This window comes from Providencia sp. PROV119 (assembly GCF_028482435.1).
In the GTDB taxonomy this organism is placed as follows: Bacteria; Pseudomonadota; Gammaproteobacteria; order Enterobacterales; family Enterobacteriaceae; genus Providencia; species Providencia stuartii.
Genome location: NZ_JAMPQL010000004.1, coordinates 288,358 through 335,964 on the forward strand (window position 1 = coordinate 288,358; position 47,607 = coordinate 335,964).

Here is a 47,607-nt window from a genome sequence, read left to right on the forward strand (position 1 = left end):
CATAAGGTCATCAATAAGGCAACAAAGGCGGCGGTACCCATTCCTGAGAAAAGGTTCTCAAGGAAAATAATTGTTCCCATAGTCATGATGTTAGGTGGCGTGACTGCAAGGAACCAATAGCCGATATTAGATACGCCTTGTAATATTCCGAAAATAAAGAGCGCGTTAAATAAGCTCATTTTTTTCATCAAATAACCGCCAAATAACGCCCCAATAATGGTCGCCAGCATACCTACTGTTTTATTGACAGTGCCGACTTCACTTAAGCTAAACCCTAGCCCATGCAGTAGAAAATTGGTGTTAAGTGCCATAACAAAAGCATCACCCATTTTATAAAACACCAGTAACAGCAGGATCAACCAAGCATTGTTACGGCTGAAAAATTCAGCTAATGGTTCATAGATAGCTTTTTTTAGTGAAGTTGGTGGTGCGCCATTATCTTCAGGCTCTTTGGCAAGCAGCGTCGCTACAACACCGATTAGCATTAACCCCGCCATGAGTAGATAGAGCTGTTTCCATGTGAGAAACGTATCTGCCATCCATAATGCTAATCCACCTGAAACTAACATACTGATGCGATACCCCATCACCGACACGGCGGCACCAAAACCTCTTTCCTCTGCACTGAGCAAATCGGTTTTATAAGCATCGAAGACAATATCTTGTGAGGCGGAGCAAAAGGCAACCATGACGGCAAGTGCTGCTAACCACCATAGGTGTTCGGATGGATTCATAAAACCCATCGCCCCTATGCTAATAATAAGTAGGATCTGTGTGGTGAGTAACCAACCTCGACGCCGACCAAAAAAAGGAGGCGTATATCTGTCCATCATGGGAGACCACAGAAACTTTAAAACATAAGCTTGACCAACAAGCGAAAAGAAACCGATTGTTTTGATATCGATGTTTTCAACTGTTAACCAAGCTTGTAATGTACCTGCGGTAAGGGCTAACGGAAGGCCGGAAACAAAACCTAATAGGATTAAAATGACTGAGTTAGGTAAAAAGGCACGGGACATAATCTTCCTATGATTGGTTATTTGTAAAATAGAGGACTTCCGTTATTGGTTGCTTATTGTAGTAATAGCACCACACTTTTAAGAGCCTATAGAAATAGGCTCTTACCGTATAATAATGAAGGGCGATTACCGAGCGTTTTGTCTAATAAACTGCGTCAATTCTTGGTCATTTGCCATATCATTAATTAAATCTGTTAACGCGATATTGATCGCTTTTTCTATTTTATCGTTACTTGCACCAAGTAATTCTTGGTTGTTGTAATTACGCGTAAAAGTACGTGATTTCGTCGAGCCGTTAGGCGCTGTCGCATTAACGGTCACACTGGTGTTTACCGTGATATTGTGACGTAGACTGCCTTCAGTGACTTGGGCGTTTAATTGATTTAATTGTACGACTAAGTTAACACTCGCGGGTGACGACACCATAAAACCACGTGCTGCCATTTGTTTCTCAACCGCTTCTTGCATTAAATAGCGAGGATCACGCGAAGGTGACAAGACCACTAAACTCCCATTACGGTTGAGTTCCGTAAGTGATTTTGATGGTCGGTTATCAACGCTACTCACACTAATTGCGGTTGCATTGAGTGTCGGGTTGCGCGCAGGTAGCGTGATTTTGGGTTCGAGCGATAAAGTGTTATTGCTTGTTGCACAACCTGCTAGAAGAAATAGTGCAAAAAGTGGAAAACAAAGTTTTCTTAACATAATTTTTTCCAGTTAATCTTTCCTAATTGAGTCTGTTCCGTTATGGTGCAATCTAACGAACCCTGTTATGTTTTATAGGGTATAGTGCCATTGTGACGGATTTTCTAAAGGGTTAGACAACCATTTTAGAAAAAATTCGCCAAAGCGGGTATTTATCATATCATTGTAGAGTGATTGTCCTCTACCGTGACAAAAAAAGATAACAAAAAAAACGTAAATGTTGGTTGAAGAAAGGAGTTATTTTTATGGGGATAAATGCACCGCAGAATATGCAGTCACGTATTCAGCAAAAGTTGCATACAGCCTTTGAACCTGCTCATCTTGAAGTGATCAATGAAAGCTATCAACATAATGTGCCTGCTGGTTCAGAAAGCCACTTTAAGGTGGTTTTAGTCAGTGAAAAATTTGAAAATAAACGTATGGTTGGCCGTCATCGCGAAATTTATGCTATTTTGGCGGACGAATTAGCAGGAAGTATCCACGCATTAGCGCTCCATACGTATACCCCGACAGAATGGGGGGAATTGGCGGATACGGCATTAAATTCACCTGCATGTCGTGGTGGTGGTAAAACAAACGGCTGATTGACTCATTCTCTGTTTTACTGTCATTGTGATGAAATGATTCACATCATTTTACGATGTTGACATTAATTTCGATGAGCATTTTTTCTCCAATTTGCGTGGAGAAGACATTTTTTAGTCGGAAAAGTCACAAATAAAGCGGATTGATCGCTTCTTTTATCAGCTTTTCTCGACTCGGAGCATCTGCATCGGTATAATGTCGCGTCTAATTTTCAGTAAGGTTTCGGGACGCTTCTGATATCAGGGATGACCGTTGTGTAAGCAACGCCCCCGGTTCTGGAAGGGAGAAGGTCGTTATGATTTAATGACCAAACTCTGGAGTAGACCGATCACTAAGATTTTTTTTGAGGTAAGAAGATGCAAGTTTCTGTTGAAACGACTCAAGGCCTTGGGCGTCGTGTAACAATCACCGTTCCTGCTGCCGATATTGAAAAAGCAGTAAACAGCGAGCTGGTTAATGTCGCGAAGAAAGTACGTGTTGATGGTTTCCGTAAAGGGAAAGTACCAATGAACATCGTTAAACAGCGTTACGGCGCGTCTGTTATGCAAGACGTTCTGGGCGATGTGATGCAACGTAACTTCATCAACGCGATCATCGAACAAAAAATCAATCCAGCAGGTGCGCCTAGCTACAAACCTGAAATGCTGGAAGATGGTAAAGATTTTGTTTACTCAGTTGAATTCGAAGTTTATCCAGAAATCGAGCTGAAAGGTCTGGAAACTATCGAAGTTGAAAAACCAGTTGTTTCTGTAAAAGATGAAGATCTGGAAAACATGCTGGAAACGCTGCGTAAGCAACAAGCTCAGTGGAAAGAAGTTTCTGAAGCGGCAACTGCGGATTCACGTATCACTATTAACTTCACTGGCTCAATCGATGGTGAAGAGTTCGAAGGCGGCAAAGCAGAAGATTTCGCACTGGTTATGGGCGAAGGTCGTATGATCCCTGGCTTTGAAGATGGCATCGTTGGTCACAAAGCAGGCGAAGAGTTTGATATCGAAGTTAACTTCCCAGAAGATTACCACGCTGAAAACCTGAAAGGTAAAGCAGCGAAGTTTGCTATCGTTCTGAAGAAAGTTGAGCAACGTGAACTGCCAGAATTCACTGAAGAGTTCATCAAGCGTTTCGGTATCGTTGATGGTACTTTAGAAGGTCTGCGTGCTGAAGTTCGTAAAAATATGGAACGTGAACTGAAAAATGCAGTTCGTAACCGTATTAAAGCGCAAGTTTTAGATGGTCTAGTTAACGCAAACGAAATCGAAGTTCCTGCTGCTGTGGTTGATGGCGAAATTGACGTTCTGCGTCGTCAAGCTGCTCAACGCTTTGGTGGTAACGAGAAGCAAGCGATGGAACTGCCACGTGAACTGTTCGAAGAACAAGCAAAACGTCGCGTTGTTATCGGTCTGCTGTTAGGTGAAGTGATCAGCGCTAATGAGCTGAAAGCTGATGAAGATCGTGTTAAAGCATTGATCGAAGAAATGGCGTCAGCTTATGAAGATCCAGCAGAAGTTATCGAATACTACAGCAAAAATAATGAGCTGATGAATAGTGTTCGTAACTTAGCATTAGAAGAACAAGCGGTTGAGAAAGTTCTTGAAGTTGCGAAAGTGACTGAAAAAGAAACTAACTTCACAGAACTGATGAACCAAGTTCAAGCGGGTTAATTTCGCTTTTTAAGTTGTGCAAATAATAAACCCGTGGCATTGCGCTGCGGGTTTTTTGCCAATTAGAGTTATCACATTTCAAGTTAGGGTGAGGGTGCCTAGATAGAGGCTGAGCTTGGGGTTTATTAGCCATTTGTGCTGCCTAAGATGGCTTACTTGTCGCTTTATTACCACTCGAATTATTTAAGGTAGGCGCACCAATCGTCTTGAAAATCACATTTTCGCCCTAATTTTATTATAAGCGCTGCGGTATATTCACATAAGATAGGCTGTTTGGTTCTCGGTTATCTGAAAGAACAAATCCGTGAATCCTTACAGACTTGTGTTAAACTATTTTATAGTGGGTCTTGTTTTCTACGGCGTCATTCGCTGTGTTCATGCTCATCTCTATTAACAGCTTTTTAGTTAACTTAAAAGAAATAACGAGATGAGATAATAGTGGAAATAGGCAAGATAGAGAATTTTTAAAGACAAACTGTTTGTTTGCTGCTTAGAATGCTTAAAAGTCGAACAAACAGCAAATTTAGGCGCAAGCACCAGATAGTTTTTAATAGGAGATTTCGATGTCATATTTTGGCGGTCAGGAAAATCTAGCATCCCAAATGGCTCTAGTGCCAATGGTCATTGAGCAGACCTCTCGGGGTGAACGTTCATACGATATTTATTCACGTCTGTTAAAAGAACGTATTATCTTCCTGACAGGTCAGGTGGAAGATCATATGGCGAACTTAATTGTCGCACAGATGCTATTTCTGGAAGCGGAAAACCCAGAAAAAGATATCCAACTTTACATCAACTCCCCTGGTGGTGTGATCACCGCAGGTATGTCTATCTATGACACAATGCAATTTATTAAGCCGGATGTCAGCACAATCTGTATGGGGCAAGCTTGCTCTATGGGCTCTTTCTTGCTGGCTGCGGGGACTAAAGGCAAACGCTTCTGCTTGCCGAACTCTCGTGTGATGATCCACCAACCATTGGGCGGTTATCAAGGGCAAGCGACAGACATTCAAATTCACGCTCAGGAAATTCTGAAAGTGAAAACTCGAATGAATGAATTAATGGCATTGCACACAGGTAAATCAGTTGAAGAGATTAATCGTGATACTGAACGCGATCGTTTCTTGTCTGCAGATGAAGCCAAAGAGTATGGTTTGGTCGACCATATTTATACTAGCCGTTAATTAGCTAGGATTTATCCATACTTAATTAATATTAAAGAAATTTATTATCCTGTTTTAGGTTGTTTATCCAGCAAATAAACAGGGTAGTTTGACGATAAGTGAGGTCAACTGATGACAGAAAAACGCAAAGAGGGGTCAGGTAAGCTGTTGTACTGCTCTTTCTGCGGAAAAAGTCAGCATGAAGTCCGCAAGCTGATTGCCGGTCCGTCAGTCTATATTTGTGATGAATGTGTCGATTTATGCCTCGATATCATCCGTGAAGAGATCAAAGAGTTAGCTCCTCATCGTGAGCGTAGTGCACTGCCTACTCCCCATGAAATTAGAGAGCATCTTGATGATTACGTCATAGGTCAAGAACAAGCGAAGAAAGTACTTTCTGTTGCTGTTTATAACCATTACAAGCGTTTACGTAATGGAGATACCACTGCTGAAGGGGTAGAGCTTGGTAAAAGTAATATTTTGCTGATCGGCCCAACAGGTAGCGGTAAAACACTGTTGGCTGAGACGTTGGCTCGTTACTTGGATGTGCCATTTACGATGGCTGATGCAACCACATTAACCGAAGCGGGTTACGTGGGGGAAGATGTCGAAAATATCATCCAAAAATTACTGCAAAAATGCGACTACGATGTAGAAAAAGCTCAACGCGGTATTGTTTACATTGATGAAATTGACAAAATTTCGCGTAAATCAGATAACCCATCCATTACCCGTGATGTTTCAGGGGAAGGGGTACAGCAAGCGCTACTGAAACTCATTGAAGGAACAGTGGCGGCGGTTCCTCCACAAGGTGGTCGCAAGCATCCTCAACAAGAGTTTTTACAGGTTGATACCTCTAAAATCTTATTTATCTGTGGTGGTGCGTTTGCAGGGCTTGATAAAGTCATCGGTCAGCGTTTAAACACACGTTCAGGTATTGGTTTCGCTGCGGAAGTCAAAGGCGAATCTGACAAAATCAGTGAAGGTGAGTTGTTAACGCAAACAGAACCAGAAGATTTAATCAAATTTGGTCTGATCCCTGAGTTTATTGGTCGTTTGCCTGTTGTTGCGACATTAACTGAATTGAGTGAAGAAGCATTGATTCAGATTTTGCAGGAACCGAAGAACGCATTAACCAAGCAATATCAAGCGCTATTTAGCCTTGAAGGGACAGAGTTAGAGTTCCGTGAAGAAGCCTTAAAAGCGATTGCTAAAAAGGCAATGGCTCGTAAAACCGGGGCTCGTGGCTTACGCTCAATTGTTGAAGCCGCATTACTAAATACAATGTACGATCTGCCTTCTATGGAAGGTGTTGAAAAAGTCGTTGTTGATGAGAATGTGATTAATGAACAATCAGAGCCATTACTGATCTACAGCAAGCCTGATGCCCAAGCCTCTGGTGATAATTAGCGCCTAGGATTTAGCACCAAAAAGTTATCAGTGAAATGAGGGATCCTCCCCTCATTTCACTTTTTATCTTCAAGTACCCATTGAATGCTAAAATCTTATCCCCATATAGTTTATATTCTGAGTGTGGTTTCTTTGTTTTTAAAATAATTACTTTCTAAACAATAGTTGGAAACCCTTAAACTAGCGTAAGCTAAACGAAGAGAGAGCTTTATGAATCCTGAGCGTTCCGAACGCATAGAAATACCAGTATTGCCTCTGCGTGATGTAGTGGTGTACCCACATATGGTGATCCCACTGTTTGTTGGACGTGAAAAATCCATTCACAGTCTGGAAGCAGCGATGGATCATGACAAGCAAGTAATGCTGGTAGCCCAAAAAGAGGCCTCAACTGATGAGCCTGGGGTTAACGATTTATTTTCTGTTGGCACCGTTGCTTCAGTTATTCAAATGCTGAAATTGCCCGATGGCACAGTTAAAGTATTAGTTGAAGGTTTAAGAAGAGCACGCATAAGCAGTTTAACTGACAATGGTGAATATTTCTTAGCACAAGCTGAACTGTTACAGCCTGAATCAGTGAAACACGTTGCGGGAACTGATAACTTTTACAATGAAGCGGGTGCTAAAACGCAAGTTGCAGAGCTTCTTGATGAAAAAGAACAAGAGGTTCTTTATCGCACGATAGTCAGTCAGTTCGAAAGCTACATCAAACTGAACAAAAAAATTCCGCCTGAGGTGCTGACCTCGCTACACTCGATTGAACAAGATCAACTCGATAAACTAGCGGACACAATAGCCTCTCATATGCCATTGAAATTGGCAGATAAACAGCGCGTATTGGAGATGGCGAATGTCGCCGAGCGTGTTGAGTTCCTGATGGCCATGATGGAGTCAGAAACTGAGCTGCTGCAAGTTGAAAAACGCATCCGTAATCGTGTTAAAAAACAGATGGAAAAAAGCCAACGCGAATACTATTTGAATGAGCAAATGAAAGCGATTCAAAAAGAGCTTGGTGAAATGGATGACGCGCCAGATGAATACGAAGCGCTGAAACGTAAAATTGAAGAAGCGAAGATGCCAAAAGAGGCTCATGAAAAAGCGGAAGCTGAGTTGCAGAAGCTAAAAATGATGTCTCCGATGTCGGCTGAAGCCACCGTCGTACGTAGCTATATTGACTGGATGGTGCAGGTGCCATGGCATGCGCGCAGCAAAGTGAAAAAAGATCTTGTTAAGGCGCAAGAAGTCCTTGATAAAGACCATTATGGCTTAGAGCGCGTTAAAGAGCGTATTTTAGAGTATCTGGCAGTACAAAGCCGTGTTAGCAAAATTAAAGGGCCTATTTTATGTCTGGTAGGGCCTCCGGGGGTTGGTAAAACTTCTCTTGGGCAATCTATTGCGAAAGCGACAGGGCGCCAGTATACCCGTATGGCGTTAGGTGGTGTGCGTGACGAAGCGGAGATCCGTGGTCACCGTCGTACCTATATCGGTTCTATGCCGGGTAAATTGATCCAGAAAATGGCAAAAGTTGGGGTAAAAAACCCACTATTCCTGTTAGATGAGATCGATAAAATGTCTTCTGATATGCGTGGCGATCCAGCATCCGCATTGTTAGAGGTATTAGATCCTGAGCAAAACGTCGCCTTTAACGATCACTATTTGGAAGTGGATTACGATCTGTCAGATGTGATGTTTGTTGCTACGTCGAACTCAATGAACATCCCAGCGCCGTTACTTGACCGTATGGAAGTGATCCGTCTTTCCGGTTATACGGAAGATGAAAAGCTGAATATTGCTAAGCAACACTTATTGCCAAAACAAGTTCAGCGTAATGCCTTGAAAAAAGGTGAGCTAACCATCGATGACAGTGCATTAATCGGTATTATTCGTTATTACACGCGTGAAGCTGGTGTGCGTGGCCTCGAACGTGAAATTTCGAAATTGTGCCGTAAAGCGGTGAAAGCCTTATTGATGGATAAAAAGCTTAAACATATCGAAATTAACGCTGACAACCTAAAAGACTTTTTAGGTGTGCGCAAATTCGATTACGGGCAAGCAGATACTGAAAACCGAGTTGGTCAAGTGACAGGTCTTGCATGGACAGAAGTAGGTGGTGATTTATTAACCATCGAGACAGCTTGTGTTCCGGGCAAAGGTAAACTCACGTATACCGGTTCACTCGGTGAAGTTATGCAGGAATCCATCCAAGCGGCATTAACCGTAGTACGTGCTCGAGCAGAAAAACTGGGTATCAATAGCGATTTCTATGAAAAACGCGATATCCATGTACACGTTCCGGAAGGTGCGACGCCAAAAGATGGCCCAAGTGCGGGGATTGCAATGTCAACCGCGTTGGTGTCTTGTTTAACGGGGAATCCTGTTAAAGCTGATGTAGCAATGACGGGTGAAATTACTTTAAGAGGTCTTGTTTTACCGATTGGTGGTCTGAAAGAGAAATTACTTGCGGCACACCGCGGTGGCATCAAGACAGTATTAATTCCATTTGAGAATAAACGTGACTTGGAAGAAATTCCAGAAAACGTTATTGCAGATTTGGAAATTCATCCGGTTAAAACAATTGAAGAGGTACTCTCTTTAGCACTAGCGAACCCACCATTTGGTGCGGAAATCGTAAAAAATAAGTCAAAAAGAGTGAGCTGAATCAAGAAGTTTACATAAAAATGAGACTGACAGCTAATTTAGGGGTTGTCAGTCTTTTTTTTCGTCGCTAATTTAACGATGATTCTGATAATTATTTGGATGTAATCTGTTCTCTTGCCATTGGCATTCAGGATTGATATAACGGCTGCATCATTAATTAGCTTAATAGCCTAATTAAGATCATAGTCAAAACTAATATGGGGATGATAAGAGTGAATAAGTCTCAACTGATTGATCAAATCGCTTCTGAAGCGAACATTTCTAAAGCTGCAGCTGGTCGCGTTGTTGATGCGTTTGTTGCATCTGTAACGACTTCACTAAGCAAAGGTGACGATGTTGCTTTAGTTGGCTTTGGTACATTCACTGTTCGTGAGCGTGCCGCTCGTACAGGACGTAACCCACAAACAGGTAAAGAGATTAAGATCGCTGCGGCGAAAGTACCTGCTTTCCGTCCGGGCAAAGGTTTAAAAGACGCGGTTAATAGCTAATTCAGTTTTCTTTTGGTTTTGTTTTATTTTTTCTAAAACACACACTGACTGAATAATATTAATCAGCTAATATAGAGGCGCATCATGGAAATGGTGCGCTTTTTTTTCAATCTGGGTTAAGATTAGCGTATTATTAGGAAATTGAATTTAACAAGCGGAGTTAAGCCTTTTTATGATGGACAATCTACGCACGAAAGCGAACAGTCCTTTTATCAAAGTGCTACTGGCTATTATTATCCTGTCATTCGTGCTGACAGGGGTTGCTGGTTACATGATTGGCGGTTCAAGTAATGATGCTGCTAAAGTTAATGGACAGTCAATTAGCAGGGAGCAATTCCAAACGGCTTTCTCGCAAGAGCGTCAGTCTTTACAAGATTCCTTGGGTGATAAGTTCTCTGAAATTGCTGGCAATGAAGAGAGCATGAAATTTTTGCGTAATCAGGTTTTAAATAACTTGATTAACAGTACGTTAATGGCTGAGTATGCTAATGAATTAAACTTATCTGCCAGTGATCAGCAGGTAAAGGATGCAATTTTTGAAATGCCAGTATTCCAAACTAATGGAAAATTTGATGGCGATAAGTATCGTCAGATATTGGCAGCAAATAACTACAGTGCTGATAACTTAGCGGAACAAGTCCGTGCTAATTTAATTCTCTCTCAGCTTTCTGATTCATTTATTAAAACCGATTTTGCGCTACCTTCAGAAGTGAAAACATATGCAGAGCTCGTTTTACAAGAGCGCGAAATTCGTGTAGCGACCCTTTCGTTAGCCGATGAACAAGCAAAGCAGACGGCGACTGAAGATGAAATTAAAGCTTACTATAATGCGAATCAGGATAGCTTTATTGCTCCTGAGAAAGTGCAAGTTAGCTATGTAGAAATAGACGCGGCAGCTTTACCTCCACAATCAGTCACTGATGAAGAGGTAAAAACGTATTATGAGCAAAACCTAAAAAACTACACTCAAGCTGAGCAAAAGCACTACAGTATGATCCAAGTGGCGTCAGAGAAAGAAGCTAACGCTATCATTGATGAGCTAAAAGCCGGTGCTGATTTTGTGGCGTTAGCGACTGAGAAATCAACCGATAAGCTTAGTGCGGGTAATAAAGGTATCATTGGTTGGATGGAAGAAGCCTCGACGCCCTCTGAAATCGTTAACGCTAACTTAACGGAAAAAGGGCAAATCTCTACACCTATTAAGTCAGATTCAAATTTTGTGATTTTCCGTTTGGATGATATCAAACCTGAAAGTATTAAGCCTCTCGACTCGGTGAAGGATGAGATTAAAAATAAACTGATTCAGGACAAAAATAGTAAGCAGTTTTATGACTTACAGCAGAAAGTCAGTGAAGCGGCCACAAATGATAATGAGTCACTTGCTTCAGTTGAAGAAGTATCAGGTTTAAAAGTGGTGGCAACGGATTGGTTTGATAAAAATAATCCGCCAGCAGCGCTTAATTACCCTAAAGTGATCAACGAAATATTCAGTGAACGTTTAGTGGATCAAAATGGTTCTACGGGGATTAACTCAGATGTTATCGACGTTCAAGGTGACCGTGCATTTGTTGTCCGTGTATCACAATATGCACCGGAGCAAACTCAACCATTAGAAGCTGTTAAATCTCAAGTTGAAACACTCGTTAAACGCCAGAAAGCGAATGCAGCATTAAAAGCTGAAGGCGAGAAATTAGTCGCAGCCTTGAAAGAAGGTAAAGGTGATACTGCAAATATTCAGTTTTCTGCACCTGAAAAGGTTTCACGCTTGATGCCTCAAACGCCAGTTATTGGCGCGGCAATGGCAATGGCGAAACCTGCTGACGGCAAAGCAACTTATACAACAGTGCGTGATGAAAAAGATAATTTAGTCATTATTCAACTTGATAAAGTGATCCCAGGCAAAGCTTCAGATAAAGAGCTTGCGCAGTTAACCGCAAACTACCGTGGTATGATGGGAATGGCGGTAAATGAAGCTTTGATTCAGAACTTACGTAATAACGCCAAAATTGAAGTGATTAATTTAGACTAAATTGCGAAGCCGCTCGTAATTCTAAGTGCAACAAAAATAAGTTGAGGCCACCTTTGGGTGGCCTTTCTCATTTCTATCATCACAAAAAAGCTTTTGCATAATAAATTTGGCATTGTGGCATCTCAATTTAAACAGGAGAACATCAATGACATGGATGAAATTTATAAAGCAATCATTAGGCAGCGCTGCCGTTATTCTGACGATATTAATGTGCTCACAATCGGCGCTAGCAAAAAAAGCAGAAGCTGATAAGCCAGTGGCGGCGGTGGTTAGTAAAAAACCTAAGGAGGAAAAACCATCGGAGAATTTGAAAGAGACAAATCAAGTGAACATCAACCAAGCGAGTGCCGAAGAGTTAGCGAAAAAGCTTCATGGAATTGGCATACAAAAAGCGAAAGCTATCGTTGAGTATAGGGAGAAGTATGGCGCATTTAATACTCTTGAAAATATTTTGGAAGTACGTGGAATAGGGCCTGCATTTTTAGAGAAAAACAGAGGCAAGCTAGCGCTATAGTGAGCTGTGTGCCCACCTTGTTGTGGGCACTTAATCTTATTTGTGATGAATGCCAATATTATAGTGTGATCTAAGACGATCCTATTATTGTAATACTTACCTTGGTACATAAAAAACGCGATCAGCATCGAAGAAAATAGAACATTTCAGCAAATAGCATGATTGTTTGTTATATTTTTGTAACGAATAGCAACTGGTCGGAGTAGTTATGGCAACGCAAATTAAAGTACGTGGTTATCATATTGATGTTTTCCAACATGTGAACAACGCACGTTATCTGGAGTTTTATGAATCAGATAGATGGGCTTGTATGGATGAGCACAATTTTCTGGGCTGGGCGCTAAAAAGCCAGCTTGCCATGGTGGCGGTTAATATCAATGTGAACTATTTTCATGGTGCCATACTTGGCGATGAGCTAACAGTGACAACGCGTATTGAAAAAATTGGTACTAAAAGTGCGTTGTGCTATCAGCAAATAACACGCGAAAGGCAAGGTAAGAGAGAAGTGGTGTCAGATGCAAAGGTGACTTTTGTCTTTATTGATTTAGCGCTGAATAAATCCATTAAGATTGAAGGGGAACTGCGCGAAAAACTTGAGTTATTATCCAAAAGCAGTACTGAAGATTTTATTACCGCTTAATCATTAACACCGGAAAGTTGCTAACTCTCCGGTGTGGTTAGCAAGCAAAGTACTAAGCGAGATTAGCGAGTTTTTTTAGAGAAGCTAACACCGACTCTTTATGGCTTAAATAATAGTTCAAGCCTTTACTGCGAAGGTGGCATGCAGCACACTCCCCACAACCGTCACCTTGTATACCATTATAACAAGTCAACGTTTGCTCACGTATGGTTTCTAAATACCCATAATAGTCTGCAAGTGCCCATGTTTGTGCTTTATCGAGCCACATTAAAGGCGTTTCAAAGCGGATATCTTTTGCTAGCCCAAGGTTTACGGCATGGTTAAGTGCTTTAACAAATTCGTCTCGGCAATCAGGGTAGCCTGAAAAATCGGTTTCACATACGCCTGTGATAACCGCCTCTGCTTGGACTTGGTAAGCGTAGATGGCTGCAAGCGTTAAAAAGAGAATGTTTCTACCCGGAACAAAAGTGCTAGGTAGCCCATTAGCTGCACTTTCGTTATAGTCGGGTACAGGGATATTGTCGCGGGTCAAACTGCTTACGGCTAACTCATTGAGTAGGTTTACATCAAGGATTTTATGCGCGGCTGCACCCAGTGAATGGCTTAGCTTTTGAGCCACTTCAATTTCAAGCCGATGACGTTGTCCATAATCAAAGGTGACACAATGGACTTCATCATACATTTTTAAAGCTTGAATGAGACAAGTCGTCGAGTCTTGACCACCACTGAAGACAACAACAGCACGTTTCATAAATACTTCTCCTACTCAAAAATATAAATACTTAACTGATGGGTCATGGTAATGATGCTAGCGTGTGATGAACAGGGAAATTTTTGTCTTTTTGTGGTTATTGATGAATTATTTATGCTGTCGTAAATCTATTTAGGTAAAATCATTCTATTATATAAAGTCGACAGTGATATTTTTTTATAAATAAAAAGAGAATACCTATGTTAGATAAGATAGATAAAAAGTTGCTTCGCTTGTTGCAAAATGACAGTAGTCTATCTTTAAATGCACTTGCAGAGGCCGTTAACTTGACGTCGACTCCTTGTTGGAAAAGGTTGAAACGCTTGGAGGATGAAGGGTACATTCGCCACCGAGTGACCTTGCTTGATGGGGAAAAATTAGGTCTCGGTCTAACGGTTATTGTTATGATCAAAACGCAACACCATAACAGCGAGTGGTATGAACAATTTGTCTCTTTTGTTAGCCAACTCCCTGAAGTCCTTATGTTTTACCGTATGGCAGGAGAGTATGATTATCTGATGCAAGTCGAAGTCAAAGATATGAAATCCTACGATCTATTTTATAAGAAACTGGTTAATGGCGTTCATGGCCTGATTGATGTAACCTCTAGTTTTGCAATGGAAAAAATCAAGTATACGACAGCGCTACCTATTCCTGATTAGTGTTGTTAGTTCTGCTTTTCTCAATTGTTTTGCATCGTTAGGATGCCACATAATGGCAAATATTAAATCTTATTCAAGGCAGTAACTCAGTGCGATTATTTTCACAATTAAGCTGGTATTTTCTTAGTGAATGGCGGCGCTATGTTGGCGCGGTTTGCTTTCTCATTATTATTGCTATTTTACAGCTTGTTCCTCCACGGCTTGTGGGCGTTGTTGTTGATGGTATTAGCAACCAGACGATGGCTACGAGCCAGCTAGTATCTTATGTCGCCTTGATGTTATTTATCGCTGTCGTTGTGTATGGGCTGCGCTATGTGTGGCGGATTTGGTTATTCGGAGCATCCTATAAGTTAGCCGTACAATTGCGACAAAAATTCTACCGCCAATTAAGCCTACAAAATCAGTCTTTCTATCTACGCTATCGAACGGGGGATTTAATAGCGCGTACAACCAATGATGTTGACCGCGTTGTTTTTGCAGCGGGGGAAGGGGTACTGACGTTTGTTGATTCCTTAGTCATGGGATGTGCGGTATTGATCATGATGAGCGTGGAGATCAGTTGGCAGTTAACGTTATTAGCATTAATTCCTATGCCAATTATGGCACTAGTTATTAAACGCTATGGCGACCAATTACATCATCGTTTCAAACATGCCCAAGGCGCATTTTCATCCCTAAATAATCATGCTCAAGAGAGTTTAACCAGTATTCGCATGATTAAAGCTTTTGGTCTTGAAGATCACCAATCAAACCAATTTGAGCAGGTTGCGACAGAAGCAGGGCGGCGTAATATGCATGTTGCCAGAGTTGATGCACGCTTTGACCCAACCATTTTTATCGCTATCGGTATGGCTAACTTGCTTGCTATTGGCGGTGGCAGTTGGATGGTATTACAAGGAACATTGACGCTCGGTGAACTGACTAGCTTTGTGATGTACTTGGGGCTAATGATTTGGCCTATGCTGGCATTGGCATGGATGTTTAATATCGTAGAGCGTGGTAGTGCTGCTTATAGTCGTATCCGAAGTTTACTTGATGAGCCGCTCGATATTGAAGATGGGCATCAATCACTGGGTGCTGAAAAAGGGGCATTGAGCGCGAGAATTAAAACGTTTAGCTACCCTGAAACAGATAGAGTCGCACTCCACGACATTCAATTTGACCTCAAACCGGGGCAATTTTTAGGACTATGTGGCCCGACAGGTTCAGGGAAATCAACACTTATTACGCTGATCCAACGCCAATTCGATGTTACTGAAGGCGCGATTTCTTATCAGGGGAAACCGTTACCTGAGATTCGGTTAGATGAGTGGCGAGGTCGTTTAGCCGTTGTTAACCAATCACCTTTTTTATTCTCTGATACGATTGCAGGGAATATCGCATTAGGCAACCCACAAGCCACAGTAGAGCAGATTGAGGAAGCTGCGCGTATTGCTTGCGTACATGATGATATTTTGAGGTTACCTGAAGGCTACCAAACCCAAGTGGGTGAGCGTGGCGTAATGTTGTCTGGTGGGCAAAAACAGCGAATTTCTATTGCGCGCGCTATTTTGCAAAATGCCGAAATTTTAATTTTAGATGATGCGTTATCGGCGGTGGATGGGCAGACTGAATTTACTATTTTACAAAATTTAAGTCGCTGGCGAGAGGGTAAAACATTAATCATTAGTGCACACCGCCTATCTGCGTTAGTCGACGCTGATAATATTCTCGTGTTATCCCAAGGAAGCATTGCGGCGGAAGGTATTCACTCAACGTTATCAGTCCAACCTGGATGGTATAAAGATATGTACCATTATCAACAAATCGAAGCCACTTTGGATGGTGATTTATGAGTCAGAAAAAACCATTGTGGCCAGCGTTAAAACGCTTACTTAGCTATGGCAAAGTTCACCGCGGTACAATGTCGGTTGCCATTGTTATGCTATGGGTCGCTGCTGCGGCTGAAGTCAGTGGGCCTTTGCTGATTAGTTATTTTATTGACAACATGGTGGCTAAGAAACAGATCATCATGCCGTTAACCTTATATTTAGCGGTTGGTTTTGTGTTATTACAGATTGCTGCTGCACTCTTACATTATTATCAAACGATCTTATTTAACAAAGCGGCTGTTGGCGTGGTTCAGGCTTTACGTACCGACGTAATGAACTCAGCATTAAGACAACCATTAAGTGCGTTTGATAAACAACCTGTAGGTCAAATCATTTCCCGTGTTACTAATGATACCGAAGTTATTAAAGACCTATTTGTGATGGTTGTGCCGACAGTCTTCCGTAGTTTAGCGCTAATTTGTGCGATGCTTATCGCGATGTTTACCCTTGAATGGCGCATGGCTTTAGTGGCAGTCATGATTTTTCCAGCCGTGATGGTGGTGATGCTCGTGTATCAACGGCTAAGTACTCCGATTGTGCGCCGCGTTCGTTCTTATCTTGCTGAAATAAATAATGGCTTTAATGAAGTAATCAATGGCATGACAGTGATCCAGCAATTTCGCCAACAAGCTCGGTTTGGCGAGAAAATGTTAGAAGCTAGCCAAGATCACTACTTTGCACGCATGAAGGCATTAAAACTGGATGGGTTATTACTTCGACCTCTGCTTAGCTTGATCTCGGCATCGGTGCTTTGTGGGTTACTGTTATTGTTTGGATTTGATGGTACGAGCACAATTGGTGTTGGGGTTTTATATGCTTTTATCAACTATCTTGGACGTTTAAATGAGCCTCTCATCGAATTGACCTCTCAACAATCTATGTTGCAACAAGCGGTCGTTTCAGGTGAGCGAGTGTTTGAATTAATGGATAGTCCGAAACAAGCTTATGGCAATAATATACAGCCATTACAAAGTGGTGCTATTGATATTCAGGGGTTATCTTTTGCGTATCGTGATGACAAAAAAGTGTTAACGGATATCAATCTTCATATTCCTGAAAATAGCTTTGTTGCTTTAGTTGGTCACACGGGAAGTGGGAAAAGTACCATCGCAAACCTGATTATGGGCTATTACCCTTGGCAGCAAGGGGAGATCCTACTTGATGGACGTTCCTTACACACACTTTCACATCAAGTTTTACGTAATGGGATCGCGATGGTGCAACAGGATCCTGTCGTTCTAGCGGCATCTTTCTTTGATAATGTCGCGTTAGGGCGTGAGATAACCCAAGAAAAAGTTTGGCAGGTTCTCGATGTTGTACAGTTAGCTGAGCATGTCCGATCACTGCCAGAAGGATTAGATTCGCTACTAGGAGAACAGGGGAATACGCTTTCTGTCGGGCAAAGGCAACTACTCGCGATGGCTCGGGTCTTAGTTGCAACACCCAAAATATTAATTCTGGATGAGGCGACAGCCAATATCGATTCAGGTACAGAACAGGCTATTCAAAAAGCACTGCGTATAATCCGCCAAACGACTACACTTGTGGTTATTGCACACCGATTATCCACAATTGTCGATGCCGATCAGGTTGTTGTGCTTCATCGTGGTGCAATTGTTGAAAAAGGTAGTCATACACAGCTACTGCAACAAAAAGGGCGTTATTATCAAATGTATCAGCTTCAACAGGTCGGTGAATCGTTGAATTTGCATGATGATATAGAGCCTGAAGCGTTATTGAATTAGCCTGTTTGCACATTTTTAACGCATCGTCAAAAGGCCACTCGGATGAGTGGCCTTTTCTTTTGCGATGACTATTTGAATTATAAGCATAATTAATTTTGGCATGCTATTTGCTGTTAGTGTAGTTGCAGCCAATGATGATGTTGTCGTACGTCTTTAGCTGGATAGGTAGGGGATCATATTATCCGGAGGGAAAATGAAATATATCATCGCAATTATTAAGCCTTTTAAGTTAGACGAGGTCAGAGAGGCTCTTTCAGATATAGGGATACAAGGCCTTACGATGACTGAAGTGCGTGGTTTTGGGCGGCAAAAAGGACATTCTGAATTATATCGTGGTGCAGAATATACCGTCGACTTCTTACCAAAAGTGCGTCTAGAAATTGCTGTTTCCGATGAATTTGCTGATCTCGTTATTGAGTCAATAGAAAAAGCAGCAAATACAGGGCAAGTAGGTGATGGGAAAATATTTGTATTAGAGCTTGAGCAAGCCATACGTATCCGTACTGGCGAGAAACAAGATGAAGCACTATAGGAGAGTAGCGATGAGTAAACTGTTTCAACGTTTGTGTTGGCTATTTATAGCAAGTTTTCCTGCAAGAGTGTTTGCATCTGATGACGGTGTCGATAAAGCGGATAACGCATTTATGATGGTTTGCACTGCATTAGTCCTATTCATGATCGTTCCGGGTATTGCTTTATTTTATGGCGGGTTACTGAGAAGCAAAAATGTCCTCGCACTGATGGCGCAAACTATGGTTATTTTTGCACTTGTTTCAGTGATTTGGGTCATCTATGGTTACAGTATTTCATTTAGTGAGGGTAATAGCTTTTTTGGGGGATTAAGCCAATTTATGCTCAAGGGTATCAATATTGACAGCTTATCTGCCACCATCCCTCAATTTATTCATGTCGCATTCCAAGGTGCTTTCGCTTGTTTGACGGTTGCGCTGGTGGTTGGTGCATTAGGCGAACGAGTTAAATTTTCTGCAATACTGATATTTACTGTCATTTGGACAACCTTTGCTTATTTGCCTATTGCTCATATGGTGTGGGGAGGAGGACTCCTTGCCCAAGATGGTGCTTTGGACTTTGCTGGAGGCACTGTCGTTCATATTAATGCCGCTGTTGCTGGGCTTGTTGGTGCTTACTTACTTGGAAAGCGCACAGGGTTGGGTAAAGAAGTCATAAAGCCTCACAACTTGCCGATGGTGTTTATGGGTACCGCAATCTTATTTATCGGTTGGTTTGGTTTTAATGCGGGGTCAGCGGGAAGTGCGAATTCCGTCGCGGCCTTGGCATTTATTAATACGGTGGTAGCGGCATCCGGAGCAATACTTTCATGGGTACTTGCTGAATGGATATTTAGGGATAAGCCCTCATTGTTAGGTGCCTGCTCAGGGTGCTTAGCGGGGTTGGTTGGTGTTACACCCGCAGCAGGAACGGTTGGAGTTGCAGGAGCATTAATTATCGGCCTACTTTCAGGTATTGCTGGGTTATGGGGGGTTGTGGTTTTAAAACGTTGGTTAAAAGTTGATGATGTTTGTGATGTCTTTGGTGTTCATGGTGTTTGCGGGGTGGTTGGGTGCTTACTCACGGGGGTGTTTACTTCGGCGGCTCTCGGGGGGATGGGGTATGCAGAAGGTATAACAATGATAAAACAAGTTGGCATTCAGGCATTTAGCATACTTATTTGTGTTGTTTGGACCTCAATTGTTGCCTACCTTGCATTTTTAATCGCAGATAAGACAACAGGCTTACGTGTTGATGTTGAACAGGAGCGAGAAGGGCTTGATATCACTTATCATGGAGAGAGTGCCTATAATTGATCGAAGCCAAAAAGTGAGTTGGTACTAACATACAAGGAAGTTTATCAAACTAAAGCTGTTCAACACCTGCATCTCAATATCTTGATAAACATAATGATAGATGAGTGCGGTCACGATATCCCAAACTAAAGCGAAAATAGCGAATGACCCCCAATAGTTGGATAACCCATTACTGGGGGCGTTTTTTAACTCACAAAATAGTTAGTGAGTACTCGCACTAATTAGCTATAGTTGACTTAGTGAGGCCTTCTTTTACGGATCACCCCTTCTTGAACCGCTGTTGCCACTAAGACCCCTTGTCGGTCATAAATTTGCCCTTTAACAAAGCCTCGTCCTCCTGAAGCTGAAGGGCTTTCAATGGCATAGAGTAACCAATCATCAATTTTAAATGGTCGGTGATACCACATTGAGTGATCGATTGTTGCGACTTGCAAATCTCTCTCCATAAACCCACGGCCATGTGGCTGTAGGGTTGCAGGTAAAAAATTATAGTCAGACGCATAGCCTAATAAGTAGTTGTGTAATGAGGGAATATCAGGCAATTGGCCTTTGGCTTTAAACCAAATATAACGAAAAGGCTCTTGCGGTGGGTTATTAAATGGGCTGTAAAATTGAATAGGCCGAAACTCAAAAGGATTTGGGCGCAAAGCATACTTTTTGACCGACTCGGGCAATTGGGTTGCCAAACGTTGAATGATTTCATCCTGTGATACCAGTGTCTCTGGTAAAGGAACATCTGGCATGAGGTTCTGGTGATTAAACCCCTCTTCTTGTGCTTGGAAAGAGGCCGTCATAAAAAAGATAGGCTTGCCATGTTGTATTGCGCTGATGCGTCGTGTACTAAAGCTGCCACCATCTCTTAATATTTCGACATCATAGACAATAGGGCGTTGGCTATCACCAGGACGCAAGAAATAGCTATGGAATGAATTTATTACGCGACCTTCGGGGATAGTCTGTTCCGCTGCGTACATGGCTTGACCAACAACTTGCCCCCCAAATACTTGAGGTAATCCAAGATCTTCACTTTGACCTCGATAAATACCCTCTTCGATTTTTTCCAGCTCCAATAGGCTGATTAAATTTTGCAATTCTGGGCTCATAGCAACCTTGAAAGTTGATTAATATTTATCAGATGCGGGTATTTTCCCATTAATACATAAAAATAGGTAGAGCGTTTTTTGTCTTATCGCTTTTATATATCAATAGCAGAAAGCATGGCTGGCTATGATTTTAAATAGGCGATGACTACCGTTTAGGCCGCTATGTTCAACAGTTGATTACATTTTGATGTTGTTTGTTACATTTTGAAAGAATATTTTGTTGGTGAGTATTTTTTAGCTATAATCAATTCGCCTTCAGTAAAAATCACACTCTGATTAGTATAAAAATACTTAACAACAAATTGTTTTTTGGACATTTATTATGAAACTACACCTATGCATAATTGGCTTTGTTCTGCCTGCTTTTTTGGTCGGTTGTGAAGGTAATAATAATAATGTAAAAGAGACGAAGGTTAACAATCACAGCCATAATGCAAAGCAGCATTTAGACACTGACGTCATTAGAGGGCAAGTTGTCATTCCGCAGCAGGTCAAATTGCCTCAGAATGCCGTGATTACAGTAACCTTAGCGGATATTTCAATCGCGGAACTACCTGCGTTGATCTTATCACAAAAATATTATGAGACTTTAGGCAAACAGTCTCCTTTTCCTTTTGAATTAAGCTATCAAAAGAATGAAGTACGCCCAGATGCCCATCTTGCGATGAGAGCGACAGTATCTGTTGATGGTAATATCTTGCTGATTTCCAAAGTAGAAAATCTCTCTACTAGTGATGATACGAGCAAAGAAATTAGGTTAGTTATTGAACCCACCAGTTGATTATTTTTTAATAAATATCATTAATTACGTATTTTGTGCAAGAAATCAGCACTTGGCAGTAGTTTTCTTGCTATTTTAGTTGTCATCAAGCATAATGCCTCCTGCTTTTTAGGAAGCAATCTATGGGGGCTCTGTTGGTTCTCCCGCAACACTAACTTGTTAATTTGGTCAGGTCTGGAAAGAAGCAGCCACAGCAGGAGATGTGTGTGCCGGGATGTCGCTGGCAGGGCCCCCACCCAATTATGAGTTAAGTAACCTATCTGTTTATTTCCCCCCTCTTTCATCTTATAACTTAAGCTAATATTCATTGGCAGATAAAATAGCAAAATCGTAAATTTGAAATGAGTATTATTAATTTTAATGCTATTTTTATAAGATAAAGCGACGATTATTTGTAAGGTTTTATAAATTCTTTATGAATAAGCGTAGCGCTATTGAGAAGTTGTCTAATTATGAATATCCAAAGCTTAATTGGATAAAATACGAGCACGATGGATACATTGTTTACAATGTATAATAATAGAATGAAAGACAATATACACATTAAGCCGATAAAATGAATTATCGGCTATAACCAGTTATTATCTGTGCATATTAATAAGTAGTTACCTAACAAATTTCCAAACCGATGCAGGGATTTTGTCATAAAGTTTATTCATAGTGAGTTCTGCAAGGCGATGGTCAGCAGCTGAATAGAACAATTCTAACTCATCTTCAGAAAGCTCATACTTATTTTTCTCAATAACACGCTCAAGTGTATCGATGGTTGTGCATTTTCTTAAACGCATCAGATAATCAGTTTTGGTCATAATACCCTTTCTTTTATTGATAATTAAAAAAGCTTTATAACATGCTATGTTATAGTTTATATAGCGACGAATAATATCTTTATGTTTTGCTTGCAGGGCACTTTAAATCATCATCAAGTACGGAAACTAGATTTTGATTCATGCTCTGCCAGTCAATAATTTCACTTAGAGTTATTACAGGGCTTCCGAATAAATCATAAGTCTCATCAAGATACTCTTCAACTAATGATATAACGAGATTCTCTTTGGGATATTTTATCTTAAATTGCCACACGAAGGCTGCAATATGTTCAATGAGTTCATTAAGTCTAGCACTTTGTGGTGAACTTAAATCATTGACCCAGTGTGTATTAGTTTTCTGTAAGCTTAACATTGCTTCTCGATTCAAACTGTTACACAAGTATTTTAACTCAGATATATCATAATTTTTGGGTGAATATTCATCCATAATCACCTCCGCAGGCGAGACTAACCTTTGCTATGTGTATTTCTATATCTAAATAATCTAGTACAAACTAAATAAAACACCTTGGTTATTAACATAAGCATTTACTAATCAACGCATTAGGTTATATATACTTTGTAACAAAGTAGGTGTAATTTTTAGAATTATCAATAATTATATCAGTAATATTCAAATACGGGCTAGCAGCGCTAACAGTTTTCGCTGTGCTAATAATATAGCACTTTTATTACATAAGTCACCACCTGACCGCGGTTTTTTTTCAAAAATAAAGCAGGATAAAGGACTTATAGTGCTATTTATATCAATTAAGCGCAGTTTTAAAGGAGTTTTATATCCAATTAGAGATACTTTTCGTTTGTTTACAAAAAATAACGATGATTTTAACTTAAAAACGATATGCAAAATAATTTGAAGAGGTTTTTTTAACAAAATAGAGAAAAGATTAACGGTAATTGAATATGATACCAATATTGATAAGCATAATTAATTTTTAATACCAAATAAGTAATACCTACCGATTAATCGGTAGGTACATGACAGAGACTTATTTTATAAGTAGAGGTTCAATGTGACACCAGGTTTTAGATCTGCCATTTTGACACCTGAATTCCAACTCATTAAATCATTGAGTTTGATCCCATGCCTTTTGGCTATGCTGTAATAAGAGTCACCTTTCTTCACTCTATAAGTTTTGGTTTTACGACTATTGGCAGTAGGGGCTGAACCTTTTATCTTAAGGGTTTGGCCCGGATAGATAGTGGCCGTTTTCATTCCATTAAGCCGCTTTATCTCTTTACTTGTCGTATTGAATTTTTTGGCAATACTTGCAACCGATTCCCCTTTAGCCACTTTATAAGTGAAATTATTGGCGGGTTGGGTTGATCTCTGATGCTGATTTTTAGCCACAGCGAGACGGATATTATCTAAAACAGCTTGGTCAGAAAGTGATACTTTTAATTGCTCCGCTTTTGCTGTCGGTAACATAATATAATGTGGGCCATTAGGTGATGTTACACCACGCTTATAGCCAGAATTATAAATTTTCAGCGACTCTTCCGAAATACCTGTTAGCTCGGCAGCTTGGGTTAATGTAATTTGCTGCCCAACATCGACTTGAGTTAACGCTCTATTTCGGTTACTACGCGGTAATTTAATTTGATATTTTTCAGGGGCTCTTAATATTTGGCTAAGCGCTAATATTTTAGGCACATATTGTTTTGTTTCTTTAGGTAAAGATAACGACCAGAAATCAGTTGGCAACCCAGCTTCTTCATTCTTCTTAATCGCATTCAGTACACAGCCTTCACCGCAGTTATAAGCGGCTAAGGTTAATTCCCAATCATGTCCAAACATGATATTTAAATTTTCGAGCAAATCAAAAGCAGCCTTAGTCGATGTGACTAAGTCACGACGCTCATCGACCCATTGATCTTGTTTTAAGCCATAAGAGCGTGCGGTGATAGGAACAATTTGCCACAATCCTGCCGCCTGTGCAGGTGAGGTTGCTTTTGGATTGAATGAACTTTCTATGATTGGAATCAGGGCCAATTCCATGGGTAAGTTACGATTATCGATTTCGTCCACGATCCAGTACATATAAGGTTCGGCCCTTAATGTGACGTCGTAGAGAAAACTTTGTTTTGTATAGTTACTTGCCTGTTCCCTGATGATAGCATTATCAGGTATATCCATCTTCAGCTCATCACTGATATAACCCCAAAGGTCGTTATCTACCGTTGAGATTTGTCTGCTTGCTGCCTGATTATGTGGAGCAACGGTTTCTATAGTGTGGTTTGCTGAAGACCTGTTCTGCTTGGTTTGTTGAGGCGAAGATTGGCATCCGGCCAGCAGAACAATGGCGATAATAGTCGCTATTGTCTTCATTGTGTCTTGGTTCTTTGTTGTATGTGTAAAAGTCGAACAATAATACTTATCCGACACAAAGAAGACAATAATTAAACGTTAATAATGATCTTTTAATTGACGTAGAACGGTAAAAACAGCTCTAAGTGGTGGGTTAGCTTGATTTATATTTAATTTTCTTTGCAATTGTGCATTATCACACTGTAAAAAAATATTCACTTTTCGTTCTGTTTTTAGCGTGGTAGGTACAGTTGGTTGATTTTTGTTTCGCTTAGCGGCAACCTCTTCTTGATATTGGCTAATTTGCGTGTTTTCAGGCCAAATATGGTGAGCGAATTTCAAATTAGATTGAGTATATTCATGGGCACAACAAATTAATGTGTCATCAGGGAGAGCAGCAATTTTCTGAATGGATTGATACATTTGCTCCGGTGTACCCTCAAATATCCTTCCACACCCAGCAGAAAACAGGGTATCGCCACAAAATAGATAAGGGGCTTGATAAAAAGCAATATGACCAAGGGTATGTCCAGGTAAGCCAATAACATCAAAATTAAAATCGTTAATTTTGACACTATCACCTTGCTCAACGATTTGTGTTGCTCCTTTAACTTGAGTCTCTTGAGGCCCAAAAACAGGTAGGTTACTGAAGTTTTTCAGAATACCTTTTACACCACCAGTATGGTCATTGTGATGATGGGTCAGTAAGATAGCCGTTGGGGTAAGCTTTTTTTGCGTCAATATTTCGAGGACTGGCTCTGACTCCGCGGGGTCAACAATGATACACTGTTGGTTATTATCAGACAGAATCCAAATATAGTTATCATTTAAAGCAGGGACTCGTATTAACTCCATAATGACCTCTCTATTTTGATTAAGGGGAATTTGATGAAGCCAGCGCGTATTGAAAAAAAGTTCCAGATGCCTGTGAGTTGGTCTGATATCCCTTTTGGGGAACACTATCGCCAAGCGTTGCAATATCAGCTTCGCCCTTGGTGGCCAAAAATATTTGGCTTTCATTTGCTTAAGCTTGGGCACCTCAGTACTGAGGTCGATACCGAAGAGTGTATGGTATCGCATCAGTTTTGTTTGGGGAATGGTGACCCTCGTTTTCAAGTTATCGCTGAACCACAAGCGCTTCCCTTTACGGCCAAATCAATCGACGCATGCCTAATCTCACACATGTTGGCATATAGCCATGACCCCCATTGGGTATTGCGTGAAGTTGACCGTGTGCTCGTTGATGATGGCTGGCTAATTATTTCTGGCTTTAACCCATTTAGCTTATTAGGGATCGGTAAAATGGTGCCGTTCCTTCGTAAACAGCAACCTTATTGTAGCCGTCTTTTTCCTACGTTAAGGGTATTTGATTGGCTTAGTGTATTGAATTATGAAGTACTTTACCATCGCAATTGTCAGGTGTTTCCATGGCATGGCCCTGAAAATTGGTTAAATCAGCGCATAAAAGGGGTAGGTACTTTAAATGTGATTGTTGCGAGAAAGCGAACTTACCCTCTAACTCCGACATTGCTCAAATTTAAACAACCGAAAGTTAAAATAGGCACTGCACTGGGGGCAACAAAGCGTATTTCTGATAGCACCAAAAAATTATAAATTTCAGCGATAAACACGCGATACGAATTAAGGCCTACACTGTGTGGGCAAATGTAGGCAAGTTGGGATTGAACCCGTTTAATCTTGTGTAGGTTGGTAACCTGTATCTTCTTTTGTTGGTGATTCAGCCGCTTGGCGTGCGAGTTCATCACATTTTTCATTTTCCGGATGGCCTGCATGGCCTTTTACCCAACGCCAATCAATTTTATGGCGAGCGATAGCCGCATCTAAGCGTTTCCAGAGGTCAACATTCACTACCGGAGACTTATCTGCTTTACGCCACTGACGACGCTTCCAATTGTGGATCCATTGTGTGATCCCTTGGCGAACATATTGGCTATCGGTGGTTAAAATAATATCACATGGTCGTTTTAACGATTCAAGGGCAACAATAGCAGCAAGTAGCTCCATACGGTTATTGGTTGTCATAAAAAAACCTTCATTGAGTGTCTTTTCATGCTGTTGGTAACGAAGAAGAATGCCATAACCACCTGGACCTGGATTACCCAGACAGGAACCATCAGTGAAAATTTCTACCTGCTTTGTCATTTCTGTTAAACTCTACCTTATTCATCAATCTCTAGTTTGACACAAAAATCCATTATGAGCACGGCGATAACCAGACAAATTGTCCTCGATACTGAAACCACAGGTATGAACAAACTGGGCGTTCATTATGAAGGCCATAACATTATTGAAATTGGAGCCGTCGAGGTTATCAATCGTAGGCTGACGGGGCGCAATTTTCACGTCTATATAAAACCTGATCGTCTCGTGGACCCTGAAGCTTTTGAGGTTCATGGTATCAGTGATGAGTTTTTACAAGATAAACCCGTGTTCGCTGATATTGCCGATGAGTTTATTGAGTTTATTCGTGGAGCAGAGCTGATTATCCATAACGCCCCCTTTGATATTGGCTTCATGGATTACGAATTTAGCAAATTGAATAAAGATATACCGCCAACGGCCGATTTTTGCCAAATAACGGATAGTTTAGTGATGGCTCGGCAAATATTTCCCGGTAAACGGAATAACTTGGATGCGTTGTGTGATCGCTATTTGATTGATAATACGAAACGAACTCTCCATGGGGCTTTGCTCGATGCCGAGATACTGGCTGATGTCTATTTAGCGATGACTGGTGGACAGACGTCTTTGGCTTTTTCAATGGAAGCAGATACTTCAAACGAAAGTTATGTTGAAGAAGTACAACGGATAGACCGTCCTGTCAGTGGGTTAAGGGTACTTTATGCGACGGATGAAGAGCTGATTGAACATGAAAAGCGGCTAGATATCGTCGATAAAAAAGGTGGTAAGCCTTGTCTCTGGCGTCAATCGCCTGAGGAAGGGGAGACGGTTCATTAGCAGTTATTCGCTTTTAAGGCTAAAAACTGTTCAAATGCACGTTTTTTCAAGAAAAAGTATTGACTGTTATTGAAAGTATTCGTAATATGCATCGCGTTCCCAAGGGGAATGTTCGGAGCGGTAGTTCAGTTGGTTAGAATACCTGCCTGTCACGCAGGGGGTCGCGGGTTCGAGTCCCGTCCGTTCCGCCAGATATCGAAGCCCTGATTCTTAGAATCAGGGCTTTTTGCATTTATGCCTTTGTTCCCTCAAATACACAAAAGAAAAATCCCTCATAAATGTAATGATAGGGGATACTCTTGATATCCCAATCTGTGTTCATGGCTATTGCAGCGAGTCAGTAATAAAGTTTATGAAATAGAGAACGAAGTCTTGAGTTAAGACTACTATTACACGTAAGCAATTTATAAATCTAAATAAACAGATGAAAGCTAACATGACATTAATGATCGTTATTGAGGTATGACGATGAGAAAATTAGTTAGATAACTTTAACTCCCATCCTTTTGTGTGAATCATTTTGCTTCACTACCTTTTAGTATTTCCCATCCTGAATAAATGATATTGATTTAATCCTCTTTTAGTGGGCGATTAAAACACTATCGTTCAATTCATAATCTATAAATCACTTATTCATCTCTTGATGGCTTTTAATGTTACCTTTAAGTGTTTTTGAGAATAATAATGGTTTTCAATTTAAATTGGTTTTAAAATTTAAATTTTGTTTTTATCCCTTTATGATACTCATTATAAGTATATTTAAGTTCAAATAAGATAAACATAATAAGAGTATATTCATTTTTCTTGCATATTTATATTATTTAAATTAGTAGTCGTTTTCCAATATTATGAAATTAACTAAAAATTAACACGTCTTATTTTTAGTTATGCTGATTATTATTTTAAAAGTGATTATGAAATCGTGGTTAGTATTATTACCTAAATCAAAAGATAACGTTAACTTTTGAAGGAGTCTTATCTGATATTTAAAGATTGGTTATTATTTAAAATAATGTGGACTGCTTTGTATCTATATGAAAAATATATATTTATTTTTCTGTTTGCTATTTTATAAGAGGTGTTTAATAAATTAATTAATTTATATTTTCATTAATGATTATGACTATTTATAAAATTTAAAATTTTCATCTTTATTTGCGTCATAATTAGTGTTTTTATGGTTGAAAAGTCCATTTTATATAGACTGTCTTAAAATGATTCGCCCTAGAAGCCAGCAAAATAGCTAGGTTTTACGATATTCAAGTTACTCTTTAATGGTGTAAACAGGAGATCTCTGTGCTGCCAGATGGTAGGGGGGAAGTTTGATTTTACTCCAATGCTCAAGTAAATTAATAGGCATTGATTCAGTGACAATACATAATACAACATTATTTATACCTATAGACTTAAAGTTGCATAAAACATGTTGAAGATAGATTTTTTATTCAATTTTAAAATGGAATTTTAAATGGAATGGGTTTCTATGCATATCGATTTTTATTAGTTATCTTCGTTCGATATATTTATGTAAGTGACATTTAAATAGGTAAGTGTAATTAATTTAATGCATGGAGAAAAATAGTGAGAGTAGATGCGGTACAAATGCCGAAAAATAAACTCGATGATTCAAGAACTGTTTTTACCAAAGCTATCGGGAAAGAAATACATAAATTACGCAAAGAACGTTCGATGACAGGAAAAGATCTAGCTAAGCTAGTTAATGTTTCCCAACAACAAATATCACGTTATGAATGTGGAGTTTGTAATATAACAATAGATACATTGATTGTTATTTTAAATGCATTAAATGTTTCATTAACAGATTTCTTTAATCAGGTCTTTTTACAGGTATTCGAAAAGGAAAAGAAAATCTGTGTGCAATATCATAATGTATTTAGCTCTACTGACCAATCGGAAGAATTGAAGAAACAGCTCGAAATATTTTCTCGATATGACCAAACTAACTTATGGGGTTAGTTATTTTATCATTTCTTTTTATTTAAAGTTTTTTAAATTATTTATCTTTAAATAATTAGGAATAAACACGTCTGAAGGATTGTGAATACATTCCTATTTTTTAAGTACGATATATTTATATTGCAGAGGCAATCATGAAAAAAATTATTTTAGCAACCTTAATTTCTGGCGCAATGAGTGCATCCGCTTTTGCTGTGGATGCAGGAAAAGGGACAGTAACTTTCACGGGGTCTATCATTGAAGCACCATGCTCAATCGCTCCAGGAGATGAAAGTCAAACTATTGATTTAGGACAGGTTTCTAATGTTACCCTACAGAAAGGTGGTATGTCCGCAGCTCAGCCTTTTGAGATCCATCTCGAAGGTTGCACGTTGAACGCAGAATATAAAGATAAAGATGGCGTTACCCAAAAATATAACAATATGGTTGAAGTGAAATTTGAAGGTACAGAGTGGGTAAACAATGGTAGCAATACTGGATTAATTCAAATTACAGGTGATGCGTCTGGTGCAGGTATTGTATTGATGAATAAATCAGGTGCAAAAATCAATATCAATGATTCAACCGTTGAGCGTGCTTATACCTCAGGTAATAACATTTTGAGTTTTCAAGCTGCGCTGCAAGGCATGTCAGATGCGACCGTTGTTCCAGGTAGTTTCCAAGCCGTGACCAACTTTACATTGGCCTATAACTAATCGTTATTGCCAATGAAGTATTCCCCTAAGGCACTTAGTGATTAGGGGAAATATAAAAGAGGGGGGAACTCGGTTATGAAAGCTATTTCAGTCATGTTACTTGTTAGTCAATTCGTCATTTTATCGAGTGTACAAGCACAAGCTTCCACATTATGGGGAAGTGTCAATATGAATGGCAGTATTGTCGATTCTGCATGTGCTATTGATACCGGTTCTTATGAACAGGTTGTCGACATGGGAATATTACCCGTTGGAACAATACGCCAGCAAGGACAAGGCCCTGTTCACCCTTTCTCTATTACGCTAATTGGTTGCACTTTAATGCCATATACAGGTTCTGCTTGGCAAGCTTTTACGGTGACTTTTGACGGCCCCGCTTCTGGTAATTGGTTTACGGTGTCGGGAGATGCGCGTGGCGTTGCTCTGTTATTACAAGATGCAGATGGAAAGCCTATTTATCCAGGGCAGTCCACAGAGAAACAAACTATCGCGCCGGGAAATACTGTACTGAATTATGGGTTAAGGCTAGTTGCCGATAAAGAGCCTTTACGTCCGGGGCAATATCAAAGCGCACTGCGTTTTAAGCTGGATTATTACTAATAATAAAAAAGTCATTTTTTCTTTTTAGCTTACGTTTTTCCTGAACCTGATTTTTAGGGATGTTATTTATGTCTTCTTCACGACCTGTATTTTTTCGCCTTAGTCGCTTAGGCCTAGTCATTGTTTTTTCACTCTATGGTCTATCAACGCCATTGTGGGCAACTGAGACAATTGAATTCAATACAGATGTGCTGGATCTGGAAGATAAAAATAACATTGATCTAGAGCAGTTCTCTCGTGCGGGCTACATCATGCCCGGTACTTATTCTTTTACATTAAAGGTTAATGGCGAGCAGTTTTCAGAAGTGTCAGTGCCTTTTTATCCCCCTGAAGATGATCCACAAGGTAGTACAGCTTGTATATCGCCAGAGGTAGCGGAGCAATTTGGATTGACTTCATCGGCAAAGAAAGAGTTGGCATGGTGGCATGACGGACAGTGCCTTACAGCAAGTAGCTTACCTGGGATGCAAATCCGTGGTGATTTAGCTACCTCGTCATTATACGTGAGTATTCCACAAGCTTATCTCGAATTCACTGCGCCTAACTGGGATCCACCATCGCGTTGGGATGAGGGGATTGCTGCGTTGATGCTGGACTATAACATTAATGGTAATGCCAATAATTCATATAACGGTGGTCACGATAGTTATGCGTTAAATGGAAATGGTATTGCAGGGGTGAACTTAGGGGCTTGGCGCTTTCGCGCTGATTGGCAAGGCCGTTTAAATCATGCTACTGGTTCTGGTGATTCGGTTAATAAAGACTTTGACTGGAATCGGTTTTATGCCTATCGCGCATTGCCGTCACTCGCTGCTAAATTGGTATTAGGGGAGGATTACCTTGTTTCTAATATCTTTGATTCATTTCGTTTTATTGGCGCCAGTGTGCGTTCTGAATTGAATATGCTCCCGCCAAATTTGCGTGGCTATGCACCAGAAGTGACAGGCATTGCAAAAACAAATGCGACGGTAATAGTTAGCCAGCAAGGGCGAGTGTTGTATGAAACACAAGTCGCTCCGGGGCCGTTTCGTATTCAGGATTTGAGTGATGCTGTTAGTGGCAAACTCGATATCACAGTTAAGGAACAGGATGGTACAACCCAAGAATTTCAAATAGATACAGCTAGCTTGCCTTATTTAACGCGCCCAGGGCAAATACAATACAAATTAGCATTAGGCCAACCAACTAATTATCAGCGTCACAGTGAAGGGGACTCTTTTGTCACGGGTGAATTTTCGTGGGGCGTCAATAATGGCTGGTCACTATTTGGCGGTAGCCTGAATAGTAAAAATTACAATGCCGTATCGCTGGGTATTGGGCGTGATTTATTGGCATTTGGAGCTTTATCTTTCGATGTTACTCAATCTTTTGCCCGATTACCGAGTATGGGGAATTTAAACGGAGGTTCCTACCGTATTAATTACTCTAAACGTTTTGAGGCGATTGATAGCACTATTCAATTTGCAGGTTATCGCTTTTCCGAGCGTGACTTTATGTCGATGTCTGATTTCTTAAATGCACTGAAAACCGGTGAGCGTTATGGAGGGAGTAAAGAGTTATATACGATATCGCTGAATAAAAATTTCGGCGAGTTAGGAATGTCGTTATACCTCAACTATAACCACCAAACTTATTGGGATCAGCCGGATAATGATTATTACAGCATCATGCTGTCGAAATATATGGATATTGGTTCACTCAAAAATATCAGTGTTAACTTATCGGCAAACCGCAGTGTTTATAACGGTGTTAAGGATGACAGTATATATCTATCGACCTCATTCCCCTTAAGTAACGGCGCCAACGTAGGGTATTCGCTGAATAGTAGTCGCTACGATACGACAAATCGGGCGACCTATTACGACCGAATCAATGATCGAACGACATACCAGTTGAGTGTCGGGAGTAGCAAAAAAGGTGGAACGGGGAGTGCATTTATCACCCATCAAGCTGATATCGCACGTTTAACGGCTAATGTGAGTTATATGCATAACCAATATAGTGCATTTGGTCTATCAATGAGCGGTGGAATGACTTTTACCCCAGAGGGGGGCGGACTTCATCGTATTAATACATTAGGTGGAACGCGAATGTTAGTCGATACCGATGGTGTTTCGGATGTGTCGATCAAAGGGATTGGTGCACCGATTACCTCGAATATGTTTGGTAAAGCCATTGTTGGTGATGTGAGTAGTTACTACCGTAGTAAGGCTCAAATTGACTTAAATGCATTACCAGACAATGTAGAAGCACAGCAGTCGGTAGTACAAGCCACGCTCACAGAAGGCGCTGTAGGTTATCGTCATTTTGCTGTGGTATCAGGACAAAAAGCGATGACAGTACTGCGATTGCCTGATGGTAGCCACCCGCCATTCGGCGCTCAAATACAAAACAGTAAAGCGCAAAATACAGGAATTGTGGGTGATTCTGGAAGTGCTTATATCAGTGGTATTAACCCTCAGAGTGTGATGACTGTGACTTGGGGAGAAGATAAGGCTTGTCAGATCACCTTTCCTATTCAGTTAGGTTCTTTACAGGAAGCATTACTATTGCCGTGTATTCCGACAACGTTACCTGCATCAACGGTGATAGTGAAAAGATAGTTTTATGCAGCACAAGAATAGCCTAATTCACGAAAAGCATGGCTCAAGAGAGAACACAGAAATAAAAGGTAAATAACTATGCAATTAACGATTTCTTATCGTGCAACCATGGGGTTAATTGGTTTGGCATTATTTAGCAGCACAGCTTATTCCGCGGTATCGATGGATAGGACTCGGGTTATTTTTGATGGTGGACAAAAGTCAATCTCACTCAATATTTCAAATAACAACAAACAGTTACCATATTTAGCTCAAGGGTGGATTGAAAATGCGGAAGGGCAGAAGATCCAATCGCCATTGGTTGTATTACCGCCCATACAGCGTTTAGAGCCAGGTAAATCAAGCCAAGTAAAAATTGAAGCATTACCTGCTATTAGTGCGTTACCTCAAGATCGTGAGTCTTTATTTTATTTTAATTTACGAGAAATACCGCCAAAAAGCGATAAACCAAACACATTGCAAATTGCTCTGCAAACACGAGTGAAGCTGTTTTATCGACCTAAAGCGATAATGCCTGAAAAAAACGGTGCGCCATGGCAAGACAAATTAACCTTAGATAAACAAGGTGAACGTTATATCGTGAAAAATCCAACCCCGTATTACGTCACGATTATTAATGCGACGACTAATGGCAAAGCATCGGATGGCAAAGATTTTACACCTGTCATGGTGCCACCGTTTGGGCAGGATGATTTAGGCATCAGCGCTAATCAATTAGGAAATAATCCCGTACTGACTTACATCAATGATTATGGTGGACGCCCTAATTTGACTTTCCGCTGTCAGGCGTCGAGCTGTCAGGTTGTTCCAAATGGTAAAAGCGAATAATTCGAGTAAGCACCCGACTGACGGTGCCCATATTGAAGGAGTACGCATGACAGACTTACAAAGAAAAAACGTTTTCCGATACGGCTTACTTCTAGCGATGTTGAGCAGCACCGTCAGTTTATCAGGCATGGCGGCTGATAATAATGGCAATCTCTATCGGCCAGTAGATAACTGGAATGTCGATGGACAGCATGGTGTGTTGTACGTGTCAGGTTCATTAACGGAAAGCCCATGTCGGCTAGCGATGACATCTAGTTACCAATCAGTCGAGATGGGGAATTTGGATACCAGTACCTTGCAGCATAATGGTAGAGGAGCACCCGTACCGTTTCAGATTGAGTTAGAGGACTGTTTAGAAACAGAGACTCGTTTAGATAATGTACAAACGGGAATGACAGCATGGAGCTCCAGTCAACCAGCAGTCAAAATTCGTTTTTTAGCAGATAGTGTGCCATCAATGCCGGATATCGCTCGTGTCAATGGGGTAAAAGGATTGGGGCTGGCTATCACAACACCAAATGGTTCACTGCTACCTTTGGGGTTAGAAAGTGAGCCACAGTTATTGCCTTCAGGGCAAAGTCAGTTGACCTATTACGTGACGCCGGTGAGAACGGGGCAGCTTGTGCCGGGGGCGTATTCGGCGCTGATTGCATTTGAAATGTTGTACGAGTAGGAGTGGTCATCATTATGACAATGAGACGATGTCGACTGCCGAAAGTGCTGGCAACCAGTCTGTTGATGAGCAGTTTGATGCTGTGTTCAGCGGCGACCCTTGCAGAAACCTATACCTTAACCGTGAAGGTCACGGTAGTTGAGAAGACCTGTGATATCTACGGGCCTGACGGGATTGGACAGCCCATCAATGTGGCGATGGGCGACCTGATCATAAAAAATATCGATGGGGTTAGCTACGGAAAAACTGACATTCCGTATACTCTAAGTTGCGACGATGCAGCAAGTAATCCAGCCTTAAAACTGAAATTTGATGGCCCCCGCATGAGTGGCCAAGCGGCGAATGTGTTGTCCACCTCGGACCAGAACTTAGGATTACGCCTTATGGCGGGTAACAGTAATCTGAATTTAGGCGTCTGGCGTCATTTTAATTATAGCACTCAGCCAACCCTTAGTGTGATACCGATTGGCAGTGGGACTGGGGGGATTAATGACGGTCAGATGACTGCATCCGCGACGTTGAGTGTGGAGTATCAATAATGATGAACCGACAAGCTAAGATATCTGCAATGGCATTATGGCTAAGCGGCTTGATGCCGCTGACGACGTATGCGGTAGATGTGAACTTTACCGCCAACTTAATCCAAAACCCGCCGTGTGATGTGGCGGGGCCGGACGGGGTTGACCAGCCGATCCGCGTGCCGTTTGGCGAGGTGGGGATCACCAAGATTAATGGCGAAAACTATCGCCAAGACTTTACCTTGACGCTGAGTTGCGGAACAGGGCTTGGGAATGCCGTGGCGTTATATCTTGAGTATCGCGGGATGGTCGCGGAGAGTTTTGATAATAAAGCCTTGCAAGCTAGTCAGACCGGGTTGGGGGTTCGATTATACCATCAAGGGGTCGTCATACCACCTAACACAGGGACACCGATAACGATGTCGGATAATGGCGTTGCAACTTTACCCTTGTATGCGGTGCCAGTGAAGGATACTGACCCGTCTGCAATGTTATATGAAGGGAATTTTACCGCGACGGCCAGTGTGGAGATGAATTACCCATGAGGATATTCAATCACAAGAGAACTTTCTGGATGTCGATGAGTGCAATACTGTGGTGTTGCAGTTTTCTACCGTCAGTGGCTCAGGCGGCGAACAGTAATGATATTCAGTACAGTGGAACGTTGATTGCGTTGCCGTGCACGGTTGACCCGAATTATGAGAACTTCGGAGTTGACTTTGGGGGCAATATTAATTCAAAGGATTTGCTGAATGGACAACGTCGTTATAGCAAGGAAGACATCCAATTTCATTTGACGGATTGTGATACTTCTTTGGGAAATAGTATTGCAGTGAAATTTAGCGGTGTTTCGACGACCGACAATGGATTACTGAATGTGGATGCTGGAAGTCAGGCTAGTGGGATTGCGATAGGTCTTGAAACCCCGAGTGGTGTAGCGTTACCCATTAATAACACTCAGGTAGAGCCTTTAATGCCGATAAAAAAAGGGGATATGACGATACGGTTACGGTCATATATACAGGCAGTGGAAGACGCAACGGTAGAGAGCATTCAGCCGGGTTTTTTTACGGCGACGCTGACGTATATGTTGATATATCAGTGAAGCGATGCTCCATTTTACGGGGTAGAGACGGGGTGTTTTCTATCAGGCTAGTGCAAGACTATATACGTCAATGCTCGCTAAGGTTTAGTAGTGATTTATTTGCCATCTATTGCTTAGTATTTATCTCACAATAACAGTTTAAGCGGTGGCAAATTTCTTGGTATTCAATTTCAAAATAGATTTCGTTGATGAGTATTCATTATCAAGCGACACAAGGAATCCATAAATGCGCATTCAGTTAGCTCTTTTGCTATTCACTTTTCCATTAACTTCTATTGGGGCATCTTACTTCAATCAGAACAATACTCCGCAAAGAGCAATAGGATATGGTGAAGGGTCTTTTTCAATATTTGGAACAGTATATAAAATCCAAGATAATATTGATCGGCGTCCTATAACCAATTCTGTTGGGTATGATACTGGAGTTATGTCCGCTGAAAGTTATGGCTACTCAGGTGGAGCAGTGACTATTGATGCTAAATACAATACACTTTCTAACGTATCAGGAGGATCATCATGTTATTTGTATGGAACTCTATACTTTTCTGAGTCTGACGGCTGGTATGATTACAGTTACGGGCATCTGCGTTGGGATGTGTTTGGTGATGTATTTTATGATCCCAATCTGTATATAAAGGTTGATAAACCATGTAATCAAGCTATTTTATCCGATTTACCGACAGTTAATATTCCATTACCAAGCATCAACAAATTTTATATTTGGCGGGGTATATCTGGTATATGTGCCAATCAGTCTTGCTCAAATGGAAGTTATAATCATACTCGGGTTTTACCTCGTAATGGGTCTATGACTGCTTTGGCAGATGTAATCGCTTGCACATCAAATACAGTCAACAGTTCTACTTGCCGGTCTTTATTTTATAATACTGTACGTGGCACTGATATTCCTTCTGGGTTAATTCCTGACATCCCAGCTGTATGTAATGTGAATTTACCTGATCTGAACTTTGGAACTGTAGGCATGAATGACTGGGCTGGAAACATGGCTCAATCTATAGGCTCAGTATCTTGTACAAAGGATGCATCTATTACCTTTACTGTGGTTGGTGGAGATTCAGTTAAACTGGGCCCTTTTAATGCTTCTATTGGTATAAATGGGAAATTAGGCGGGTCATCGATCGTTAATACGGGGATAGGGGAAGTGACATTCACAATTGATGGACAGCTAAAATCGTCTACAGGGAGTGTTACAGCAGGGGAATATCAAACAAGTGTTGTAGTAATAGGTACAATTAATTGAAATGCATCTTACAATAAATAATAAAGCGACATCAATTTCATTGCTATTTACAAATTGAGTGATGCCATTTGCTCTAATTTTGGATGTGCAGGTGCTATCAACGGTATTTTTATTCAGAAAAATGAGTGCATATTAGACTAATCTTATCAGTAATAGCTACAGAAAGTGAATATGTTCCCATTTTTCAGAAATTTACTGGATTTATGAAAATTTGGAGTAGTATAGTTAATTTGGTTACCAAGTCAGAGGTGATATATTACCTCATAAAAAACAGGTGACATTTATTGCAAAACGTATAAAACGATTTTTAAGTGCTGAATTTAAACTTGAAGCGACTCAATTTGTCATTGATTAAAATTGTTCCGCGGCCGAAGCTGCCAATGCCATGGGCGTGGGTAAATCAACCATTGGATAATGGGGGCGGCAACTCAAAAACGAGCGTAAAGGTATTTCGCCAAAAGCATCGGCAATGACACCAGAACAAGTTGAAATTCGTGCACTAAAAAAGAAAATTGCTCATCTCGAAAAGCATGACGAGCTCTTAAAGAAGGCTACTTTTCTGGTGATGTCAGACTCCCTGAACAACTTGCGATAATTAAAAAACTGAGCCAAAGCTACCGTATTCAAATATTATGAGGCGTGTTTAGTATTAAACTCTTTTCATATCACAATCCAGTGAATCGGTAAAAATACCCCCGGCGTAATTATTTTTAGCTTCCATAAAAGCGACAAAATATCATCGTGTACTTTTAATTAAACTAAAGTGATGTAAATATAATTTATATATTGGGAGTTAGAATGGTTATTTCACTTTGTTAATGATGTGAATTATTTAAATTTGTATATTTTATGATGCTATTTTTATCGGTAATTTAATGAGCTAATAAATTATTAATGATTAATATAATTAAATATAAGTCAATGTAACTGAAATATGCCATGGTTATTTTAAAGGAAATGATTAATTTACTTTTATCTTGTTTGATAAAAAACGTATTCTTCCCTGAAAATAAACTTGGAGGTTGATGTATGTCATTGAATATAGAATTAAAAAATCAATTGGAATCATCTATACTTGATTTAAATCTACCTGAAAATCCCTACTTTAAATCTCTGACTTCTGGTGAAATGACCCATGAACAATTTTTAAATAGCCAATTAGAATTTGCATCGATGGTTTATTTTTTCAGTAGGCCAATGGCACAAATTATTGCCAATATATCCGACCCCATTTCACGAATTGCCTTGGTGGGTAATCTTTGGGAAGAACATGGTCAAGGTATCAAGGAAAATGTACATGGAAATACAATCTTAACTTTGATCGAACGTTTAGGCGGTGATATATCCAGTATTGATTTACAGAACCCCCCTCCGAATGCTCGGATCTTTAATGAAGCATTACGTGGAGTTTCTGCTTTTTGTGATTTTCGTTTTGCTGCTTCTATGTATGCAGGTATTGAGAGAACGTTTGTTGATGTATCGTGCATGATATTTGAAGCTATAACTAAAGAGGGTTGGCTGCCAGAAGATAAGATCACCCATTATGGTTTACATCGAGAACTGGATATTGAGCACTCAGAAGATTTTTTGAAAGTGGTCAATCAATATTGGGATGAACCAAAATATCAATTTATGATTAAAGAAGGTATCAAATTTGGCTGCCAATTATTTGCTAATGCATATGTTGGTTTTTATCGGAGCATGGGCAAGTAGCTCCAAGGATATTTATTGTTTTTAGTGATATAAATAAAATGTAGAATTTGGCTATTTATGACTATTGATATTTATTATCATAAATAGCCGATTTTGGTTTGTATATGGCTAACCACTAATATAGTGGGGGCTGTGCATATGATATTTCTCAATGAGAACGATATAGGTGGTATTTTGTTTTAAATTTCCCATATAACACTCCAGTGAGTCGGTAAAAAGATGGAATAAATACCCCACCGCAATTGCTTTTAATTTCCATGATGGTAGTAAAAATATCATCACATATGCGATAGCCGCCCAACCAGTGTGTAACGAATGGAAACCAATACTCTATTGATTAGGCTCAAAAATCGGATAGGCCAGTAAATGATCTAAATCGACTGTCATGGTTGTTATCATCAATAATGCTGCTAATTTTCAGCTAGTTTCGCCAAAATAGATAGCCAAATAAGATTGTCACTAAAAAATGAAAGCCGTAGTGCACAATATTGCGAAAAATTTCAAATGCCACAATTAAACCTCTAATGCATTATTTTTATTTATTAGCAGATATCTCTTCTTCATTCCTATCTGCATTGGATTATTCAGCGCTTTTGAGCTAAATATACTCATTTTTTGGCGGCTAGCGTGCTCCTGTTGTATCGAGATTATAACCAAGTCGTATAACGAATAGGGATTTTTTGTTTCGATGTGTAGAGCCATGCTTATCTCTTATCTAATCCACCAATTTTTCATAGCAAAATTTGCTAATAATCACTATTGTTATCCCTAAATGCATAAGAATGACAAATCACCTTGATCCCTGATGGTAAACTCAGGTTTAATAAGGGTAATGATTTGCGCAAAAAAATCATCTTTAAGTGATATTTTGCGCAATGGAAAGGATTCAGCTCTGAAATAGTTTAATTTATTGACGATTCGCGGGCACGAATGTAGCGAATAATTGCTGTGTGGAGCAAATTGCGTTAGTTTCATAGCTTGTCTGTGAAAAAGTGCAACAATTCCATATTGCGTTGTGAAAATTGGTTTAAGTACGTTTTTATCCGACCTGGAGTATACTAATGACGACTCGTAAAACCCTTGCTAATGCTATCCGCTTTCTAAGTATGGATGCGGTTCAAAAAGCAAAATCAGGGCACCCTGGTGCGCCTATGGGCATGGCTGATATTGCTGAAGTGCTGTGGCGTGACTATATGAATCATAACCCAGCAGATCCACACTGGGCTAACCGTGACCGCTTTGTGCTGTCAAATGGCCATGGTTCAATGTTGATCTATAGCTTGCTGCATCTGACGGGTTATGACTTATCTATGGATGAGTTAAAAAACTTCCGCCAGCTCCACTCTAAGACCCCTGGCCACCCTGAATATGGTTATACTCCAGGTGTTGAAACCACAACCGGTCCATTAGGGCAAGGTATCGCAAACGCAGTTGGTTTTGCTATTGCAGAGCGTACATTAGCTGCTCAATTTAACCGTCCAGGCCATGACATCGTCGACCACCACACCTATGTGTTTATGGGCGATGGTTGTATGATGGAAGGGATTTCCCACGAAGCCTGTTCTTTGGCTGGTACGCTGAAGTTAAACAAACTGATCGCGTTTTACGATGATAACGGTATCTCTATCGATGGTCATGTACAAGGTTGGTTTACAGACGATACGGCAGGGCGTTTTGAATCTTACGGCTGGCATGTTATTCGTGATATCGACGGTCATGATGCTGACCAAATTCATGCTGCTATTACTGAAGCACAGCGCGAAACAGACAAGCCAACACTGATTATGTGCAAAACCGTGATCGGCTTTGGTTCACCCAATAAAGCAGGCACTGAATCAGTCCATGGTGCACCATTAGGTGATGCTGAAATTGCGGCGACTCGTAAAGCTTTGGATTGGCAATATGGCCCATTCGAGATCCCACAAGAAATCTATAAAGCTTGGGATGCGCGTGATGCAGGTAAAGAAAAACAACATGCTTGGAATGAAAAATTTGCCGCTTATGCAAAAGCATTCCCTGAATTAGCTGAAGAATTTAAACGTCGTATGGCGGGTGAGCTACCGGCGAATTTCGATGCAGAAGCGAAAAAATTTATTGAACATCTGCAAGCGAACCCTGCGAATATCGCAAGCCGTAAAGCATCACAAAATGCATTAGAAGCCTTCGGTAAAGTCTTACCTGAGTTCTTAGGCGGCTCTGCTGACCTAGCACCAAGTAACTTAACAATGTGGTCAGGCTCTAAACCACTAAACGAAGACAAAGCGGGTAACTATATCCACTACGGTGTCCGTGAATTTGGTATGTCAGCAATCATGAACGGTATCGCTCTGCATGGCGGTTTTGTTCCTTATGGTGCAACATTCCTAATGTTCGTTGAATATGCGCGTAACGCGGTGCGTATGGCTGCACTGATGAAAGTACGTAGTATCTTTGTTTACACTCACGACTCTATCGGTCTGGGTGAAGATGGTCCAACTCACCAACCTGTTGAGCAATTAGCTAGCCTGCGCGTGACGCCAAACATGAATACATGGCGTCCATGTGACCAAGTTGAATCAGCGGTGGCATGGAAATACGCTATTGAACGTAAAGACGGCCCAAGTGCGCTTATTTTCTCCCGTCAAAATCTGGAGCAACAACCTCGTACAGCGAAACAATTAGCTGAAATCGAGAAAGGGGCTTATATCCTGAAAGATAGCGAAGGTCAGCCTGAGCTTATCTTTATTGCGACAGGTTCAGAAGTTGAGTTGGCGGTGAAAGCTGCGGATCAACTATCTGGCGAAGGTCATAAAGTGCGTGTTGTTTCAATGCCTTCAACTGAAGTATTTGATAAGCAAGATGCGGCATACCGTGAAGCTGTTCTACCTTCAAGCGTCACTAAGCGTGTTGCGATTGAAGCGGGCATTGCAGATTACTGGTTTAAGTATACAGGTCTGAATGGTGCTATCGTTGGTATGCACTCATTTGGTGAGTCTGCACCTGCCGAAGAGCTATTTAAAGAGTTCGGTATTACTGTTGAAAATGCGGTAAAAGCAGCGAAATCATTGCTGAAATAATTGCGGTTACGGCCTAGAGATAGGCAGTAATCACGAGTGAAAATACGCCTCTGTATCAATTTTGGTGCAGGGGCGTTGTTTTTTTGTGCATTTCATTGGGTTTGACTATTGCGTTCTGTGAATATATCCCTTAATCTAATTCTTAATTAGCTGAACCGTTTCAGTCTTTACTGTGATTGAGATAAAAAATTTCAAAAATGTCGAGTGAAGCACACTTTTGATGTTTGACAGTTAAAATCAGCAGTAGAGTTTGTGTGAGTCAGTTATCCTTATCAGCCGTGTGATTTTGTTGAAATTCAAGGTGTAGGATGCCAATAAAAGTGGCGATTAACGGCTTTGGCCGGATCGGGCGGAGTGTACTAAGGGCGTTATACGAGTCAGGGCGACGTGCTGAAATAGTCGTTGTCGCGGTCAATGAGCTAGCAACTCCAGAAGGGATTGCTCATTTGCTCAAGTACGACTCTAGCCATGGGCGCTTTGCTTGGGATGTCCGTCTTAATGGTGCGTTGTTACAGGTTGGCGACGATAATATTCGTCTTTTCCATCAGCCTGATATCGGCGCCTTACCTTGGAAAGAGCTAGGGGTTGATGTCGTACTTGATTGCTCTGGGGTGTTTGGTTCCCGTGCAGATGGCTTAGCGCACCTTGAAGCAGGCGCAAAGAAAGTGCTGTTCTCTCACCCTGGTACGGATGATTTGGATGCGACAGTTGTCTATGGTGTTAATCATGATAACTTAACGATTGAAGATAAAATTGTTTCAAACGCATCTTGTACCACAAATTGCATTATCCCGATTATTAAATTACTTGATGATGCTTTTGGGATTGAATCGGGTACGGTGACAACGATCCACGCATCAATGAATGATCAGCCGGTGATCGATGCGTATCATCATGATTTAAGAAGAACGCGAGCGGCTAGCCAATCTATTATTCCTGTTGATACAAAGTTGGCAGCAGGAATTACGCGGATTTTTCCTAAATTCCAAGACCATTTTGAGGCGATATCAGTACGTGTGCCGACAACCAATGTGACAGCTATCGATTTGAGTGTTACCGTGCACAGTGATGTTAGTGTGGCTACAGTAAACGAACTGTTGCGAAGCGCCGCACATGGTCATTTTCGTGGTATAGTAGACTATACTGAATTACCGTTAGTCTCGATGGATTTCAATCATGATCCACACAGTGCGATTGTTGATGGGACGCAAACGCGAGTTAGCGGCAAGCATTTAATTAAAACCCTTGTTTGGTGTGATAACGAGTGGGGGTTTGCTAACCGGATGCTAGATACAACATTAGCGATGGCAGCAACAGGTTTCAACTAATTAACGGCTGACAGACGGTAGGGTAAACTGATACCCAAACAGCCATTAATGAAAACTTTATAGAGAATCAACAAGAGGATTCACCATGTCTGTAATTAAGATGACCGATTTGGACCTAGCGGGTAAACGCGTTTTCATCCGCTCTGACCTAAACGTTCCTGTAAAAGATGGCAAAGTTACTTCTGACGCACGTATCCGTGCTTCATTACCAACAATCGAAACTGCTCTCAAGCAAGGTGCTAAAGTCATGGTCACATCTCACCTCGGTCGTCCGACTGAAGGCGAGTACAATGAAGAATTTTCACTGCAGCCTGTTGTTGACTATCTAGCCGACAAAATCGATTATCCTGTTCGTCTCGTAAAAGACTACCTTGGTGGTGTGGATATCGCAGAGGGTGAACTTGTCGTTTTGGAAAACGTACGCTTTAACAAAGGCGAGAAAAAAGACGACGAAACGCTGTCAAAACAGTACGCTGCATTATGTGATGTTTACGTTATGGATGCTTTCGGCACTGCTCACCGCGCTCAAGCATCAACGCATGGCGTGGCGAAGTTCTCTCCGATTGCATGTGCAGGCCCTCTGTTAAGTGCTGAACTTGAAGCATTAGGTAAAGCATTAGATAACCCTGCTCGCCCAATGGTCGCTATCGTAGGTGGCTCAAAAGTATCAACAAAACTAACGGTATTAGATTCTCTATCTAAAATTGCCGATCAATTAATCGTTGGTGGTGGTATTGCAAATACCTTTATCGCGGCAGAAGGCAACAACGTTGGTCGCTCTTTATATGAAGCGGACCTGATCCCTGAAGCGAAAAAATTACTGGCAAACTGCCATATCCCAGTTCCGACTGATGTTCGTGTGGCGACAGAGTTCTCTGAAACTGCCGAAGCGACACTGAAATCCAGTTCAAAAATTAAAGATGACGAGCAGATTTTGGACTTAGGTGATGAGTCTGCTGAGCGTCTGGCTGAAATTTTGAAAAATGCCAAAACCATTCTGTGGAATGGCCCTGTTGGTGTCTTTGAATTCCCTAACTTCCGTAAAGGAACAGAAATCGTTGCTCGTGCTATCGCCGATAGTGAAGCTTTCTCTATCGCGGGTGGTGGTGACACATTAGCGGCTATCGATCTGTTTGGTATCGCGGATAAAATTTCATACATCTCAACTGGCGGCGGTGCTTTCCTTGAGTTTGTTGAAGGTAAAAAGCTGCCAGCGGTTGTGATGCTGGAAGAACGTGCTAAAGCGTAATTAATTTGTCATGAACAACAGGCTGCCGATGCAGCCTGTTTAACACAGGACCTTTTCAAATGTCTAAAATTTTTGATTTTGTAAAACCGGGTGTTCTCACAGGTGATGATGTACAAAAAGTTTTCGCAGTTGCCAAAGAAAATAACTTTGCATTGCCAGCGGTGAACTGTGTCGGTACAGACTCAATTAATGCCGTACTTGAAGCGGCAGCGAAAGTACGTGCTCCAGTTATTGTTCAGTTTTCTAACGGCGGTGCTGCTTTTATCGCAGGTAAAGGCTTAAAAGCGGAAGGCCAACAAGCGGCTATTTTAGGTTCCATTTCAGGTGCTCAACACGTCCATCAAATGGCTGAGCATTATGGTGTTCCTGTGATCCTGCATACTGACCACTGTGCACGTAAATTGCTGCCATGGATTGATGGTTTGCTAGACGCAGGTGAAAAACACTATGCGAAAACCGGTAAGCCTCTGTTCTCTTCACACATGATTGACTTGTCTGAAGAAACTCTGGAAGAAAATATCGAGATCTGTGCTAAGTATCTGGCTCGTATGGCGAAAATCGATATGACGCTGGAAATCGAACTGGGTTGTACTGGTGGTGAAGAAGACGGTGTTGATAACACTGGTATGGATAGCTCTGCGCTGTACACTCAACCAGAAGACGTTGCTTACGCGTATGAGAAACTAAGCGCAATCAGCCCTCGTTTCACTATCGCCGCTTCTTTCGGTAACGTTCACGGTGTTTATAAGCCAGGTAACGTACAGTTAACACCAAAAATTCTACGTAATTCACAGGACTATGTTTCTGAGAAATTTAACCTGCCTCACAACAGCCTAGACTTTGTTTTCCACGGTGGTTCTGGTTCAAGCGCTGCTGAAATCAAAGAAGCTGTTAGCTACGGTGTTATCAAAATGAACATCGATACAGATACTCAGTGGGCAACTTGGGAAGGTATCCTGAACTACTACAAAAAGAACGAAGGTTATCTGCAAGGTCAGTTGGGTAACCCAGAAGGTGATGACAAGCCTAACAAAAAATACTATGACCCACGCGTATGGCTGCGTAAAGGTCAAGAATCCATGGTTGTTCGTTTAGAGCAAGCGTTCAAAGAACTGAACTGCGTTGACGTTCTATAATTGTGCTTAGGCTTGGTTAACCAAGCTAATCGCTAAATCAATCCCTCAGTAGGGTTATCTTACTGGGGGATTTTTTTGAGGATCACTAAAGCCATGTTTAAGATTGTTTAGATTAGGTGGTTATTATTTTATTTATGGTGAAGAAGAGATAGGAGGATACACCAGATACAATTGAATATAAATAACTCTTATGAAGCAGAAAAATGTTTATTGAAATAGTATGCTGGAAAAGTATTTCATTAGAGCTAGCATTGATTTCCTTAAAATAGTTCTTCAATGATAAAAATAATGATTTATCTATGAAGCAGTTAAAAAGTGTTTACTATAAAAGCTGATGAAATAACATATTGTTTATAATGAAGATAATTATTGATTTTAAAATTATAAGCTGATTCTGTTTGCTTTTTTAGATATAAAAATCATGACTATTGAGACATCTCACCTCTTTTATCTCATTTTTAGACGATATTTTTTTATTATGATAAAACAATAGGTTAAAATAATTAATGATTAGGAATTTTCCGAAACGTTTTTTCGCCCAATGTGCATAGATTTTCTCTAATATTTTCGATAGTTAAGCGTTTTTCACCAAAATAACGAATAAAATCGAAAATATTTTATCCCATTTTTACTCTTAAAATAACAAAACGAAAGAGGTAAATGTCGTCATGATAATTATTTTACGCTAAGTCACTTATCCTAGGCTGTTCGGATTATTCTGGTGCATTTACATCTCCATCCCTGATATATATCATTCCCCCTAACCAAAATCACCATGCGCATTGGCTGATATTAATGATATTGAGCAAGGGATATATTGCTCTTGTTGTAATAAACCATCGTTATTCATCACCTGACTTATTATGATAACTCAGGGTAATAAAAGGACGCATTATGCCTACTCCATGTTATATCTCTATCGAAGGTAAAACGCAGGGCAACATCACTGCGGGGGCATTCACCCCTGAATCCGTCGGTAACATCTATGTACAAGGTCATGAAGACCAAATGCTGGTGCAAGAATTTTCCCATATTGTGACCGTACCGACTGACCCACAATCCGGTCAACCTTCAGGCCAACGTGCTCACAAGCCATTCCGTTTTACGGTGGCATTAAACAAAGCGGTACCTCTGCTGTAT

At 40.7% G+C, this 47,607-nt stretch carries 42 protein-coding genes, 1 tRNA gene, 1 other RNA gene and 2 pseudogenes (1 of these 46 only partly in view); 36 read left to right on the forward strand and 10 right to left on the reverse strand.

What is annotated here, in order from left to right:
- Positions 1-1,019: the 5' portion of a muropeptide MFS transporter AmpG gene (gene ampG, locus PSF11_RS07600; protein ID WP_072502519.1), read on the reverse strand. Its footprint begins 493 nt before the window's first position; 1,019 of the gene's 1,512 nt are visible here — the first part of the coding sequence; its start codon is at positions 1,017-1,019; its stop codon lies beyond the left edge, outside the window.
- A 126-nt stretch (positions 1,020-1,145) separates the two neighbouring features.
- Positions 1,146-1,724, reverse strand: coding sequence for a YajG family lipoprotein (locus PSF11_RS07605; RefSeq protein ID WP_014656771.1), 579 nt, complete (start codon positions 1,722-1,724; stop codon positions 1,146-1,148).
- 245 nt (positions 1,725-1,969) lie between these two features.
- Here PSF11_RS07605 and bolA point away from each other — a divergent pair, with 245 nt between their 5' ends.
- The 9 genes from bolA (at position 1,970) to PSF11_RS07650 (ending at position 12,869) form a co-directional block, all read left to right on the forward strand.
- On the forward strand, positions 1,970-2,308 hold the full coding sequence (bolA, locus tag PSF11_RS07610) for a transcriptional regulator BolA (RefSeq protein WP_004927022.1): 339 nt from the start codon (positions 1,970-1,972) through the stop codon (positions 2,306-2,308).
- A gap of 357 nt (positions 2,309-2,665) precedes the next feature.
- The gene (gene tig / locus PSF11_RS07615; protein WP_004927024.1) at positions 2,666-3,970 is read left to right on the forward strand and encodes a trigger factor; all 1,305 of its coding nucleotides are present in this window, start codon (positions 2,666-2,668) and stop codon (positions 3,968-3,970) included.
- Between the two features lie 563 nt (positions 3,971-4,533).
- Positions 4,534-5,154: an ATP-dependent Clp endopeptidase proteolytic subunit ClpP gene (gene clpP, locus PSF11_RS07620; protein ID WP_004927029.1), complete on the forward strand. Its 621-nt coding sequence runs from the start codon at positions 4,534-4,536 to the stop codon at positions 5,152-5,154.
- 111 nt (positions 5,155-5,265) lie between these two features.
- Positions 5,266-6,543: an ATP-dependent protease ATP-binding subunit ClpX gene (gene clpX / locus PSF11_RS07625; RefSeq protein WP_004927031.1), complete on the forward strand. Its 1,278-nt coding sequence runs from the start codon at positions 5,266-5,268 to the stop codon at positions 6,541-6,543.
- Between the two features lie 210 nt (positions 6,544-6,753).
- The gene (gene lon, locus PSF11_RS07630) at positions 6,754-9,198 is read left to right on the forward strand and encodes an endopeptidase La (protein WP_004927032.1); all 2,445 of its coding nucleotides are present in this window, start codon (positions 6,754-6,756) and stop codon (positions 9,196-9,198) included.
- Positions 9,199-9,410: 212 nt separating this feature from the next.
- Positions 9,411-9,686, forward strand: coding sequence for a nucleoid-associated protein HU-beta (hupB, locus tag PSF11_RS07635; protein ID WP_014656769.1), 276 nt, complete (start codon positions 9,411-9,413; stop codon positions 9,684-9,686).
- A gap of 172 nt (positions 9,687-9,858) precedes the next feature.
- Complete coding sequence (gene ppiD, locus PSF11_RS07640) at positions 9,859-11,715, forward strand: peptidylprolyl isomerase (protein WP_072502518.1); 1,857 nt, start codon at positions 9,859-9,861, stop codon at positions 11,713-11,715.
- Positions 11,716-11,860: 145 nt separating this feature from the next.
- Complete coding sequence (locus PSF11_RS07645) at positions 11,861-12,229, forward strand: ComEA family DNA-binding protein (protein ID WP_004927040.1); 369 nt, start codon at positions 11,861-11,863, stop codon at positions 12,227-12,229.
- A gap of 208 nt (positions 12,230-12,437) precedes the next feature.
- Positions 12,438-12,869: an acyl-CoA thioesterase gene (locus tag PSF11_RS07650; protein ID WP_036941800.1), complete on the forward strand. Its 432-nt coding sequence runs from the start codon at positions 12,438-12,440 to the stop codon at positions 12,867-12,869.
- Between the two features lie 52 nt (positions 12,870-12,921).
- On the opposite strand, the gene queC is transcribed toward PSF11_RS07650, so the two are convergent.
- Positions 12,922-13,620, reverse strand: coding sequence for a 7-cyano-7-deazaguanine synthase QueC (queC, locus tag PSF11_RS07655; RefSeq protein WP_072502517.1), 699 nt, complete (start codon positions 13,618-13,620; stop codon positions 12,922-12,924).
- 200 nt (positions 13,621-13,820) lie between these two features.
- Here queC and PSF11_RS07660 point away from each other — a divergent pair, with 200 nt between their 5' ends.
- From PSF11_RS07660 to amtB, 5 genes are all read left to right on the forward strand, one after another.
- On the forward strand, positions 13,821-14,282 hold the full coding sequence (locus PSF11_RS07660; RefSeq protein WP_004927047.1) for an Lrp/AsnC family transcriptional regulator: 462 nt from the start codon (positions 13,821-13,823) through the stop codon (positions 14,280-14,282).
- 89 nt (positions 14,283-14,371) lie between these two features.
- A complete protein-coding gene (locus PSF11_RS07665; RefSeq protein WP_004927049.1) occupies positions 14,372-16,117 on the forward strand; it encodes a SmdA family multidrug ABC transporter permease/ATP-binding protein in 1,746 nt (581 codons plus the stop codon).
- Positions 16,114-17,898 carry a SmdB family multidrug efflux ABC transporter permease/ATP-binding protein gene (locus tag PSF11_RS07670; protein WP_072502516.1) on the forward strand — a complete coding sequence of 595 codons (1,785 nt, stop codon included), beginning with the start codon at positions 16,114-16,116 and terminating at the stop codon, positions 17,896-17,898. The genes PSF11_RS07665 and PSF11_RS07670 overlap by 4 nt, the downstream gene beginning before the upstream one ends.
- Before the next feature lie 193 nt (positions 17,899-18,091).
- Positions 18,092-18,430 (forward strand): P-II family nitrogen regulator, encoded by a 339-nt coding sequence (locus PSF11_RS07675; protein WP_004927053.1) that lies wholly within the window; start codon positions 18,092-18,094, stop codon positions 18,428-18,430.
- Positions 18,431-18,440: 10 nt separating this feature from the next.
- Positions 18,441-19,724 carry an ammonium transporter AmtB gene (gene amtB / locus PSF11_RS07680; RefSeq protein ID WP_014656764.1) on the forward strand — a complete coding sequence of 428 codons (1,284 nt, stop codon included), beginning with the start codon at positions 18,441-18,443 and terminating at the stop codon, positions 19,722-19,724.
- Positions 19,725-19,960: 236 nt separating this feature from the next.
- Here amtB and tesB read toward each other — a convergent pair whose 3' ends face one another.
- Complete coding sequence (gene tesB, locus PSF11_RS07685) at positions 19,961-20,827, reverse strand: acyl-CoA thioesterase II (protein WP_072502515.1); 867 nt, start codon at positions 20,825-20,827, stop codon at positions 19,961-19,963.
- 322 nt (positions 20,828-21,149) lie between these two features.
- Here tesB and PSF11_RS07690 point away from each other — a divergent pair, with 322 nt between their 5' ends.
- Positions 21,150-21,608 (forward strand): YbaY family lipoprotein, encoded by a 459-nt coding sequence (locus PSF11_RS07690; RefSeq protein ID WP_004927062.1) that lies wholly within the window; start codon positions 21,150-21,152, stop codon positions 21,606-21,608.
- Between the two features lie 132 nt (positions 21,609-21,740).
- Positions 21,741-21,837: signal recognition particle sRNA small type (ffs, locus tag PSF11_RS07695), an RNA gene on the forward strand.
- A gap of 376 nt (positions 21,838-22,213) precedes the next feature.
- On the opposite strand, the gene PSF11_RS07700 is transcribed toward ffs, so the two are convergent.
- The 4 genes from PSF11_RS07700 to gloB form a co-directional block, all read right to left on the reverse strand.
- The gene (locus PSF11_RS07700; protein ID WP_004927064.1) at positions 22,214-22,417 is read right to left on the reverse strand and encodes an HHA domain-containing protein; all 204 of its coding nucleotides are present in this window, start codon (positions 22,415-22,417) and stop codon (positions 22,214-22,216) included.
- A 79-nt stretch (positions 22,418-22,496) separates the two neighbouring features.
- On the reverse strand, positions 22,497-22,865 hold the full coding sequence (gene tomB / locus PSF11_RS07705) for an Hha toxicity modulator TomB (RefSeq protein WP_004927067.1): 369 nt from the start codon (positions 22,863-22,865) through the stop codon (positions 22,497-22,499).
- Between the two features lie 567 nt (positions 22,866-23,432).
- Positions 23,433-24,767 carry a murein transglycosylase D gene (gene mltD, locus PSF11_RS07710; RefSeq protein ID WP_072502514.1) on the reverse strand — a complete coding sequence of 445 codons (1,335 nt, stop codon included), beginning with the start codon at positions 24,765-24,767 and terminating at the stop codon, positions 23,433-23,435.
- A gap of 78 nt (positions 24,768-24,845) precedes the next feature.
- The gene (gene gloB, locus PSF11_RS07715; RefSeq protein ID WP_004927081.1) at positions 24,846-25,601 is read right to left on the reverse strand and encodes a hydroxyacylglutathione hydrolase; all 756 of its coding nucleotides are present in this window, start codon (positions 25,599-25,601) and stop codon (positions 24,846-24,848) included.
- 33 nt (positions 25,602-25,634) lie between these two features.
- Between gloB and PSF11_RS07720 the strand changes: the two genes are divergently transcribed.
- The gene (locus tag PSF11_RS07720; RefSeq protein WP_053110025.1) at positions 25,635-26,360 is read left to right on the forward strand and encodes a class I SAM-dependent methyltransferase; all 726 of its coding nucleotides are present in this window, start codon (positions 25,635-25,637) and stop codon (positions 26,358-26,360) included.
- Positions 26,361-26,438: 78 nt separating this feature from the next.
- Here the strand turns inward: PSF11_RS07720 and rnhA are convergent, their stop codons facing one another.
- A complete protein-coding gene (gene rnhA / locus PSF11_RS07725; protein WP_014656762.1) occupies positions 26,439-26,909 on the reverse strand; it encodes a ribonuclease HI in 471 nt (156 codons plus the stop codon).
- 54 nt (positions 26,910-26,963) lie between these two features.
- Here rnhA and dnaQ point away from each other — a divergent pair, with 54 nt between their 5' ends.
- From dnaQ to PSF11_RS07795, 14 genes and pseudogenes are all read left to right on the forward strand, one after another.
- Positions 26,964-27,725, forward strand: a complete 762-nt coding sequence (dnaQ, locus tag PSF11_RS07730; protein ID WP_004927092.1) for a DNA polymerase III subunit epsilon — start codon at positions 26,964-26,966, stop codon at positions 27,723-27,725.
- A gap of 114 nt (positions 27,726-27,839) precedes the next feature.
- Positions 27,840-27,916, forward strand: a tRNA-Asp gene (locus tag PSF11_RS07735).
- A gap of 1,390 nt (positions 27,917-29,306) precedes the next feature.
- Entirely contained in the window at positions 29,307-29,702 is a 396-nt protein-coding gene (locus tag PSF11_RS07740) for a helix-turn-helix domain-containing protein (RefSeq protein WP_061064704.1), read from the forward strand.
- Between the two features lie 134 nt (positions 29,703-29,836).
- Positions 29,837-30,397, forward strand: coding sequence for a fimbrial protein (locus PSF11_RS07745; RefSeq protein WP_004927218.1), 561 nt, complete (start codon positions 29,837-29,839; stop codon positions 30,395-30,397).
- Positions 30,398-30,472: 75 nt separating this feature from the next.
- On the forward strand, positions 30,473-30,997 hold the full coding sequence (locus tag PSF11_RS07750) for a fimbrial protein (protein ID WP_036941784.1): 525 nt from the start codon (positions 30,473-30,475) through the stop codon (positions 30,995-30,997).
- Between the two features lie 68 nt (positions 30,998-31,065).
- Positions 31,066-33,600, forward strand: a complete 2,535-nt coding sequence (locus PSF11_RS07755; RefSeq protein ID WP_072502513.1) for an outer membrane usher protein — start codon at positions 31,066-31,068, stop codon at positions 33,598-33,600.
- 78 nt (positions 33,601-33,678) lie between these two features.
- Entirely contained in the window at positions 33,679-34,428 is a 750-nt protein-coding gene (locus PSF11_RS07760; RefSeq protein ID WP_072502512.1) for a fimbria/pilus periplasmic chaperone, read from the forward strand.
- A complete protein-coding gene (locus PSF11_RS07765; RefSeq protein ID WP_014656759.1) occupies positions 34,412-35,101 on the forward strand; it encodes a fimbrial protein in 690 nt (229 codons plus the stop codon). The genes PSF11_RS07760 and PSF11_RS07765 overlap by 17 nt, the downstream gene beginning before the upstream one ends.
- A gap of 14 nt (positions 35,102-35,115) precedes the next feature.
- Positions 35,116-35,640 carry a fimbrial protein gene (locus PSF11_RS07770; RefSeq protein WP_223854850.1) on the forward strand — a complete coding sequence of 175 codons (525 nt, stop codon included), beginning with the start codon at positions 35,116-35,118 and terminating at the stop codon, positions 35,638-35,640.
- On the forward strand, positions 35,640-36,164 hold the full coding sequence (locus PSF11_RS07775) for a fimbrial protein (protein WP_014656757.1): 525 nt from the start codon (positions 35,640-35,642) through the stop codon (positions 36,162-36,164). The genes PSF11_RS07770 and PSF11_RS07775 overlap by 1 nt, the downstream gene beginning before the upstream one ends.
- 35 nt (positions 36,165-36,199) lie before the next feature.
- Complete coding sequence (locus PSF11_RS07780; RefSeq protein ID WP_225829620.1) at positions 36,200-36,724, forward strand: fimbrial protein; 525 nt, start codon at positions 36,200-36,202, stop codon at positions 36,722-36,724.
- Positions 36,725-36,950: 226 nt separating this feature from the next.
- Positions 36,951-37,985 (forward strand): hypothetical protein, encoded by a 1,035-nt coding sequence (locus PSF11_RS07785; protein WP_004927238.1) that lies wholly within the window; start codon positions 36,951-36,953, stop codon positions 37,983-37,985.
- Between the two features lie 283 nt (positions 37,986-38,268).
- Positions 38,269-38,618 (forward strand): annotated as a pseudogene (locus tag PSF11_RS07790) (transposase); the annotation flags it as partial.
- A 396-nt stretch (positions 38,619-39,014) separates the two neighbouring features.
- The gene (locus PSF11_RS07795) at positions 39,015-39,698 is read left to right on the forward strand and encodes a TenA family transcriptional regulator (protein ID WP_004927246.1); all 684 of its coding nucleotides are present in this window, start codon (positions 39,015-39,017) and stop codon (positions 39,696-39,698) included.
- Between the two features lie 108 nt (positions 39,699-39,806).
- Here the strand turns inward: PSF11_RS07795 and PSF11_RS07800 are convergent.
- Positions 39,807-40,209: pseudogene (locus tag PSF11_RS07800) on the reverse strand (DUF6122 family protein).
- 550 nt (positions 40,210-40,759) lie between these two features.
- Here PSF11_RS07800 and tkt point away from each other — a divergent pair.
- The 5 genes from tkt to tssD form a co-directional block, all read left to right on the forward strand.
- Complete coding sequence (tkt, locus tag PSF11_RS07805; protein WP_004927251.1) at positions 40,760-42,754, forward strand: transketolase; 1,995 nt, start codon at positions 40,760-40,762, stop codon at positions 42,752-42,754.
- Positions 42,755-43,062: 308 nt separating this feature from the next.
- Positions 43,063-44,082, forward strand: coding sequence for an erythrose-4-phosphate dehydrogenase (gene epd, locus PSF11_RS07810; protein WP_004927255.1), 1,020 nt, complete (start codon positions 43,063-43,065; stop codon positions 44,080-44,082).
- Positions 44,083-44,167: 85 nt separating this feature from the next.
- The gene (gene pgk, locus PSF11_RS07815) at positions 44,168-45,331 is read left to right on the forward strand and encodes a phosphoglycerate kinase (RefSeq protein WP_004927258.1); all 1,164 of its coding nucleotides are present in this window, start codon (positions 44,168-44,170) and stop codon (positions 45,329-45,331) included.
- 59 nt (positions 45,332-45,390) lie between these two features.
- Positions 45,391-46,467: a class II fructose-bisphosphate aldolase gene (fbaA, locus tag PSF11_RS07820; RefSeq protein WP_004927260.1), complete on the forward strand. Its 1,077-nt coding sequence runs from the start codon at positions 45,391-45,393 to the stop codon at positions 46,465-46,467.
- Positions 46,468-47,361: 894 nt separating this feature from the next.
- Positions 47,362-47,607 (forward strand): type VI secretion system tube protein TssD (gene tssD / locus PSF11_RS07825; RefSeq protein ID WP_196712849.1); only part of this gene is annotated, 246 nt, incomplete at its 3' end.

Bases quoted from the DNA above. Each gene is read 5' to 3' on its own strand.
- PSF11_RS07605 (WP_014656771.1), bottom strand. From the start codon at position 1,724: ATGTTAAGAAAACTTTGTTTTCCACTTTTTGCACTATTTCTTCTAGCA.
- bolA (WP_004927022.1), top strand. From the start codon at position 1,970: ATGGGGATAAATGCACCGCAGAATATGCAGTCACGTATTCAGCAAAAG.
- tig (WP_004927024.1), top strand. From the start codon at position 2,666: ATGCAAGTTTCTGTTGAAACGACTCAAGGCCTTGGGCGTCGTGTAACA.
- clpP (WP_004927029.1), top strand. From the start codon at position 4,534: ATGTCATATTTTGGCGGTCAGGAAAATCTAGCATCCCAAATGGCTCTA.
- clpX (WP_004927031.1), top strand. From the start codon at position 5,266: ATGACAGAAAAACGCAAAGAGGGGTCAGGTAAGCTGTTGTACTGCTCT.
- lon (WP_004927032.1), top strand. From the start codon at position 6,754: ATGAATCCTGAGCGTTCCGAACGCATAGAAATACCAGTATTGCCTCTG.
- ppiD (WP_072502518.1), top strand. From the start codon at position 9,859: ATGATGGACAATCTACGCACGAAAGCGAACAGTCCTTTTATCAAAGTG.
- PSF11_RS07645 (WP_004927040.1), top strand. From the start codon at position 11,861: ATGACATGGATGAAATTTATAAAGCAATCATTAGGCAGCGCTGCCGTT.
- PSF11_RS07650 (WP_036941800.1), top strand. From the start codon at position 12,438: ATGGCAACGCAAATTAAAGTACGTGGTTATCATATTGATGTTTTCCAA.
- queC (WP_072502517.1), bottom strand. From the start codon at position 13,620: ATGAAACGTGCTGTTGTTGTCTTCAGTGGTGGTCAAGACTCGACGACT.
- PSF11_RS07660 (WP_004927047.1), top strand. From the start codon at position 13,821: ATGTTAGATAAGATAGATAAAAAGTTGCTTCGCTTGTTGCAAAATGAC.
- PSF11_RS07670 (WP_072502516.1), top strand. From the start codon at position 16,114: ATGAGTCAGAAAAAACCATTGTGGCCAGCGTTAAAACGCTTACTTAGC.
- PSF11_RS07675 (WP_004927053.1), top strand. From the start codon at position 18,092: ATGAAATATATCATCGCAATTATTAAGCCTTTTAAGTTAGACGAGGTC.
- amtB (WP_014656764.1), top strand. From the start codon at position 18,441: ATGAGTAAACTGTTTCAACGTTTGTGTTGGCTATTTATAGCAAGTTTT.
- tesB (WP_072502515.1), bottom strand. From the start codon at position 20,827: ATGAGCCCAGAATTGCAAAATTTAATCAGCCTATTGGAGCTGGAAAAA.
- PSF11_RS07690 (WP_004927062.1), top strand. From the start codon at position 21,150: ATGAAACTACACCTATGCATAATTGGCTTTGTTCTGCCTGCTTTTTTG.
- PSF11_RS07700 (WP_004927064.1), bottom strand. From the start codon at position 22,417: ATGACCAAAACTGATTATCTGATGCGTTTAAGAAAATGCACAACCATC.
- tomB (WP_004927067.1), bottom strand. From the start codon at position 22,865: ATGGATGAATATTCACCCAAAAATTATGATATATCTGAGTTAAAATAC.
- mltD (WP_072502514.1), bottom strand. From the start codon at position 24,767: ATGAAGACAATAGCGACTATTATCGCCATTGTTCTGCTGGCCGGATGC.
- gloB (WP_004927081.1), bottom strand. From the start codon at position 25,601: ATGGAGTTAATACGAGTCCCTGCTTTAAATGATAACTATATTTGGATT.
- PSF11_RS07720 (WP_053110025.1), top strand. From the start codon at position 25,635: ATGAAGCCAGCGCGTATTGAAAAAAAGTTCCAGATGCCTGTGAGTTGG.
- rnhA (WP_014656762.1), bottom strand. From the start codon at position 26,909: ATGACAAAGCAGGTAGAAATTTTCACTGATGGTTCCTGTCTGGGTAAT.
- dnaQ (WP_004927092.1), top strand. From the start codon at position 26,964: ATGAGCACGGCGATAACCAGACAAATTGTCCTCGATACTGAAACCACA.
- PSF11_RS07745 (WP_004927218.1), top strand. From the start codon at position 29,837: ATGAAAAAAATTATTTTAGCAACCTTAATTTCTGGCGCAATGAGTGCA.
- PSF11_RS07750 (WP_036941784.1), top strand. From the start codon at position 30,473: ATGAAAGCTATTTCAGTCATGTTACTTGTTAGTCAATTCGTCATTTTA.
- PSF11_RS07755 (WP_072502513.1), top strand. From the start codon at position 31,066: ATGTCTTCTTCACGACCTGTATTTTTTCGCCTTAGTCGCTTAGGCCTA.
- PSF11_RS07760 (WP_072502512.1), top strand. From the start codon at position 33,679: ATGCAATTAACGATTTCTTATCGTGCAACCATGGGGTTAATTGGTTTG.
- PSF11_RS07765 (WP_014656759.1), top strand. From the start codon at position 34,412: ATGGTAAAAGCGAATAATTCGAGTAAGCACCCGACTGACGGTGCCCAT.
- PSF11_RS07770 (WP_223854850.1), top strand. From the start codon at position 35,116: ATGACAATGAGACGATGTCGACTGCCGAAAGTGCTGGCAACCAGTCTG.
- PSF11_RS07775 (WP_014656757.1), top strand. From the start codon at position 35,640: ATGATGAACCGACAAGCTAAGATATCTGCAATGGCATTATGGCTAAGC.
- PSF11_RS07780 (WP_225829620.1), top strand. From the start codon at position 36,200: ATGAGTGCAATACTGTGGTGTTGCAGTTTTCTACCGTCAGTGGCTCAG.
- PSF11_RS07785 (WP_004927238.1), top strand. From the start codon at position 36,951: ATGCGCATTCAGTTAGCTCTTTTGCTATTCACTTTTCCATTAACTTCT.
- PSF11_RS07795 (WP_004927246.1), top strand. From the start codon at position 39,015: ATGTCATTGAATATAGAATTAAAAAATCAATTGGAATCATCTATACTT.
- tkt (WP_004927251.1), top strand. From the start codon at position 40,760: ATGACGACTCGTAAAACCCTTGCTAATGCTATCCGCTTTCTAAGTATG.
- epd (WP_004927255.1), top strand. From the start codon at position 43,063: ATGCCAATAAAAGTGGCGATTAACGGCTTTGGCCGGATCGGGCGGAGT.
- pgk (WP_004927258.1), top strand. From the start codon at position 44,168: ATGTCTGTAATTAAGATGACCGATTTGGACCTAGCGGGTAAACGCGTT.
- fbaA (WP_004927260.1), top strand. From the start codon at position 45,391: ATGTCTAAAATTTTTGATTTTGTAAAACCGGGTGTTCTCACAGGTGAT.